The following is a 57,671-nucleotide window of genomic DNA, read 5'->3' on the forward strand; positions in this document are numbered from 1 at the left end:
GGGGGAGGTGGCCCGGAGGGCCGGAGGGGGCAGCTCGGCTTATGCCCAGATGGCCCCTCAGTCGCTCCGCGACGCCCCTCCCGGAGGGGAGCAGAGCACAGGAACGCCCGCCATGGGTCGGATGTCACCGTCGGTGTCGACGGGCGAATGTCCGGAATCTGGAGCAGCGAAGGGGTCGCTCACGGCGCGACAGCAAAGGGCGGCGAAAACAGGTTGGTATGAGGCGAGGGGAGTAGCCAATTCGCAGGAGGCGAACATGGCTCAACTTGACCTCTTCCTTTCGCCAAAGCGTCCCTGGAACACCGGCCGCATCATCGGCCCCAAGCCGCCGTTTAAGCCCAAGCACATCTGGGGAATCCGACAACAGCTCAAAGCGAACGGGCGCGTACGCGATCTCGCCTGTCAGCACGCCATCAGAGCTGCACAGACATGGGGCGCGGCCTTCGCTCTATCGCAATAGAGCTGCGAATAGGGAGCGACGTCCGACTGCATTCTCCGGCGAGAGGCCGTGCTGGGCGAAATGATCGCGCCAACGCGGGGTGGTTTGTGGAGGGGCCGCTTCCGGGCCTGTGTAAGGCTCCGGCGTCGCGGCTGGCGCCTCGTCGCACACCAGGATTTCGGAGGTGCGGTCCACCGAAATGTATTCGACCCAATGCACGGGCACTTGGTGAGTATGGCCGTCGTCGCCATGGACACTAATGTAATCGACGCGATTTTCGCCGCGGAAACCATGTGCCGTGACCTGGACCTTCTGTGCGCCCTGTTCGCCGCCCTGGCTTGCGGTTTTCAGGACGTTTCGGGTGACGCTGTCGGGGTGGCTGAAGCGACTTTCGCCCATGTAGTTGGCGATGGCTTCATGCTCCCAGAAGCACGAACCCTGGATGACGCCCGCATAGATGTCCTCGGCCGGGCGATGCTGCTGGTACAGGGGAATGGCCAGGATCGGCGCGAAACTGAAGTAAAAGGCCTTGAACAGCGCATTGTGGTAGTCGTTGAAATGTGCGCGCGCCGTCGCCAGGTCGTAGAAGCGGAACATCTCGGGCGCGGCGCTGATGTCCACGCTGGTAAGGTGCTTGGGCTCGACGGCGTTGATCTTCTGCAGCTTGGTGAAGACGAAATTGTCGCCGAAGCCGATGGCCTTGTCCTTGAGGATCTTCACCATCTCCTGCTGGGCCAGCGGGGTGAACAACATGCGGAACTGGACTTCATGATCGCGGTCTTCGGCGGCGAACAGGGCGTCGAATTCGCGGTTGGCCATCGGGGTGAAACCTGAGCCGGACGCAAGTTTGCGGGCCTTGGCCTCCAGCTTCTTGATTGCTTGGTCTTTGCGCCACTTGCCGATCATGCCGTCGTCCAGCCCCGACAGGGACGAGGGCCGGCGGCTGAAGTTCAGGTCCGGCGCCGCGTGGTTGCCGTAGATCAGGATCGACTCGGTCTCATAGTCGGGGAAAGGCTTGGTGACCGAAGCCCTCAGCGTCTGGGAGCGCGACACGGAGCTCGAGCGCCCGTTGGAATCGCGCACCTGCTCGGTCCAGTAGATCGTCAGGCTGCCGCTGTAGGTCTTCGACCCAATCCAATGGTTGAGGGTCTGGGCCATGATGAAGGGGTTGCCGTTGACGACGCCCGTATGGGCGAACATCACCGATCGGCTGTTGTTGAACGCGTCGTTCCAGCCGTAGGACTGATGCAGGTTGGTCAGGCGGGCATGGCTGAAATAGGGGTCCAGTTCGATTCTGGGGATGGTCTTGCTGACCAGCCTGGCAAAGATCCCCCAGTCGAACAGGCTATTCAGCGCCGCCATCTGGCCCCACGCCAGGGCCTCCTTTTCGGCGCGAGCCTCGGCCAAGGCCTGGGTGCGGCTGTTGCCCGCCTTGATGATGGGGTTGAGCTTGGCGAGGATCGCAGCCAGCAGAGCGACCGACCCCGCCAGCCAGGCGGGGTGATTGTTGTAGGCCAGGAACAGGGTCACGACGATCGCGAGGAAGGCTGCAACACGCAGCAGCTTCCACCATCGGGTGCTGGCGCCGGAGGCGTTGCCGCGCTGGTCCAGATTGCGGATTTCCTGAACCGTCTTGGCGTTGGCCGCCTCATCGATGCGGGAGCTGCGAACCAGGTCCTCGAAGAGGTCGGCCGTGTGCTGCCGGTGGGCATTCTTCAAGCCGGCCTGATAGTGGTCGAGCGGTTCGTAGATATCCCCGGTCAGAAGAAGGTCTCCCGGGCCGCCGCCTTGACCTCGGTCGTCGCGGTGAAGGGGATGCGGGTGGTGTAGCCGTTGCGCGCCGCCACAATCTGCTTGGCCGGCCAGGCGAAGATGTCCTGGTTCCAGATCGCCACGGTGTCGTTGTAGAGGGTGCGCGCGGCGGTGATTTCCTTTTGCAGATAGCTGTTCTGCTGCATGGCGTCGGCGATGGCGGCGTGGGCCTTCAGGTCCGGATAGGCCTCGAACGCCACGTTGATACGCGACAGTACGCTGTTCATCTCGGCCGAGGCGGCGTTGCGTTGGGCGTCTGCGCCCGTGCCTGCGTCTGCACCTGCGCCGCTGCGCAGGGCGGTGACGCTCTTCATCACGTCCTTGTCGAGATCAACGGCCTTGTTCAGAAGACCGACGACGTTGTTCAAGATGATAACGCGCTGCTCCAGATAGTTGTCGATCTGGGAAGCGTCGGCTTGGATTTTCTGCTGCAGCTTGCGCAGATAGGCCAGCGCATTGATCTTCATGAATAGGAAGATCAGGCCGGGCAGGACGCCCAGCGCAGCCACGACGACGCCGTTCTGCAGCGGTACCCACCCCAGGGTGAGACTGGTCAGGGCGATCGCGGGAATGGCGGCCCACAGCGCGATCTCGAAGATCAGGGAGCCCACGCCGATCGTCACGGGAATCTGCTTCTCGATGACATTGATGTCTCGCCCCGCCCGATTGACCGGACCAGTGACTTCGTCGAGCTCATTACCCATGAACCGTCCTCATAGAATGACGCCGTTTCGCCATGGCCAAGCTAGATCAGCGAACCGCTAAGATATTCTTTCGCTGGGAGAGAGCTTATCGCACACTTCAACCGAGAGGCGTCGCGTGTACTGTGGCAACGGTTTGGCGCCAGCAGCGCGGCTTCACGGCCTCACAACGTCGCCAAGGCGGCGGGTCTGGGTAGGGGCGAGCCCATGTTCAATAGGCGCGCATCTATACAGATGGGCTAGCAGTCAGCGCGGGCTACCGGCCGTACACAAGGCTTCCAACGTCGGAGATCTCAGACACGGCCGTCGTTTCAGGCGGTCTCTTCGAGCGCGTCGAGAGTCAGGCGCCGCACGACACCCAGGTCGCCATTGACCTCGACTTCCTCCCCATCCACGAACAGATGCGTCGCGTTCTGCACGCCCGAGACACATGGCTTGCCATACTCTCGGGCGACCAGCGCGCCATGCTGCAGGGCGCCGCCGACCTCAAGGATGATGGCGGCGGCGTTGACGAAGAGCGGGGTCCAGCCCGGGTCCGTGGCCCGGGCGACGAGAACCTCTCCCGGCAGCAACGGCTTCTCCGAAGGCGTGTTCAGAACCTTCACTCGGCCGATCGCCACGCCGGTCGAGACGGCGTGCCCGGGAACCTCGCCCGGACGCGCGGATGTCGGCCGGGGTGGCCGATGGAAGCGGCCACGAGAATCCATCAGGGGCGATAGGCTTTTGCACCGACTGGCGGCGTCAGTCACGTCGCGCCCCCGCGCCACCAGCGGCCTCAGGTCGAGGCGAGGATCGTCCGCCGCCGCGGTCACTTGCGGCAGATCGAGGAAGAAGATGTCCTCGATGGTGTCGATCCGCTTCAGCGCCGCCCAGGTCCGCGCCAAGTCCAGCATGTAGCTGCGGATCCGATCTATGGCCTCGACGGCTACGTATTTGTGGCTTTCCCGGAAGCCGCCCAGCGTCTCCACGGCCGCGCATAAGGCGTCAAAGCGCTGGACCAGGCGCGGCCGGCCCGAGAGGCGAGCGGCCAGCGCCGCCTGCGCGTGACGACGCGCCACCTGCCCGAGCTGGAAACGCTCGGACGGTGAGGTGGCGCCAGGCGGGGCGGCGCAGGCGCTCGCTAGTTCGTGCAAGAGGAGGTGCGGCGCCTCTCGGAAACGCGGCGCCGCGAGATCGATCTCTTTAGGTCCGCGATGGCCGTAGGAAGCGAGGAAGTCCTGCCACCCGGACAACAGGGTTGGCGACACCATGCCGCTCATCAGTCGTTCCGGCAGGGCGGCTGTCTCCTCTGGGGCGACAAGCGGCGCGAGCGCGTGCAGCGCAAGGCCCATCTCGATGGTCAGGTTGCCCGGCAGGGCCTGTTCGAGCGCATCGAGCTGCGCGCGGGTCTCGAGGTCGGGCTGGGGGAACAGCTTGGCGATACGGCCGAGCGCCACCCGGCTGGCGACGTACAGCACCAGCGTCTCGCGCAGGATGAAGCCCAGCGTGTGGGCCATCACGGCGTCCACGAAGGCGTCGGGGGCGAGCGCCTTGCCCTGGAGTTGGTCCAAGATCTGGCGGTGACGCCGCCACAAGCCCTCCCAACGCGCCCGCGCCCGCTCCGGCCGTCTCAAGCCCCGCATCGTATTGGTGATCCGTCGGGGCATCCGCCAAGCGAGAGCGGCGAGGAAGGGCAGCCGGCGCACGCCTGACGGCGCGAGCCGCGCGCGGTCGACGGCCGCTAGAGCCGAGCTGGCCAGGGGATCGAGCATCATGAGGTGGTTGAGGACCCGCGTCTCGCCCACCAGGCCCATGAAGTTGTTCAAGTTGAGATAGATGCGCCCCCCGCTGATCACCGGCAGCGCGCCCTGGGGGGCGACGGGCAAACGACCGCCGCCGTACATCTCGCGCCTTATCGCGGCGATCAGCCGCTCGATCACCGCCGCGCCCAGCGGGCTGAGCGGTTCGAAGATGCCGTGGATGCTGAGCGTCAGGTCCCAATAGAGGCGACGCCGCGCGCCCGGCGGCGTGGCCAGCCCGGCCGGGACCGGCAGGTGGGTGGTGATCGGCCGCGCCTGGAGTAGATGCAGGGCGCCGGCCTCAAAGGCCCACTCGACGTCCACCGGCCGGTTCCAGGCCTCTTCCACGCGTTTGAGCGCGCGGGTGAGCGTCGCCAGTTGATCGTCGTCGAGGCAGAAGGTGTCGCGCCGAAGGCCCGGGCGTTCGACGACGCCGTCGGAGGCCGCCAACCAGACGGAGCTCTCCTTGCCCCCGAGTGTCCGGCTCAAGACCGCCAGGGTTGTCTTGCTGACGATGAAGCTGTCCGGAGACGCCTTGCCGGACACAACCGTCTCCCCCTGACCCCAGTTGGCGTTGATCATCGCCTCGTCGTGGTCGTTCGTGAGCGGATTGATGGAGAAGGCGACGCCCGCGACCTCGCTGGCGATCTGCTGCTGGACGATCACCGCGATCGGCGGGAGATCGTCGCGCAGCCCCATCCTTCGCTTGTAAAGGATGATCCGCGCGTCGAGTGCGGAGGCGAAGCAGCGCCGGACCGCGGTCTCGACCGATGCGGCTTCGACGCCGAGAACGGTTTCGTAGGCGCCGGCGAAGGAGGCGCCATCAAGATCCTCGTCCGGTGATGACGAGCGCACTGCGAAGCGGTTACGGGCGCCAAATGGCGCGAGCGCGCGCGCCAGTCCCGCGCGCCTCTCCGCATCCAGGACGAGCGTGTCGCAAACCGACTTCAGCGCGTCACAGAGGTCGGGGACATCCTGCGCCTGGGCCACAGCGAGCGCCGCCCAGGCCGGATGGCGCGCGACCGTATCGATCCAGGGCGCGAAAAAGCCGACGTCGAGCACGATCCCGTCCGGCACGTGAAAGCCCGTCCGCATGAGTCGCAGGAGCCCGTCCGCCTTGCCGCCAATCTCGACGCGGCCCAGGGTCGTCTCCGACGCCAGTCGATGGATGCCCTGCATGCGTCTTCCTCCTAGGTGAGATGGATGAGATCGGTCACGGCCTGGGCCATGAACAGAGCGCCGAAAGCGCCAAACAGCAGGACCGCAATGGCCCGGCCATGCCGTTCAAGCCCCACCCGGATCCGGCCCAGCGCCAGGCGGGTGTGGCCAGGGGCGACCGCGGACGCGAACACCGGCAGGATCGTGGTCGAACAGAACACCAGGGTGATCGCCAGGATATGGAGGCCCGTGATCAGCTCGGGCGGGCGCCGCACATTCACGAGGCTGGCGGCGTAGACGTAGATCACCAAGTTCTTGAGGTTGATGAGCGGCGCGATCGAGCCGACGGCGAAGGTACGCGCGGCGGTCACTTCTCGCCGGGACAGCAAGGCCAGGGGCGCCCCCGCCAAAGGCGCGGCGCGGGTGAGCAGACGCCGCAACGCCACGCCCAGGAACAGTCCGCCAAGACCCAGCTTCAAGAGCGATGCGGCCAGGGCGAGCGACCCTCGCGAAGCGAACGGGGCCGCGCCCGTGGCCACCACCAGCACGCCGACGATCGTGTAGGTGAGCACATAGCCGGCTACATAGCCGTTGGCCTTGCGCAAGCCGTTCTCGCTGGCCAGCAGCAGCAGGACGATCAGGATCGAGCCGACCGAGACCATGCCGGCGGAGGCGATCAGGATGGAGTGGGTGATCGCTGAGTCCATGGACGTCCCCGCGCGGATTCCCGTCGACCGTCAGGCCGGTGGGAGAACCTCTTCCTGCGCGCCATAAAGACGCTGGGCCTGGATCCCGGCCGCGCGACATCGCTCAAGGAAGCGATCCGCCTCCTTCAGCTGCACGCTGTCGGGGGTGTACTCCAGGCCCATCAGATGCCGCATCCAAGGCTCCTGCCCCATGGCGTAGACATAGGCGCGCCGACACCCTAGTTCCCACACTGCGGACCAGGCGCGCTCGCAGTCCGAGCCTGAGAAGCGCCGGGATTGGTCGTTCGCCCGGCTGAGGGGACGGCTGAAGAGCGGGCCGTAGAGCCAACTGCCCGGCGCGCCCTCGCACTCCATGCCCAGGAACAGAATATCGATCGGCCCGACGCGCTCGGCGATCCGCTGGGACAGGCGGGGGTCGACGCCATCGCTGTCGACCATGAACATGAGCTTGCGGCCCTTGAGCGTCACAAGCACCGCCTGCTTGCTGGCGATGTCGAGGCCGCCATGCTCGCCCACGAAAGGCAGGCTCATGACCGCGCCATCGGCGAAGTCCACCTGCTCGAAGGGAGCGAGCGTCTGGACGTTGTCGAAGCCAAGCTCCCGCAGCATAAGCCGCATCGACGGATCGGCGAGATTCCCGCGGTCGTTGGGCGGGACGATAATCTTGCCGATGCGCCCACGTAGCTGCAGAAGCAGCTCGGCGAGCAGGTGGTCCTGGTGGGCGTGGGAGATCACCACCGCGTCGATCCGGTCGGGAAGGTCGTCGTAAGTGAGGCTGGCCAAGCCGTCGTCCCGCTGCCAAGCGACCGCCGGATCGATGAGGACGGACGTGGTCGCGGTCTGCAACAGCACGCAGGCGTGGCCGAAGTAACGCACACGGACGCCCTCGCCGTGAAACGTCGGCGCTTTCCGCGTCGGAGACCGCAAGGTGAAGAAGGTGTCCAGCGGCGGCGCGCCTGGGCCGGCGAGGAAGGCCAGGATTTCGGGCRCAATCCCGGCCGTGAGCCGCGCCCGCGCCAAGGCCTCCACCCGCGCGTCCGCGTAGGGTAGGTCGAGGAACAGGCGGCCGGGAGCGTCCAGCAGGGGCGTGTTCATGAAGAAGAGCCGCTCGCGATCGTCGACGGCGTGCAGACAGAAGCCCTGGCCCCTACGCCGGCGTAGCGCGTCGTAGGCGAGTTCCTCCATCAGCCGGATCCGCGGATGGCTCTTTAGGTCATATACCAGTTCCACGAGCCCGCCGATCGTCGGCGGCAGATCGGCGTAGAAGGCGTCCAGACTGAAACCGTCCGCGCTGTCGAGCGCCCGATCCAGCGCCTTCAGGTCTCGCGCGAAGGCCAAGAGGTCCGTGGAGGTCGCCTCCAGGTCCTCAAGGTAGCGCTGCGCCGCGGCGACGTCACCCCGGCCCAATGTGACGAACGGTCCGCCAAACAGCATGGGATCGAGGCTCGCCTGAGCGTGGACATCTGGATTGGCAACGAAGGACCGCAAGAGTGGAAGCAGGCGACCGGCGAGGTTCATGGCGTACTGGGCCGGTGGCAACAGATGCGGCCACAAGGGCCAGCGATCCATCAAGGGTTCAAGCTTGACGGTCGGCTTCAGCCATGCGGCCTCGCGGCACGTTTCGAGGGTGAGGGGCGCGTCGGCAAGCTCGATCATTGCTCGGCTCCTCGCGGCTCGAGGCTTCGCGTTAGGACACGGCGCGCCAGGCCCGCTTGGCGGGCGACCGCTCGGGCGCGGGCTCCGCTCTCGGCCTTCGGCGTGGTCGGCGGTCCGTCCAGATGCAGCGCCAGGGCCCGCACGGTCGAATGTTCGAAGAGATCCGTGACGCTCAGCACTTCAGGGCCGAGGCGTTCCCGCACGGACCCGACGAGGTCCACCGCGTCAAGGGAGGTCACCCCCACGTCGAGCAGGTTGTCGGTGACCTCGAAATCGTCGTGGCCGAGCTTGTGCGCGACAAGGCCGAACAGCCATTGTTCCAGCGCGGAGCCCCCCTTGACGGCGTGGACTTGCGGGGCCGCCGCCGCCAGGGCGTCGAAGTCGATCTTCCCGCTCAAGGTGGTTGGTATGCGCTCGACGAGGACAAAGCTCGAGGGCACCATGTAGGTCGGGAGTTGGCCGCGCGCGTATTCCCTTAGCGTCTCGGGCGTGCAACGCTCGTCGAACGGCGCGATATAGGCCACGAGAACGGGCTCGGTCCCGGGCTGGCAGCGAGTTCCGACGGCGCAAGCGCGAACCCAGGGACTGCGCAACAGCGCCGCCTCGATATCTCCTGGCTCGACCCGGAACCCTCGCACCTTGATCTGCCGGTCCAGCCGCCCCAGGAAGTCGATGCGCCCGTCGGCCGCGACGCGTCCAAGGTCCCCGGTCCTGAAGCCGCCGCCGCCGGCCCGCGCGAAGAAGCGTTGGGCAGTCTCGGCCGGCCGCTTGAAATAACCCCGCGGCGCCACGCCCAGGCCGGTCATGACGATCTCCCCCGGCACGCCCCGCGGCGCGACCAATCCGCCAGGGCTGACGATCTCGACGCCGGCGCTGGCGAGCGGACGTCCGACGATGCTGCGGCCGCCGTTGAGATCCGCGGTCGAAAGCTCGTGGAAGGTGACGAGGACGGTGCCCTCGGTAGGCCCATAGAGGTTCACCAACCGGCATTGATCGAGCGTACGCCTGTCCGTCCAAGTCTTGAGGGCGGCAAAATTGAGCGCCTCGCCGCCCAGAAACACGATCCGCGGCTGGATCGGCGCGCTGGCCAGGGCATCCTCCCGGACCAGGTGCATGAAGACCGTCGGCGTGTGGTTGACGACGCTCACCCCCTCGCGACGCAGCAGCGCGGCATAGCCTGCGATGTCCTGTGTGGTGGCGAAGTCGACCACCACGAGCCGACCGCCGTGCAGCAGGCAACCGAACATCTCCCAGATCGAGTAGTCGAAGCTGAAGGAGTGGAAGAGCGTCCAGACGTCGCGATCGGAGAAGTCGAACTCAGGGGCCGCCGCGAGCATCAGCGACAGCAGGTTGCGATGGGTTAGCACCACGCCCTTCGGGATCCCGGTGGAGCCTGAGGTGTAGATCATGTACGCGTCGCGATCTGGTTCGATCGGCGTGGCCAGATCATCTTCGGCTCTGCCCTCGCAGGCTGCGACAAGGTCTTCCAGAGCCAGTCCCCAGGCGTCGCCGCGAAGCTCGGACGAACCCACGATGAAGGACTGACCTAGGTCATCGAGGACTTGTCGTCGCCGTTCCTCCGGCAGACGCGGATCCAGGGGAACGTAGGTCTTACCGCTCTTCAGAACCGCCAGGATCAGGGCAACGGCGTACTGGCTGCGGTCGACGGCGACGACCACGGCGGACGCAGTCGGGGCGAGCTCGCCCAGGACCCGGGCCATCTGGTTGGCCACCGCGTTCAGTCGGCCGTACGTCCAATGTTCGCGCCCGAACGTGACGGCCGGAAGGTCCGCCTGACGGCGGACGACACGCTCAAACGCCTCGGGCGCGCCGCCTGAGTGAGCGTCGATCTGGGCGGCGATGGCGGCGGCCGCCGCCGCGCTGCCCAAGCGCGCGGGCGGGAGAGTCACCGATCCGACGGTGGCCGCCTCTTCCCCAAGGACCGCGCCGAGCAGCCGGCGGTAGGCCTCTTCGACGTCGATCTCGGCGAAATAAGCCCCGRGATCGAAGACGAACCAGTATTCCGAGCGTCGGGTCTCCACCGTCAAGCGGATTTCACCCGGCAGATGCTGGCGCGGGATAGGCAAGGCGGCGCAGACGCATTCCGCGAGGTCGAGCCCCAGTTCCTCCGGATAGGTGGTGAAGAGGCAGCTGAAGCGCGGCGAGATGTTGACGACCTTAGTCGCGTCGAAATCCTGGTAGCGATAGAGGCGGAACAGTTTGGACGCGATGTCCTCCCCAAGGGCGGCCAGGCTGGTGGCCTCGTCAAGGCGCAGGACAAGGGGCGCGGTGTTGACGAAACAACCAATGGAGCGGCGATGTTCTGGCGGGCGGTTTGGCACCGCATAGCCCACCACGAGAGTCTCGGCCGCCGGGACGAGGCGCTTGAGCATCCCGGCGTAGGCCGTCAGGAAAGCCCGAGCCGCGGGCGCCTTCAGCCTGGCGAGTTCGGGATCCACCCGCTCGCGCGGGATCCCGAAGGCGAGCACGCGGCCGGTGATCCCGCCGCGATCGTCCCGGGGCTGGGCAAGCCCGGGCAGCTCGAAACTGTCCACGCCCTCGAGCGCCTGACGGAAATGAGCGTCCGTGCGGTCGTCCCGCTGCGTTCGCGCGCGCACCGCACCGGCGTCCGAGATCAGCGCCCCAAGATCGACATCCTCGGGTCGCGGACTGTTGTAGAGCGTGCTTACGGCCGTGTAGCACATGGCGACGCTGTATCCGTCCGCCAGCAGATGCGGCGCCGAATGCAGCATGTAGACGCAGTCAGGCTGGGCGACGTACAGGCGACAGGTGAACAGCGGCCAGGCGCTGGGGGACGGGGCCGCGTGTTGCAGCTGCGCCGCCTCCGCCTGGACCTCGGCGAGGAAGGCCGTCTCGCTCTCGGCCGGCCCGCGGGTGACGATCTCGACCTGAGTGATCCGGCTGGGATCCGTCTCCCGGAACGTCTCGCCGCCGTCATCGACGAAGATGCTGCGGAAAGCGTCGACGGCGTTGACCACGCGTTCGATGCAGCGCGCGAGCCGATTGACATCGACAGGTCCGGTCAGCCGCAGCAGACCGCTCAGATTGTATCCCGCGTCCTGAGGGTGGAACTTGTGATGGTGCGTCAGGCCGCGTTCACCTGTGGTGAGTGCAAAGCGCATGGCGTTTCTCCGACGGTTCGCGCGGTTCAGGCCAGGACGGCCGCGTGGAATGCGGCCGGTTGGTCGCCTTGCGCCTGCTGGGCGCAGACGACGGCGAGGTTTCGCAGGACGGTGGCCATCATCACCGGCCCCACGCCCCCGAGGGCCGGTGCGACGTGTCCGGCGCGGGACAACGCCGCGTCCAGCGCCACGCCGTTCCGCAGCACGGGAACCAGGCGCTCACGCTTGTTGGAGTAGCGTTCGCCCACGTGCACCGGAGCGAAGTCTATGACCACCGCGCCTGGAGACAGAAAGCTGTCGTCGACCAGTTCGGGCGCGTTCACCGAAACCAACACCAGTTCGGCCTGCCGGGTGATGGCGCGTGCGGCGGGATCATCAGCCCAGGCGACCGCCACCTGGACATTGGCGCGGCAGGCCATCTGCAGAAGCCGCGCCACCACCAAGTTGTCGCGGATCTGATCCCCGGCGACGAACACATTGCGGCTCCGGATGGGATCAAAGCCGATCGGCTCCAGGAGCGCGCGGATCGCTGAGAGGGTGCTGCTGACCTTGCGGGTCTCATCGCTCAGGTCCACCAGGCCCTCGGCGAGATCATCGCCCAGGTCGTCGAGCGCCTCGTCCGAGGTGACGCCTTCCAGTTCCTTGTCCGGTCGAATGGCGGCGAACACGACGTGCTGTCGCATCGTGCGCGGCAGCGGCAGCAGCACCAGGATGCCGTGGACCTCCGGGTCGGCGTTGAGGGCCTCGATCCGGGCGATGAGCTCCTGTTCCGTCGTCTGGGCGTCCAGCATCTGGGTCCGCACCGAAATTCCAAGGCTCTCGGCGGCTTCCTGGTGCAGCGTGACTTGGGAGCTCTTGAGCAGCCCCCCTTCCTCTGTGGTGATCAGGGCCAACGTCGGCGAAACGCCGAACTGCGCCTTCAACGCCGCGATGCGGACCGCGGTGCGCGCATTGATTCCGTCGGCGACCGCCCGTCCTGAAATAAGCTGCCCTGCCATTGCCATTCCCCTGCTGTGATTGGCTAGTTCAATGCCAGCGCGGCCACGGCGGGCCGCGGCGTCCAACCTGCCGCCTGAACCCGCTCGTCGAACGCGAGCGCGAGGCGTTTGAGGTTTTCGGCGTTGCTGAACATGGTGAAGTGATCGCCGGGCGCCGGCTGGTAGGTATGGACGCCGGTGAAGTAAGGAGCCCAAGCGCGCTTGGCGGTGCGGTTCATCCGCAGCCGGTCGAACAGCGACTGCGGCTCCGGTTCCGAGGCCTCGAACAGCAGCAGGTTCGTTCGGGCTACGTCGCTCGGCGCATGGGCCTTCAGCAATCCGTGCGAGAAGACCCAGCGCTGGAAAAAGGCGGTGAGATCGTCGTCGGTCAGGCGCGTGTCGAGCACGCCCGCGCGGCGGGCCACGGCGATCGCGTCTGGCAGGGTGTCCACCCGCTGGCGCTCCATCGCGTCGAGCAGAGCCGGCTTGAAGTAGGAGGCCATCATGGCGGGGAAAGCCCCGACATAGTCGAAATTACTATCGGCGAAGGTGTTGTAGACTTCGGGCGGGTGGGAATCGAACATCACCACCGCCTCCACCTCGACACCGTCCCGCTGCAGCTGACAGGCCATCTCATGGGCGACATTGCCGCCGAAGGAGTAACCGCCGATCAGCAGGGGGCCGCCCTGATGCCGCTCCAAGATCGCGCGGCGATAGGCGCTGGCCAGGGCCGTCATGGACGCGTAGCCCTGGTAGGATTTCGGAAGGTCGAGACTGCAGACGCTGATATCCGACCGGAGCAGGCGCCCCAGGCGGCTGTAGCCATAGGTGCTGCCGCCGGCGGGATGCACCAGGAAAAGCGTCCGCGCATCCTGTGAGCCCAGCTTAGCGTAGGTGATCCAGGGCGTCGCCGCGCGCGAGACGCCGAGTATCTCCTGCGCCAGATCGCTCGCCGTCAGGGTCGCGACCTTGGAGTCGATCTCGATCTGGCAGCCAAAGAGGCCATTGAGCCGGTCGATGACTTCGATGGCGGTGAACGAGTCCGCGCCGGTATCGACGAAGCAGGTGTCCGCCGCGGGACGCTCGCCGCCGATGAATTCCTGCCAGACATCGAGGATCCGTTCGATGAGTTCGGGTTCGGCCGGAAGCTCGGCGTCAACCGAAGACGCCGCCGCGCTCGTGGCGCCAACCGAAGCCGCTGGCTCCGCCTTTGGCTCGATCCAATGGGAGACTTCCTGGAGCGGATAGGCGGGCAAGGGAACCGGGCGCCAGCCCGTGGACTCATAGAGGGGCGAAAGATCGATCGCGCCAGCGCAATAGAGCTTGGCCAATCCGGCGAGCAACATCTGGAGGGTGACGAGGGGGGCCGGCCGCGCCGCGACCGTCTCGAACCGCTCGCGTACGCCGAGCCGGGCCAGACGGTCCGGGAACGGCGCTTGCGACAGCTCGGCGCTGGCGCGGAGCGGCCACAGACGGCTGACCGCGTCCGCCTCGGCCAAGGTGAGTTCGACCGGCGCCGCCTCTGCGCTGCCGGTCGGCGTCTCGAGCGCGGCCAGCTGAAGGGCGAGGTCTTCGGCGTTCCGCACCAGCAGACAGGCCGTAAGCGCCCGCCGCCGCCGGCGCGCCGCCAGCGTGGCGGCCAAGTCCAGCAACGGCGCGCCGGCGTCCAGGCTAGCGAGCACGGCGCGCCTATAGGCGTCCCAGCTCTCGGGCGCGTCCACGCTGAGCGGGACAAGGTAATAGGGGAGGGACGGGGGATCGGCGGGAGCGGGGCCGGCCTCGTGGCGGCGCACGATGGCATGGGCGTTGGTGCCGCCGATCCCGAACGCACTGATGGCCACGGTGCGCAAGTCGGCCGCGTGGGCCTCGGTGGGGAAGGAAAACCGTTCGGTCGCGGCGGGCACGCCGGCATTGGCTAGGCGCAAGTTGCCGATCGGCGGCACGATGCCGCTTTCCAGCATCAGGACCGCCTTGATGACGGAGGTCAGGCCAGCGGCCACGTCAAGATGGCCAAGGTTGGCCTTCAAGGCCCCGAGCGGGATCTTACGCCCCTGTTCGGGGATCGAGCGGGCGAGCGCGGTCAGTTCGATCTGGTCGCCCAGCCGCGTGCCCGTACCGTGGGTCTCGATGTAGTCGATGTCCGCGCCCTCGATCCCAGCGAAGGCGTGAGCTTCCTCGATCACCGCGCTCTGGCCGCGGATCCCCGGCGCCGTGAAGCCGATCTTGTCGCTTCCGTCGTTGTTCACGGCCGTGCCACGGATGATGGCGCGGATGGTGTCCTTGGCCTCCAGCGCGTCGGCCGCCCGCCGCAGGACCACTACCGAACAACCGTTGCCCTTGATGGTTCCGGTCGCGTCCTGGTCGAACGGGCGGCACACGCCGTCCTTCGCCAGGATCATTCCGTCCTTGTAGGCATAGCCACCGTCCTGCGGCACCGTGATCGAGGCGGCCCCCACGATGGCGATATCGCAGTCACCAGAGAGCAGGCTCTGGCAGGCGAAATGGGTGGCCACCAACGAGCTCGAGCACGCCGACTGGATGGTGATCGCGGGTCCGGTGAGGTTGAGCTTGTAGGAAATCCTGGTCGCCAGGGTGTCCTTGTCGTTGCCGAGCAGGACCTTGTAGTTGAGTTCAGCAGGGTCGAAGTAGCGGCTGCGCAGGATGTTGTTGAGCAGGTAGGTGCTGAAGCTGCACGAAGCGAAGACGCCGACCCTGAGCCCTTCGGGAAAGCGCTCGTACCCTGCGTCCTCGATGGCGCGGTAGGCTTGCGTCAGCAGCACGCGGTGCTGGGGGTCCATGACCATCGCTTCGTACGGCGTGTAGCCGAAGAAGCCGTGATCGAAGCGATCCACCGCCTCCATCGCGAAATGCCGCATGATCCGGCCGCCGGAGGAYAGTGGCGCATCCGTGGCGAGATCCTTGCCCTCCACCAAGGCGTCGAAGAGTTCTTTGGGTGAAGAGCAGCGGGGATAGCGCCCCGCGAGACCCAGGATCGCAATATCCGTGTCACGCATGCCTACCTCATATAGAATGCATTTCTCTCTTTACTTGGTCGTTACAACGCGTCCCTCACAGGAAATTAATCCTGTGAGGGTGAATTCATATTCACAACTTTAAGCTTAAGATTAACATCTTCATAAATGCAACATAAAACTGTATAAAAAATTTCGCGTACTCAGCGGGTGTGATGCGCAAGCCGGCCGGCGTGGGGCGCGAGGAGGCGGGGCCCGCGAAACATGCGCCGGCTTAGTCGGCGGCGGTCCAGTCCATGGCGCGCCTTAGCCAAGCTTCGAACAGCACGGCCAATCGCAGGGCGAACAGGAGGTTGACTGCGATCAGCGGGATGGCGATGGCTGTCCAGCCCAGATGCTCCACGGGAGACATCAGGCCCTCGACATAGAGTCTGCGCAGGCAATAGGCGCCGTACGGAACGCTGAGCAGGCTGGTAAACAGAAACGGGCAATAGGCTCTGTAGACCGCCGCCTGGCCGAGATGGCCGACGATGTGCAGGAGATAGCCAGTCAGGACCCCGGCCCAGAGGCCTGGAGCGTGAAATACGACGCTGGCCAGGATCACGAGGGACAGGATGACGAACTGCTCCAGGATCGCCAGGGCTATGGCCGGGGTCGACAGTTCCCCATAGCGTCTCACGATCCTGGCCCCGACGGTCGGATAGCGCCTGGAGAGTGCGGCCGCGTTCCTGGCCAGCCAGGGCTTGAGCATGATGATTTCTTCGAACTCGTGGAGCATGAAGACGATTGCAAAAGACCACATGAGGGAGTCGAGGCTCATGGCGCGCCCTCCCGCCGATCTGCGGCCAAGCCGTTGGGCTCGGCGGGACGCGGCAGGCCCGACGCGCCCACCCACCGCGTTCGCGACCGGGTCTGCGTACGGCAGATCATGATCACGCAGCCATCGACCTTGAGCGCGCCGTCGGCGCCTAGCCGCATCTTAGAGGCATAGAGCTTGCCGCTCTTCGGATCGTAGATCTTGCCGCCGCTCCACAACCAATCCTCGCTGGGCGTCAATCCGCTCAGCATCTGGACGCCCAGCACGCGTCGTTGACGCAGCTCCGGATTGGGATTCTTGACATCACGCCGCGGTCGGCCGCTCTCGTCGTTCGGCGATTTCAGCCAGGTGATGCGACCGCAGAGCTTCTGCGCCTCGCCCGGACAGGGCGCGATCTCCACCCGCGCCGATCCGTTATCCACCAGCCACTCCCCCACTGGAGTCGGCGAGGCCATGGCCGCGTCGAAGGGAGCCAGCAGGGTTCCCAGAAAAAGGGCGAGTTTTCGCCCGCACAAGACGCCTGTTGTCGACATCGCGGGCCCCCCCCGGCCCGCAAGGGCGGCCGGCTATTGCAGATCCACGAGGCGAGGCGGCTGTTCACCTGAACACTGATTACATCTTCAGATGGCGCATCGTCCCTTTTCCCTTGCAGGATGATTGATGTTGCTACAACCTATGGACGTCAAGGGGGTGGCGAAAGATTTTGGGTTGGGGGTTCATTCGCGACATTCTATCCGGTCTGCCGAACCCTGTTGTCGAACGGCGGTAGAGAGCTTCTGTTGTCTAGTCGACTGAGCGTACGTTGCGCGAATGTTCTGCATCGGGACGCCGAAGACCTGGCGCGGCCGGGGCCAAGACCATGAGCAGGCCGGACGAGGCCGCTCGTCCCAGTAATCGGTTTCAGTCTCTTCCCTGCCGCCGACACACCTTACCTGCTCGTCCGGGTGGAGACCTCCGGAGGCAGTCGCATTGAGGCTACCGATTACGCCGGTGATGTATTTCCTGATCGCCAGCGAGTCTGCCGAATTCCACACACTCATCGGCGCGGCGCTGTTGCGAGGACGTGTCCGGGCCTAGGCGGCAGCGCCGGGACGCGCCTTGGGAGGATGAAGTGACGGGTCTACCTCATGCTGGCGCGTCCGCCGAACTGGGTCGCTGCTGCGCCCTGGAGAGGAGGCTGGCAGCGGCATTTCGAGGCATCGATGTCGCGTATCAAGTGGCGACTCCCGAGATGTATGGCGCGGAACTGTTTCCGGAGGAGATGGCGGCTGTTTTTCGCGCAAGGCCGAGCCGGCGCCGTGAATTCGCCGCTGGCCGCGCGGCGGCCCACGCCACCTTGAAGAGGCTCGGACAGGATCGGGCGCCTCTCCTCCCGGACAGGGATCGTGTCCCGATCTGGCCGCCGGGATTCATCGGGAGCATATCTCATTGTGATCTGGCCTGCTGCGCCGTGTCAGCCCAACGGTCCGGTGTCTTGGGTGTCGGCGTGGATCTCGAACGCGCCACGCGGCTGGAAGAAGGCGTCGTCAGACTTGTTGTCGACGACTGGGAAAGGATCGCGCTTGCTTCCCTGCCAATCGCCCGCGAAGCCTGTTGGCCAACAATCATCTTCAGCGCCAAGGAGGCCTTCTACAAAGCGTATTTCCCGTTCACGAGAACATTCCTCTCGTTCCTGGACGTTTCCATGACCTTCACGCAGGAGAAAGCCGGGGAGGGAACCTTTGGGGTTCGAAGCGTTTGCGGGGGCCTTTCGGACATTCTCGCAAGTCACCCATTCGTGGGGCGATGGAGTGTCGCGGACGACATCGTCCTAGCCGTCGCCGCCATCCTGCAAAATGGGCCGGGCCGATAACCCGAAGGCCTATCCTGGGAACATGGCGGCCCTGGCTGCCGTACTGTCGATGCAGGCCAAAGCTCGGCCTCGGCGGCCGGCTCGCTGCGGAAAAAACGCCCCTCCCGCAATTAGCTGCGAGTCCGCTACTGCTCCGTCTTGAACATGTTCTGGAAGATGAGCGGACCCCAGACGGACCCGCGGGCGTGAACCAGTGCGCCGCCCTCGTCGAACCGCCCCAAATTGACGGGAGCGAAGCCGAGCTGTTTGGCCAGGGCCGCCACGGGCGCGACCGCATCTTCGTCGTCGCTTGCGAGGAAGACGACGCGGTGGCCGCCAACGACGACTGGATCCGCCGCCAGGGCGGTGGCGCCCAAGTGGTTGAATCCCTTCACGACCTTGGCGCCGGTGTAGAGTTTGGCGACGAACGCGGAGGACAGCAGGCCGTCCATCTCTTCTAGCGGAGCCTGCGAGTTCGTCGCGTCGACGAGGGTCTTGCCTTCCCAGCTCGGCAGAGCTCTGGCGACATCTCGATGAGACTCGGAACGAACAGCCAAGAATATCGTGTCGGCCTTGAGAGCTTCCTGCAGGGACTTGGCGATGACCGTCGGGCCGATAGCCCTTGCCTGCGGCGCCAAGACCTCGGGCGCGTGCCGGCTAGCCACGGCCACCTCCATGTCCCTGCGGGCGAAGGCGTGGGCCAGGGCCTGGCCGATCTTGCCGAAGCCTATGATCGCGTTGCTCATGATGGTTCTCCTGTGGTGTTGGGATCAGCCGCGCGGGGCGATCCGGCACGAATTCAGATGGCCGAGAAGCCGCCGTCGACCGCCAGCTCCACCCCGTTCACGAAGCTCGAATCGTCCGAAGCCAGGAACAGGGCGGCGGCCGCGATTTCCTCGGCGCGCCCCATCGTTCCCCTTGGGATCAGGGACTCGAACATCTTCTTGGCCTCTTCGGTCAGGACCTGATCCTGCATCGGCGTGGCGATCGGCCCCGGATGCAGCACGTTCACCCGGATGTTTCGGCTCTTCAGCTCGTTAAGCCATCCGCGTGCGAAGGCGTGCAGGGCCGCCTTGCTGGCCGCATACACGCTGTAGCCGGGGAACCCTTTGATCGAGGCGACCGACCCGGTCATGAAGATCGACCCGCCGTCGTTGAACAGCGGCAAGGCCTTCTGCACCGTGAAGAGCGTGCCACGCGTGTTCAGGCCGAAGGTCGTATCGAAGTGCTGCTCGGTGATCTCGCCAAGGAGGACAGCTTCGCCCGTGCCGGCGCTCGCGTAGAGCACGTCGATCTTGCCCTTCTCGCGCTTGACCGTGTCGAACAGACGGTCGAGGTCGTCGAGATTGGCCGCGTCGCCGCGCACGCCCGTTACGTTTCGGCCGATCGCCTTCACCGCATCGTCCAGCGCCTCCTGCCGTCGGCCGGTGATGAACACATAAGCGCCCTCCTCGACGAAGCGTTTGGCGCTGGCCAGCGCCATGCCGCTCGTTCCACCCGTGACGACCGCCACCTTACCGTCAAGCTTGCCCATGACCTTCTCCTTCTAGGCTCCGTTTGGTCGCCCCAGGACGATCCAAGAGCCCCGAAATAGGTCTGACGGCGCCGGACATTCAGTGCAGAACAACGCACATCGGTGGTGCGTAAACGATCCGCAAGACTGATCGAACTCCGTGACGTGGGCGGTGGGAGCCTTTGCGGGCTGCGCATCACGGTGCAAGATTGCACCATGCAAAAGGTCGACTGGGACGATGTTCGCTACTTCCTCGCCGTCGGGCGCGGCGGCTCGGTCAGGGCCGCCGCCGAGCGTCTCGGCGTGAACCACGCGACCGTGCTCCGGCGCATCGCCCAGCTCGAGCAACGGCTCGGGGTGCAGGTCTTCGAGAAGCGGCCGTCGGGCTACCGCCTGACGGCGGCGGGCGAGGAAGTCGTCGAGTTCGCTCAGCAGATGGAAGCGTCGTCTCATCAGCTGGAGACGCGCGTCTTCGGACGGGACCAGAGCGCTCGCGGACTTCTGCGGGTCACGCTGCCGCCGTTCCTGGCGACCCACCTTCTCATGCCGGACCTGGCCGAGTTCGCTCGCCTGCATCCGGACATCGAGATCGAGATCCTATCGACCGGCGAGGTGGCGAACCTGACCAACCGGGAGGCTGACGTGGCGATCCGCTTCGTCGTCGACCGTAAGACTCTGCCGCTCAATCTCCACGGCCTGATGGGACCGCAGCTGGCCGGCGGGGCCTACCTGTCCCGCGATCTGCTGGCCAAGTGGCGAGCGGGCGCGACTGGGCCCATCCGGCCGATCGTCATCAACGATCGTGGCGTTCCCGACTGGGCCAACGCGGGCGAGGTCCGCGCGGCCGGGACGCCGTTCAGGGCTCCGGACGCCGATGCGCAGGTCGCCGCGGTGCGGCAAGGGATCGGGATGACAAGACTGCCGTGCTTCGTCGGCGACGCAGATCCCTTGCTGGCGAGGGCGCCGGGCATCGAACCACGCCTCAACGGCGCGCTCTGGATCCTCACCCAGGGCGAGACGCGCAAGACCAAGCGCGTGCGACTCTTCACCGAATTCGTGTCCCTGAGGTTCGCTGGCTACGCACCGCTGCTTGCGGGACGGTCCGTATTCGCTGACGACGCGCGGCAGGTCACCGGCGACACTTGAAACGGGACAAGCCATCGAACGCATCTGGTGCTGGCGTTCGAATTAAATTGGGGCGAGGTCACACCGCGCTGAATGTCCGGTTTCCGCAGCGCAGCCAATTTCCGCTCATGGCGCGGCTCGGCCACCGAAGCACTCATCGGGCGCTGGTCGGCGTGGGCAGGTCGTGAAAGGATTGCGTCGGCCTGGACCCAGGTCCGGAGGCGCGAAATGACTTCGAAGTCTGAATTCCGTCTCGATCGTCGGGCGCTGGTCGCCAGCCTATTGGCCAGCCTGTACGGCGGGGTGATCGTCCCTGTTCAGGCCCAGCCGCGGTTCAAGGCGCCCGTCGTGGACAGGCTGACGCTGCAGGTGCTGATCGACAACGCGACCTTCGGTCCATTCCTGCCCAACCTGTCCTTGCCTGGCCTGGAAGTTCACCGCGAAACCGGCGACCGTCGGCCCCGGATGTCGCGCCAGGCCTTGAAGGCCGAGTTCGGACTTTCGATCCTGGGCACTTCGCAACTGGGTGACCAGACCCGGCGCGTGCTGGTTGATTTCGGCTACACGCCGGAAACTCTGACCAACAACCTCACCCTGCTCGGCATCGATCCCGACCAGTTCGACGCGGCGGTGCTGAGTCATGGCCACCTTGATCATTATGGCGGCTTCGGAGGTCTGTTCGCAGGTCGGGCGGCCAAGGACCGCCACCTGCCGCTTTATGTCGGCGGCGAGGAAACCTTCTGCGAGCGGGTGGCGATGATCGCCTCGCCGCCGCCGGTCATGGGCGCGCTGGACCGCGACGAGCTGGCCAAGGCCGGGCTCGCCGTGCGCATCGCCCCCACTCCGGAAGTGGTCGCTGATCAGGCCTTCACGACAGGTGTCATTCCGTTGAAGTCCTTCGAGCGCGCCGCGATCCCTACGGCGATGCGGGCGGGTGTGGGCTGCGATGCCGCCAAGCTCTCGGTGGGCAAGCGCGACGGTCAGACGCCCGACGACGGCGAGCACGAATTGGCCACCTGCTATGTAGTTAAGGAGCTTGGCCTGGTGGTGATCTCGTGCTGCAGCCATCGGGGGGTGCTCAACGCTGTTCGCCAGGCACAGGTGCTGTCGGGCGTCGAGAAGGTTCACGCCGTGGTCGGCGGCTTCCACCTGGTCCGCCCGCGCACTGAGGACGAGGCTCGGCGCACGGCGGCGGAGTTCCTCAAGATGGACCCGACCTACATCATCCCGATGCACTGCACTGGCGAGGTATTCATCGCCGAGGCGACACGGCTGATGCCCGCCAAGGTGATCCGCCCCTATGTGGGAACGCAGTTGGTGTTCGACGCGAGCGCTTGAGTAGCGCGCGCACCTCGCCCGACCGTCACTTCGCGGAAGACGGCGGGGTGGGCGCCATCATTCCATCGCGCTCACCGGCTGAAGGTCGAGAAACCGGCACGATGCGAAGTTCCGCTCCTGGCGTATGCCGCCAGTCGGGTAGGCATCCGCCGCTAGTGACCTTCCACCCGTGCGTTTTGCGACGCGAAGAGTCAGTGCGCCGCAGCTTCGATCAGCTTGGCGACCTCGTGGGGATGAGAAATCATGACCACATGCGAAGCGCCGGGAACGATGGCCACTTTCTTGGCTTGAGCGCGCTCGGCCATCCACTGCATGGCGGCCGGCGGGATGTTTCGGTCGGCGTCGCCATAGGCCCACCACGAGGGGATGACCTTCCAGCCGGTGGCGATCGCCTTTTCCATTCCGGCCACATCGGTGAGCGGACGTTGAGCCACGGCCATCAGTCTGGCCTTGGCCAACGGAACGTCGGCGGCGAATTGGGCCGGGAACTTATCCTGCTGGATGTAGAGATCATGGGCGCCGCCTGGCAGATCGACGGGTTTGTCCAACGCGCCAGACAGGGTGCTGCCCTGGAATTTCCCCGAGAGTTCGAAGATGCTCTCGCCGACCTCGGGGGCAAAGGCGGCGACATAGACCAGCGCTTTGACGTTGGAAGCGCCGTCGCTGGCGGCCGAGATCACCGCGCCGCCGTAGGAGTGGCCGACCAGGATCACCGGGCCGGCGATCGAATCGAGCACCGCCCGCACGACGGCCGCGTCGCTTGCCAGGCCGCGCAGCGGATTGGCGACGGCCACGACGGAGTAGCCGTCGCGGGTCAGGTCGGCGACCACGCCGTTCCAACTGCTGCTGTCGGCGAAGGCGCCATGAACGAGGACAACCGTCGGCTTGGTCTGTCCGTGTGCGGCGGTGAGGCCGTCAGGCCGAGAGCCAGGGCCAAGGCGAACACTTTCTGGTTCATGGAAGATATCCTTGAAAGAGGAAGAGGGTAGGGAGCTCGTGCTGGGGCCATTCCATCTGGTCCAACGCAGGTCGGTGGAAATTCCTCATCGGCGCCGAGCGCGAAATGTGAGGACTTCCTCCCGGCCTGCGTTCTGCCTTCTCGACAGCCGATCCGCTTTGGTCGTTGGACAGAAGGCGAACTCTCTGATGGGAATGGCGCGAGAGGGGCCCATGAGCGACACTGCCGACGCCGCCGCGCGCGCGGACGCGTTCGCCCGGCAGGCCGCGGCGATGCGCGGCCCCCTGGCGGCCTATTTCCGCCGCCGGATCCGCAACGCCGGCGAGGTGGAGGATCTCGTGCAGGAGGTCTTTCTGCGCCTGACGGTGCGTGGCACGCCCGACCATGCCGATCACGCCAGCGCCTACATCTTCCAAGTCGCGGCCAGCGTGCTGGCCGACCGCCATCGCCGCCGCACGGTCAGGCGCGCCGACGAGCATGTGGCGCTGGACCCCGACCTTCAGGCCGAGCTGGATTTCGATCCCGCCCGCATCTATGCCGGCAAACAGGCCCTGAATGCCGCCGCCGCCGCCCTGATGACCATGCCCGAACGCACGCGGACGATCTTCCTGCTTCGCCGGATCGACGGTCTTCGCCACCAAGCCATCGCCAAGCAGCTTGGCCTGTCGGTCAGCGCGGTCGAAAAGCATATGGTCCGCGCCATCGAGCATCTGATGGCCCATGCGGGAGGCGCCCAATGACCCGCGACGCCCTGACCCCGGCCCAGGCCGCCGCGCGATGGCTGGCCCGCGACGACCGCGACCAGTCGCCCCACCGCGAGCGGCTCGCGGCCTGGCTGGAGGAGAGCGCGGAGAACCGTGACGCCTGGCGCCAGGCCCAGCGAATGTGGGACGTTTTCGACGACGCCGACGACAGCGACCTGGTCGCCGCCCTCGCCCGGGCGGCTAGGCGGGCCGGACCCCAGCCCCAGGCCGGGCCTCTTCGGCCCTGGCTGATCGCGGCCTCGATCGCCGTCGCGGTGGTTTCGGCGACGCTGGTCGCGGGCGCGTGGCAGGGTTGGTTCGACCGTTCGGCCAAGCCGGTCCAGGTCGCGGCCGGCGCGGCGTCGTCGCTCGCCACCGTCGGACGGGCGGACTACCTCACGGGCGAAGGCCAGAAGTCCATCGTCGACCTGCCGGACGGGACGCGTGTCACCCTGGACGCCGACAGCGCCCTCGACGTCGTCTTCGCTGGCGGCCGGCGCGACGTGCGTCTGCTGAAAGGCCACGCCTTCTTCGACGTCGCCCATGACCGCACCCGTCCGTTCGCCGTGCGGGCGGCCGGGCGCGTGGTCACCGCGCTGGGCACTCAGTTCGACGTGCGGCTGGCGTCGGGGGCCTTGCGGGTCGTCCTGGCCGAGGGAAGCGTGTCGGTGAGTTCACTCCCGGGGGAGCCGTCCGCGCCGCCGATCAAGCTGTCGCCCGGCCAAGCCTTCTCCGCCCGGCCGGGAACCCCCGGCGAGGTGTCGCCGGTCGATCTGGACGCAGCCCTGACGTGGAAACAGAGCGTGGTGGAATTTCGCGACCAGCCGCTGTCCGAGGCGGTCGGCGTGCTGAACCGCTACACCCGAGCCCAGATCGTCATCCGGGATCCCAAGGTCGCGGCCTTGCGCATCACCGGGGTCTTCAAGACCGGCGACGTCGAGCGGTTCGGGCGTTCGGTCTCGCAGGTCCTGCCGGTGAGAATGATCGCCCGCAACGGCGAAACCTACGAGTTGGTCTCGACACGGCGCTAGGCGCCGTATCCGTTGAGGAGTTCTGGAAAGGCCGCGTTCTCCCTAGTAGAGCGCTGCGGGGCAGGGGGGTCTCCTCTCGCTGACATCCGTCGTTGCTCGAAACCCATGAGCGAGGACCCGACATGACATCGCCCCAGACCCTCCGCGATCCGCTGGCCGATCACCTGCTGACGCCTCAGAACGCCGCGCTGGTGATCATCGACTTCCAGCCGATCCAGGTGTCGTCCATCGTCACGATGGAAAAGCGCCTGCTGATCGCCAATGTCACGAACCTGGCCAAGACCGCCAGGCTCTACGGCCTGCCGGTCGTGCTCACGACGGTGAACGTGGCCACCGGCCTCAACACCCCCACGATCAAGCCGATCACCGACGTCCTGCCCGACGCGCGGCCGATCGATCGCACCGCGATCAACGCCTGGGAGGACGAGGACTTCGTGGCGGCCGTGAAGGCCACCGGCCGCCGCAAATTGATCGTGGTCGCGCTGTGGACCGAGGTCTGTCTGGCGTTCCCGGCCCTGGACGCCTTGGCCGAGGGGTTCGACGTGTTCGCGGTCGTGGACGCGGTGGGCGGCACCTCGGAGCTGGCCCACCGCGCCGGCCTCGACCGCGTCACGCAGGCCGGCGGCAAGCCGGTCAGCTGGATCCAGGTGGCCTGCGAGCTGCAGCGCGACTGGAACCGCAAGGCGACCGCCGAGGGCTTCGCCGACATCGTCCTGCGCGCGGTCGGCCACTGAGGCGACGGAACGGGAGCAAGGCTTGACGGCCTTGCTCCCGGCATCGTCGAGGACAGGGATTGGGCGTCAAGGCTTGGGCGCGTCGGCCGCCTCGACATAGTCGGTGCTGGTGGGACCTTGGCCGGAGATGTAGACCGTCGCTCCTTCCGGTCCGGCCATGGCGAAGTGCGCGACGCTGGCCGGCTCGCTGTAGAAGCTGCCGGGCGGCAGGATCTTGACGAGGCTCTCGTCCGCCTTGCGGCCATAGCCGAACCGCCAGAGGCCGGCGACGACCACGGCGGTGCGGTCGTCGCGATGGCTGTGGGCGGCGATGCGGACATTAGGTGGCGCCCGCAACGCGATCGTGTAGGGACCAGCCTTGGTCGGATCGCCATAGAGGATCGTCGTGCGGATACCGGCTACGCCGGATGTTCCCGCCGTGGCGCCGCCCTGGACCAGGCCTTCGATGTCCGACGGGGTCAGGCGCAGCAAACGCTCTTGGGCGGAGGCGGCGCCCGCGACGGCTACTAGCAGGAGCGCGGCGCCGGCGGAGGCGAGGCGACGGCTCATGGCTTGGCGTCCAGGAACGCGCGAACCATCGCCACGGTGGCCTTGGGGTTCTCTTCCATAATCCAGTGGCCGGAATCGGGGACCACGCCTTCGGTGACGTTGTTGGCGGCGAAGCGCATCACCGTCGCCATCATCGGCCCGAACGACTTCTCGCCGCCCAGGGCCAGCACCGGCATGGTCAGCTTGCCCTCGGCCACGAAGACCTTGTTGTCGATGGCGTCCTGGTCGAAGGCGGCGAATTGCGAAAAGCCGCCATGCATGGCGCCGGGCAGGGCGTAGAGCCTGGCATAGTGCTGGCGTGAGGCCTCGGTGAAGCGGGCGGGGGTGGCCGAGAACTCGTTCCAGAAACGGTCGAGATAGATGCGCTCGCGGCCGGCGACCAGGCGCTCCATGTCGGGGCCGCCGAACCGGAAGTGCCACAGCAGCGGGTTCTTGAGGATCTCCTCCCAAGGCCCGACGCCGGGCAGCGGCGCGTCGATCAGCACGAAGCGGTTCACCCGGTCGTGATGCTCGGCGGCAAAGGCGTAGCCGACCATGTTGCCGATGTCGTGGGTGACCAGATCGACCTTGGTAATCTTCAGGGCGTCGAGCACGCCCGCCACGTCGCCGCCTTGGGTCTTCTTGTCGTAGCCGCCGGACGTGGGCTTGGACGACAGGCCCAGACCGCGAAGATCGGGCACGATAACGGTGTGGTCCTTGGCCAGATCGGCGGCCATCGGCTCCCACATGTCGCCCGTCTCGCCATAGCCATGCAGCAGCACGACCGCCGGCCCTTTGCCGCCGACCCGGACGTGGATCGTCGCGCCGTTGGTGGAGATCTCCTGGGTCTTGAAGCCGGCGGGGAACGGTTTGACCTGCGCCATGGCCGTGGAGACGGGAACCGCGGTCGAAAGGAATAGGGTCGCCAGGGCGACGGGAATGAACTTGAGCACCTGCTGTCCTCCGGAGGGCCGGGCATCCGGTCGGACGCCTTCACCAGGGGGAACGCAGGTTTTTCAGGAAGCCTCACCCGGCTCGTCGCGCCTAGAAGTGGCCGGAGAGGCTGAGCTCGAAACGCCGCCGCCGCGGATCGCCGCGATAGTCGTAGCCCATGTTGTTGGCGTCGGCGACGATCGGCGGCGTGGTGTCCAGCAGGTTCTGCACGGCGATGCGCACGTCCAGGGACCGCAGGGCATGGCCGGCCGCGACGTTGAACCGCCGGCGGGCCGCCAAATCCAGATAGGCCCGCGACGGGATATAGGTCCGCGCCTGGTTGAAGGCCGCGTTCTGGACCACGACATTGCTGAAGGGCGAGTAGCGCGGGCTCGAGCGCCCCTGATACTGCAGGTTCAGGTCCGCCAGCAGCGGCCCGCGTTCCCACTGGACGCCCGCATTGCCGCGCCATCGCAGGGGACCGTCGAGAAAGCCGACACGGTCCAGCCATGGCAAGCCCGGCCGGCGTCGGGTCCGCAAGGTCGGCTGCCAGGTCGCGGCGCCGTAGACCCGTGTCTCGCCGCCCAGGACGGGGGGGAGCGTCCAGTCCAGTTGCGCCTCGACCGTCTCGGCGATCGTTCGCCCGAGGTTGGCCAGTCCGCTGTAGAGCACGATGATCCGGCCGGCGGTGTAGCCCAGGGCCGCGTCGGCGGCGGACAGCGGCTCGCGGACGACGCGGCCAGGATAGCGGGCTTCGGCGTCGATCACCTGCTGCGGATTGAGGCCGGACGTCCCGATCTCGTCGCGGATCTCGACGCGGGACGCGTCGACGGACAGGCGCGGTCCATTCCGGCCGGAGGGGTTCAGCACCAGGCCGAACGACTGGGTCAGGCCCTTCTCCTGGCCGATGTCATGCCATCCGCTGCGGCCCCATCGATAGGGACCGTCGGCTGTGAGCTTCCGCCCGCCGCGCTTGGGGTCCGTTTCGGGATTCAGCGGACTGGCGGTCTGGATGGTGATCTCCTGGAGATGCGTCATGTCCGGCGGCGACTGGCCCGTCGCCGCGCTGGCCCGCAGCATCAGCCAGCCGGTCGGAAAGGCGCGGGCGCCGAAGGTGAATACGTCGGCCTGATGGCGGACGCTGGTGCGAACATAGGTGGCGACGCCGGTCAGCAGCGTGTCCGGGAACGTCGTCTCGACTGCGTCGCGACGCAGGGCCAGCTGTAGCTCCAGGCCGCGCAGGGGCGCGAGCCGGGACTCTGGGGACAACAGCGGCGCGCGAAGCTCGACATAGCCGGAGCTGACGCGCTGCACCCGGTCGGGCGTGCGGGTCCTGGTCGCGCCGCCTTCGGCGAGACTCAGAATTTCGGTCTCGGGCATCCGCTCCCGCCGGACCTCGGCCAACACGGTCGCCGTGAGCGGGCCGCCTGGCAGGGCGATTACGGGACCTGCCGCGCGCACGACGCCGCTGCTGAACTGTGTAGTCTGGCGGCTATGGCTGGTGTTGGGAAGGGTATAGGCCATCATCGCCGACTGAAGGCTGGCATAGTCGCCGAGCGGCACGACCGGGGCCTGGCCGCGCGCTCCGGCCAAACCATCCCATAGAGGGACGCCGATGGTGGAGATCAGGATCCCGCCGTCCCGCCGGATCTCCAGCTGCGATCGCCCGATCGTATAGTCAGCGGACGCCTGCCAGCGCCCTGGCAGGGGCGCGATCAGACCCCCGGTGAGACGCCGCACATCGACGGTGACCGACTTCCGTTCGACCAGGTCCGGCAACGGGAAATAGAAATAGACCGAGTTGGCGAACAGATTGCCGGTTGCGTTGGCCTGGGTCAGGCTTCGGAACCCCGGCGCTTTCGGCGTCAGAGCGCGCGCTTCGTCGTGGAGATCGAAGCCGTCGACGAAAGCCTCGACGCGCTCCCCGATCCGGCGACGGACGCTGAACAGGATGGCGTAGGTCCTCGGCGCGGAGATCAGCGAGGTATCGTCGCCCGCCAAGCCGGCAGCCGGTTCGGTGGGCAGGCGGCCGGCGTTGGCGACCAGGACAGCCGCCTTCTCCTGCTCAGTCCCTCGGAAGTCGATCGGCAGGAACGTGTAGCTGCCGCCCAGGACGGTTCCGCCGTAGGCCGCATCCAGCCGCAGGGGCTCGCCCAGGCTGCTGCGGACGGTGATCGCGTTGACGGGTCTCTGCTGCAACAGGAAGGCGGCCGGACTGTTCCGGGCCTGCCAGTCGAGCGACCGGCGGGCATAGTCGCGCTGGCCGACGGTCAGCTTTTGCGCCGCCGAATAGGACGCGGCCAGCATCATGTCCGTCCGCCCATGGTCGGGGGTGAAGCCCACGCGCGCTTCAATTCGTCCTCGGCCCGCATCGCCGCGGCTGGACAGGCCCGAGACCACGGTCAGGTCGGCGCCGCGATAGTCACGCTTCAACACCAGATTGACGACCCCGCCGATGGCGGTGGGGCCGTGGATGCCGCCGGCCGTGGCGGTCAGGGTCTCGATCCGCTCGATCGCGCCCAGTGGGATGGCGTTGACGTCGCTCTGTTCCAGGCCGGCCACGCGGGACGGCAGGCTGGGCAGGCGGCGGCCGTCGACCAGAACCAGGGTCCGCTGCAAGCCGACGCCGCGCAGGTCGACCGCCGAATTGGGCGCGCCCGTGAAGTTCACGTTCTGGCTGGGCGAGATCACCTGGCCATTGGCCGGCAGGCGCTCGCGCAGGTATTGATCGACATTGTCCTGCGCCGCCGCCGCCAGGTCCCGAGGGCCCACGACCTTGTAGGGCTGGATGTCGTTCTCGGTGCGCCGGATGTCGGCGTTCTGGGTGCGCCGGCCCACGACCAGCACCTCCGAGATCGCGCCATCGCTGGGATCGGCGATCTCCCGGCTTGGTCGTTCGAACAGCACGAAGACGCCGTCGGGCGTGATCCGGTAGCCGACGCCGGACCCGTTCAGCAGCAGCGCGACCGCCTGTTCGGTGGTGAGCCGTCCCTTGACGGACGGCGTTCGTCGGCCTTTGACTAGATCCGCCGAATAGAGGATGTCCGCGCGGTTCTCACGGGCCAGTTCGGCCAAAACGTCCTGCAGAGCGCCGGCGCGGAGATCGACAAGGCCGGGCGCGGCGTGGGCGCTGTTAGCGGCCTCCGCCGCGACTAGTAGCACACCGGCGCAAGCCCAGAGGCGACATTGGCGTCGATGCGAATGCATATCTTCCCCCAAGGCACAGGACCAATCGCGCCCTGGTCTAAGGCGTCAAGCGCACTTCGAAGAGTAAGAAGACGGATATTATCCTTGTACTGCAAGGGGCGGGAGCCCCGCCTCGTCTCACTTCGCGCATCGACCTTGGCGCCGCTGGTCGCGAGCCGTCAGCGACGGCTTAGGCTGGTGGCTCGGCGCGTCTGAATGTCTGCTTCCTGGGAGGTAAGCCAAGGTCCGCAACTGGCGCATGTCGCTCCCGCTGGCGATCTGAAGAGCCAAGCCTCTGGGCGTCTATTGTCGATCAGCGGGTGGCGTGTGATGGCTTTTGCCGGCGCGATCGTCGCCCAACTTGGGAGCCGGAAATGATCATTCGTCGTCGGACCGTGCTTGCGGCGGGCGCCGCCGCCTCCCTGGCGCCAGGGCTGGCTGCCGCCCAGGGCGGCGGGTCGAACGCGGCGCGCTTTTCGCTCGCCTTCGCACCCCATGAGGGCAGCTTCGCCAGCCGCGGCGGACTGATCGAGCAGATCGCCTTTGCGGCGGACCAGGGGTTCACCGCCTGGGAGGACAACCAGGCGCGGGACCGTCCTGTGGAAGAACAGGAGCGAATGGCGCAGGCGCTCAAGCAACGCGGCATGACGATGGGGGTCTTCGTCGCCAGCATGCCCAAGTGGGCTCAGTTCCGGCCCGTGCTCGGCGGCCCCGATGACACGGAGCGGGACGCGTTCCTGGCCGACATCCGTGCGTCCGTCGACGTGGCCAAGCGGCTGAACGCCAAGTGCATGACGGTGGTCACCGGGTTCTTGGATCCCAAGACGCCGCTGGATATCCAAACGGCGCGTATCATCGACGTTATGCGCCGAGCGAACGACATCGTGGCCCCCCAGGGCTTAGTTATGGTGATGGAGCCGCTGAACACCCGCGTCGACCATCCCAACGTCTACATGCAGACGATCCCGCAGGGTTTCGCGATCGCACGCGCCGTGAACAGCCCGGCCGTGAAGGTCCTCGCCGACCTCTATCATGCGCAAATTCAGTTCGGGCATCTGATCCCGACGCTGGAGGCCTGCTGGAGCGAGGTCGCCTATGTGCAGTTCGGCGACAATCCAGGCCGCAAGGAGCCGACCACCGGCGAAATCAACTATACCTCGATCGTCCGGTGGCTGAGGTCCCGGCGCTATGGGGGGGTGATCGGCATGGAGCATGGCAATTCCCTGGCCGGACGTCCCGGCGAGGAGCGCCTGGTCGCCGCCTACCGGGAAGTTGACCGGGGATAAGGACCCTCCGCTGACGCGGTGGCGATGACGCAAGAAAGGTCCAGCGCGTCGGTCGCGAGTGATGGAGCCTGGGCTATGCGCTCGGAACCTTTCGCGGTGGGCGACATGCTTCCGTTTTCTGCCTGTGTCTCAACTCGATCATGTTGACTGGTGCGGCGGGATGAAGCGGGAACACGGGCTGGCGTGCTGAGCTTATGATTTAGGATGTTGCTGGAGCTTCCTATGAGCGGTCTGGTTACCATCGCCGCCGCAACCGCGGCCGGTAGGGCATTCATCAAGGCCGCGTCGGCCACCATCGCTGACATCGATCGGGTCTTGGAAACCTTGACCAAGCAATATGATCGGGCGCGCCAACGTCGCGAGCGGCGGCAATTGGCGCTACCCGGTAGGCTCCCTTCAATGCCTATCGATGTCTTGGGTCATGGAGTCGGTCCATATGAGTTTCGCCCGGAGGTGGGCGGTTGTTGATGATCGAGTGGGAGTGATTCAGGGACCTTCCGCTGCTACCGTCACGACAAGTCGGGCCTGACGGTACATTTGGAAGGCCGCGCCTCAACGTCGCCAAACTGACACGTCCGGTCGGTAGTCCAGCTTCGCAAAGAGTCGGCGATCGTCGCCGACGGGGCGCGGCGCAATGGCCTGGCTACGTGACATAGACAAGTGGTTCGCCGAGTCGGTGCTGMCGTTCGCGCCGAACTTCCGCGCCTATGCCCGCAAGTTGACCAACGACCCGGCCGACGCCGAGGACTTGGTCCAGGAGGCCTATGCCAAGGTGCTAGGCGTGCCGGACTGGCGACGACTGGAGGCGCCCGAACGCTTCGTCCTGACCGTCATCCGCAACCTGGCCTTCGAGCGATTTCGCCGGGCCAAGGTTGTCGGCATTCGCCAGATCGGGGTGCTGGAGATGGAAGCCCTTCCCGATCCCGCGCCGGACGCCCACGCCGTGGCCAGCGCTCGCGAGGAACTGCTGCGCGTGCTGGACGCCGTGGACCGGCTGCCCGAACAATGTCGGCGCGTGGTCACCTTACGAAAAATGGAAGGCCTTTCGCCCGGGCAGATAGCGGTTCGGCTGGGCTTGTCCATCTCTACGGTCGAGAAGCATTTGGCCAAGGGGCTGATGCTGCTGACCAAGTCGCTGGCCGCCAGCGAAGGCCGAAAGATCGAAAGTAAAGCGAGTCCATGGCGAAAACCGGCGATCAAGACAGAGACGCGCTGATCGCCCAGGCTTCGGATTGGCTGGCGCGCCTGGACGCCGGTCGCGCGGTTCCAGAAGATTTCGAAGCCTGGCGGGCCGCCGATCCACGTCGCGCCGCCGCCTTCGCCGAAGTGGCCGCCGCCTGGAGCCGATTGGACGCCCTGCGCGACGCCGAGCCACGCGTGCGGCCAGGCGTGACCCGCCGCGCCTGGTTGGGCGGCGGCATGGCGCTGGCGGCGAGTGTCGTGAGCGCAGCCTATCTGGGTCGAGACCAGCTGCTGCGCGCCCGCACCGTGACGGGGATCGGCGAGCGCCGCACTCTGGCTCTGCCCGACGGCAGCTCGGTCGAGCTGAACACCGACACCGAGGTCGCTTGGCGCTTCGATCGGCAGCGGCGTCGCCTTTGGCTGGAGCGCGGCGAGGTGGCCCTGACCATCGCCCACGACGCCCTGCGCCCGTTCGAGCTGTTCACCCAGGAGGGCTTGGCGCGCCTGGCGTCCGGCCAGTTCAACGCCCGCCTGCGGCCGGCGGGCCTGGATCTGATCGTCCTGGCCGGCCGGGTGGCGATCAAGACCGCGTCAGGCGAGGCCCAGGCCGCTGTCGAGGCCGCCACCGATGCCCGTCAGGCTCTGGCGATCAGCCCGGCAGGCGTCGCCGTCGCGGCGGCGCCGGAGGCCGAGGTCCAGAACGTCCAGGCCTGGCGTCGCGGCGAGATCGTCTTCGAAGGTCAGCGCCTGGCCGAAGCGGTCGAGGAGTACAATCGCTACCTCACCCGCAAGCTGGTCATAGAAGATCCCAAGGTCGGCGCCCTGCGCCTGGGCGGCCGCTTCCTGACCGACAATCCCGAAACCTTCCTTGACGCGCTGCGCACGACCTTCGGTCTACGGATCATCGCCGACGATCCGTCACGAATTCTTCTTAAATCTCGATAGAGGTTTTCACCGCCCCTCCCGTCTTGCCGAGCGAGACGCCGATTTTCGGCACGACAAACGGGGCGAAGTACGATGACCAAGTTTGGGGCGCGATTTGGGGCGCCGCGCGCGGCGATTTGCCTGCTTCTGGCCACGACGGCGCTGGTCGCCGTCGTTCCGGCGACCGCCCAGGCCCAGGCGGCCGCGCGGGTGGCATTCAACGTTCCGGCCGGCGACACCGCCCAGGCGCTGAACGCCTTTTCGCGCCAGGCCGGCGTGCAGATCCTTTTTCCCTACGACGTCGCCGCCAAGCACCGCACGGCGGGCCTGCAAGGCGCGTTCGGCCGCGAGGACGCGGTCCGCAAGCTGATCGACGGCAGCGACCTGGAGATCGCCTCGGCGACCGCTCAGGTCATCACCCTGCGCCAGCGGGGCGCCGGCCCTTTGGACGCCGCCTCGGCCGGCGCTGACGCGTCCGACACGGTCGAGGAGCTGATCGTCACCTCGCGCGCCGGCTCGGACGCCCGCACGCGCCTGGCGACCAGCTACGCCGTCACCACCATGAATGAGGAGACCCTGCGTCTGCGCTCGCCGATGGGCGTGGCCGACGCGCTGAAGTCGGTGCCCGGCTTCTGGGTCGAGGCTTCGGGCGGCGAGGCCAGCGCCAACATCAGGGCCCGCGGCATCCCGCAGGAAGGCTTCTCGGCCATCGCCCTGCAGGAGGACGGCGCGCCGATCCAGCACGACGGCGGCCTGGGCTATCTGAACGCCGACCAGTCGTTCCGCCTGGACGAGACCATCGACCGCATCGAGGTGGTGCGCGGCGGCCCGTCCTCGATCTTCGCCTCGTACGCCCCAGGCGGCACGGTCAACTTCATCACCCGCAAGGGCGAGACCCGCGAAGGCATCGTGAAGGTCCAGGCCAGCGACTATGGCCTGAAACGCGTCGACGCCTACTACGGCGGCCCGATCGGTGATTGGCGCGCCAGCGTCGGCGGCTTCTGGCGCGAGGACGACGGCATCCGCGATCCTGGCTTCACGGCTAACAAGGGCTATCAGGTCCGCGCCTCGATCGGCCGCGACTTCGAGCGCGGCAGCTTCGACTTCAACATCAAGCACCTGGACGACAACGTCATCCTGTTCGCCGGCGTGCCGCTGAAGTTCGACGCCTCGGGCAAGGCCAGCGCCGCCCCGGGTTTCGATCCGCTGACCGGAACCTTGGCCGGGCCGGAGACCAGCAGGCTGACTCTGCGCGGCCCCAAGGGCCCGTTCGATTGGGACCTGTCGCGCGGCACCGAGGTCAAGCTGACCCAGGCTACCGCCGTCCTGAAGTACGAGATCGCCGACGGCTGGCGGCTGTCGGAGACCCTGCGCTACCGGACCTCGGAGTCCAAGCGCATCGGCCTCTTTCCCAACACGCCGGTAACTGGCGCGGCTCGCATCGCTCAGTATCGCGCCGCCCTGCTGGCCGCCACGCCGGGCGCGACTGACGTGCAACTGCGCTACGCGACGAACCCGGCGGAGGTGTTCAACACGGCCGGCGCTGGTCAGAATGGCAACGGCCTCGTGCTGGATGGCTCGCTGCGCTACGTCTCGGTGCCGCTGGACGAGCTGATCAGCGACACGCGGCTGGTCCACAAGTTCGACTTTGGCGGCCAGACCCATGACGTTGCGGTCGGCTTCTACCACGCTCACGTGGAAGAGGCCTTCAACCGCTACTCGGCCAACGCCCTGCTGGACGTGCGTGAGAACGCCCGCCGCCTGGACCTCGTCGCTGTCGACGCGACGGGCAAAGTCCTGTCCAGCCTGACCGAGAACGGCATCAGCCGCTACGGCGCCGAGTTCGCCAACGGCGACGGCAAGTCCAACACCACCGCCCTCTACCTGACCGACGAGTGGCAGGTGACGCCGAACCTGCGTATCGACGCCGGCGTTCGCTGGGAGAAGATCGAGTTCACCGGCCGCAGCGAACGCACGGCGACGATCAATCTCGGCCTCTCGCCGACCCCGGCCGACGACACCGTGCTGGCCGGTTCGGGCGTCTATGACCGCCTGTCGCGCAAGTTCGACCACGCCGGATGGACCGTGGGCGCCGACTACCGGATCACGCCGCGGATGGGCGTCTTCGCGCGCTACACCTCGGCGTTCAGGCTGCCATCGCTGGGCGACTACATCACCAACGCCAGCAACTCGACGGGCCGGGTCCAGACGATGGATCTGATGGAGGCCGGCTACAAGTTGAACGCCGGCAAGCTGGACCTCTACGCCACGGTGTTCCACACCGCCTATGACAGCTTGGGCTTCGGCAGTCTGGTGTTCAACTCGACGACCGGCGCCTACGTCAATCAGACCAGCATCACCGACACCAAGACGCTGGGCCTTGAACTGGAGGGCGCCTACCGCCCGACGCGCTGGTTCGACCTCGGCTTCAGCGCCACGATCCAGAATCCTGAGTTCGGCGACTATAAGTTCGAGGAAAGCTGCACCGTCTCGGCCTCGGACCCGACCTGCCAGGTCAAGCCGCCGGCCGCCACGGCCAGCCGCACGCGCGACTTCACGGGCAACCAGCTGATCCGCGTGCCGAAGACGGCCTTCCGCCTGACACCCGGCTTCAACCTGCTGGACGGTCGCCTGCGGATCGAGAGCAGCATCGAGCGCTATGGCGACCGCTTCTCGGACGCCGCCAACACGTTGAAACTGTCGGCCTACACCCTGGTGGGGGCCACGATGCGGTTCAAGGTCACCGACCAGCTGTCGGCCTATGTCTACGGCACGAACCTGACCAACGAGATCGGTCTGACCGAGGGCAATCCCCGCGCTGGCCAGATCATCAGCACCGAGGCTGGCGCCCTCTACGGCATCGGCCGGCCAGAGTTTGGCCGCGCCTTCAAGGCGGCGCTTCTCTTCAAGTTCTAAGGCGCGCCGCTCGACTTCCTCCCCTGAAACTCGGGCGGCCGCAGCCTCGGCCGCCCTTCTTTTTTGGAGCTTGCGATGATCCGCTGGCTGGCCCTCGTCCTCTTGTTGCTGGCTTCGCCGGCCTTGGCTCAAGAAACCCGCAAGCCTGACCTCGTCTTGGCCGGCGAGATCACCGGCGCCGATCATCAGACCTACAAGCCCGTGACCTTCGACGTCCCGGCCAGCGTGACGCGCCTTACGGTGGCATTCGACTACACCGGCCGCGAGAACCGCACGGTCGTCGATCTGGGCCTGCTGGACCCGGTCCGCTTCCGCGGCTGGAGCGGCGGCAACAAGAGGGGTTTCTTCGTCTCGGCTGAGGCGGCGACGGCCAGCTATCTGCCGGGACCTCTGCCGGCGGGGACGTGGACCCTGCTGCTGGGTGTGCCGAACGCGCGCCCGAACTCCAAGGCGACCTACGAGGCCAGGGTCTGGTTCGAGAAGACGCCCATGCCGCTCCCCGCGACCTTGCCCAAGGCGACCACGCCAGATTGGTATCGCGGCGACCTGCACATGCACACCGCCCACAGCGACGGCGGCTGCACGACGGGCGAGGCGCCGCGCGCGCCGTGCCCGGTCTATCGCACGGTGCTGGCCGCTCAAGCGGCCGGTCTCGACTTCATCGCCGTCACCGACCACAACACCACAAGTCAGGCCGAGGCCCTGGCCGAGTTGCAACCTGCGTTCCCCGGCCTGCTGCTGATGACCGGCCGCGAGGTCACCACCTTCCAGGGTCACGCCAACGTTTTCGGACCCGCGGCCTTCATCGACTTCCGTCTGGGCTCCAAGACCGTGCCGACCATGCGAAGCCTGCAGCAGGCGGTGAAGGCGGCCGGGGGGGTGTTCTCGATCAACCACCCGACCGTGCCGTCGGGCGAGCAGTGCATGGGCTGCGGCTGGACCGTCAAGGATACCGACTACGACGCGGTTCAGGCGATCGAAGTGGCCAACGGCGGCAACGAGAAGGCGCTGGGCGGCTTCGAAGGCGTCCTGTCGGGCGTTCCTTTCTGGGAGGCTCAGCTGAATCAGGACCGCCGCATCACCGCGATCGGCGGCAGCGACAACCACGACGCGGGCATCCCGCACGACAAGCCGTCCGCCGTCGGCCGACCAGCGACGGTGATCTACGCGCAGGGCCTCTCGACCGAGGCGATCCTGGCGGGCCTCCGCGCCGGCCGGGTGTTCATCGACCTGGACGGCACGCGCGACCGGTTGCTGGACCTTACGGCCAAGGCGGACGGCGGCGAAACGGTGATGGGCGGCGGGCTGGCGGTCAGGCCGGGAGAAGCCGTCAACTTTGTCGCCACCATCGCGGGCGTGGATCCGGCCGGACTTGAGGTCATCCAGGATGGCGCGAAGATCATGCCGAACACGTCGCCGAGCGGTGGGTTCTCGATCCAGATGGGGCAGCGGCCGAGCTGGGTGCGAGTCAATGTACGCGACCCGGCTGGACGGCTGCTGCTGATTGGCAACCCGATCTACTTGACCGTCGCCCCGCGATAGCCCCGGCGCGGCTACTGGTTCTTGAATCTGTTCCAGTGGTCGAAGTCGAAGGTGCGCTTCAAGGTCGCCGATCGGACCTCGAACACCAGCGTGTCGCGGACCGGCTCACCCTGGTCGCGCGTGACCGTGACCAGCGCCGTGTGCAGGCCCTCCGCCAGGCCGGCGGGCAGATCGTAGCGCCAGATGTGCGGTGAATGATCGGCCCGCGAGCCACGCGGTTGTGGCGGCATCGGTGGGAGTCGTTTCTGGCGGCCCTGGACATAGCCCTGGGCCTCGGCGTCGCCGGAGCGGCTCTGGATCGCGGTACGAGCCATGGTCAGCTGGCGCTGCAGCGCGAACGGGTCCGAATAGGCGGCCCCGCTGCGGATCCCTTCGCCCTTGAGATCTTGGGTGCGGATCATTGGCGTGGGCGTTGCGCCGTCGATCGAGACCATGACCTTGGTCGTGCTGTCGCCCATCCAGATGTCGGCGGTGATCCAGCTCCGGCCCGCCAGGTCGGCCTTCGAGAGCAGCTTCACGTCCGGCAGATCCTGGACGCTGAGCGGCGGAACCGGATCGCGGGTGTCCTCCGGCGCGTCCCGCCAGGCGAAGATCTTGTCGGCCCAGTCGCGAAAGGCGGGGGTGCTGACCGACAGCCACATGGCGCGATCGCGTGACAGGCCGCTGCCGCGATAGTCCAGCGTGTAGGCGGTCCCGTCCACGGCGAAATCCACATAGCCGCGTGGCGAGCCGTCGCCCTGCAGACTCATCGGCGTGCCGTCGATGTCGTAGTCGCCGCCCCACCAATCGCCCGCGACGGCGCCGGCCACCAGATGCCTAAAGGGAATGGTGGTCACGCCCACCGTGTCCTTCCAGCCGGCCATCGAGTCGCCTGGGGCCAGGTTCTCTAGCGTGTGGCTATGGCCCGTCAGCGATAGGGCAGGGCGGCCTTTCACGAGAGCATAGAGCTCGCCGAGATTGTCGGTCTGGTGCGGCTGGGACTCGCTGTTGTCGAAGCCCACGAACGGGATGTGGGCGGCGAACACCACCAGCCTGGTCGGATCGGTCGCCTTCAGCACGTTGGCGATGAAGGTCATCTGGTCGGGCAGCAGGCGGCCGTTATAGGTCTTCCAATACTGCTTGCAGAACGGCCGCTCGCGCGCCTCGCGCGGATCCTCGCCACAAGGGAACGAGACGTTGTCCAGGACGATGAACACCGCCCGGCCCATCTCGAACGCGTAGTTGTTCGGACCGTACAGGCGACGCCAGGTGTCGGAGCTGTCGATGTCGTGATCGGCGTCATGGTCATAGTCGTGGTTGCCCTGCACCCACCACTGCGGCGCGCCGATCGCGCCCATCACCTCGGCGGTGCGGGGGATCAGGTGCAGGTCGTCGCTGACGATGTCGCCCAAGGCCAACAGGCAGGCGGGCTTCTTCGGCGCGTTCAGCAGTTCGCGAACCAGGGAGTCACGGACATAGCCGACCTCGATGTTTGACGCCGGCTGGACGTCGCCCAGCACGGCGCAGTCGAAGCGCTGACCGGATTCTGTGGGAATGATCGGAAAGTTGATCGCCGAGGGCAGGGGACCGGTAGGCGGCAGGCCGCCATAGCGCAGCGCCTTAGGCGAGCCCGCCGGCTTGTGCTCGTAGGCGAACTGGGGAACCCAACGCCCATCGGTCGGCACGCGCCAGCCGCTGGGTTGGACCACGAACACCGACATGTCGCTGCGGACCGGCAGGCTGTAGCCGCCGCGCTGGTCTGTCAGCACAACCTCGCGACCGTTCGAGACCTTGATGTCCGGCACGCCATGCTCGCGGGGGTCCAGCCGGCCGTTGCGGTTGGTGTCGTTGAAAACGAGCCCCGCGATCATCTTGTCGTCGCTTCGAGCGTCGCGGCGCACGTCGATGGTGGCGAAATAGGGCGCGTTCGGGCCCGTCGGGGCCGCCACCGTCACGCCGGCGTAGCCGCACGTAATCGCCGCCAGCATGGCGATTGGCAGGGAAGTCTTGGTCACCTTGGCGCCCCTTCGTCCGATGAGGTCCGCAACGCTTGTGTGGCGGATGTCTGACACACCCTGATGAAGCCCGGCGAAAAGGCGAGGGGGGCCTGTCGCTGACGGACTTCCGTGTGGGTTTCGCGGGTTTAGTGGTCAATTTGCCCACATAACGCAAAAGAACTTCTCGTGACGCACGCATTAAATCCACAAATGTCACGTGATATCCACAAACGGTGGCTAGGGATGATGCGGCGAGGGGCGGCGACCGCGAGGGCGGCGCGCGGCGGATCGCTTGGGCGCAATTTCTCTGGGAGAGACGGTCGTGAGGGATCAATCTGCAGCCGGTCGGCGCTGGCGCGGCGTCATGGCGCTACGGGCGCTGGCCCTGGTCGGCGCGAGCCTTCCCGCGATCGCCTTGATGGCGACGCCGGCGATGGCTGAGGACTATACCAATGTCCAGGCCTCGGGCCGCGTGCAGTCGGCCGACGGTAAGCCGATCGCCGGCGCCGTGGTGCGGATCACGTCGGAAGCCCTGGGCGTGAAGCGCTCGGCCGTCACCAACGCCAGCGGCGCCTATGTGATCCCGCAACTGGCGCCCGGCGCCTATGCGGTCTCGGTGACCGCAGAGGGCTTCGACGCCTATGCGGAAAACGGCGTGCTGATCAGCCGCGCGGGCGGCTCGAACCTGTTCACCCTGGCGCCGGTCGGGTCGGTCGAGGCCGTCGTCGTCAAGGCCGGCCGGATGCGCACGCCGGACTTCGAGATCACCACCACCGGCGCGGCCATCGAGATCGGCGAGCTGGCCGAGCGCGTGCCGGTCGGACGCTCGCTACGCGACGTGGCGCTGATGTCGCCCGGCGTCGTCCAGGGCTCGTCATCAGCCAATGGGACCTTCGCCAACCAGATCTCGATCTCGGGCGCCAGCTTCATCGAGAACGCCTTTTTTGTGAACGGCCTGAACATCACCAACTTCCGCATGGGCCTGCTGCCCGTCGAGGTGCCGTTCGACTTCTACAAGTCGATCGAGGTCAAGACCGGCGGGTATCCGGCCGAGTTCGGCCGCTCGACCGGCGGCTTCGTCAACGCCATCACCAAGTCGGGCACCAATGTCTTCCACGGCGGCGTGACCGCCACATGGGAACCGGGCGACCTGCGCGACAGCGCGCCGAGCAGTTTCCGCAACAATTTCCAGGACTCCACCGCCAGCCGCGAGGAGTGGGTGGCCGAGCTGGGAGGGCCGATCATCAAGGACCGCCTGTTCTTCTACGGCCTGTACAACCAGCGCCGCCTGAAGACCTTCACGCCTTCGGCCAGCCAGGACAACGCCACCCGCGTCAGCGACGACGCGCCGTTCTGGGGCGGCAAGCTGGACGGCTGGCTGACCAGCAAGCAGCACCTGGAGTTCACCTATTTCGACTCGACCAAGGACGTCCGCAACCGCAGCCTGAACTACGTTCGCGCCACCAAGACGCTCGGGGCCGAGACCGGCGGGACCAACCAGCGCTCGGGCGGCGAGAACTACATCGCCCGCTACACTGGCACCTTCACGCCCTGGTTCACCCTGTCGGCGGCCTATGGTGTCAACAAGTTCCGCGACGGCCAGCTGCCGCTCGACACCGCCCACGAGCGGGTCCTCGACTACCGGACCAATTCGTCAGGGGTCGACATCGGTGTGAACAAGGTGACCGACGCGATGTCGTTCAACGACGACAAGCGGACCTTCTATCGCGCCGACGCCGACTTCAACTTCAACCTCCTGGGCGCCCACCACCTGCGGGTCGGCTACGACCACGAGGAGAACACGGCCAACCAGACGTTCGAGACGATCGGCCAGGGCTTCCTGAAGATCTTCCGCGCCACCGGCACGGACCAGACCGGCCTGCCGTCGGGCACGGACTATGTGACCACGCGCGTCTATCGCAACAGCGGTTCGTTCGGCACGGTCAACCAGGCGTTCTACGCCCAGGACCAGTGGTCGCTGTTCGACAACCGTCTGCAGTTTGAGCTGGGCGTCCGCAACGACCGCTTCGACAACCGCAGCGCCGACGGCTCGACCTTCTACGATCCAGGCAATCAGTGGGCGCCGCGCATCGCCGTGTCGGGCGACCCTTTCGGCGACGGCAAGTCCAAGCTCTACGGCTTCTTCGGCCGCTACTACCTGCCGCTGCCCAGCGACCTGTCGCTGAAGTTCGCCGGCTCGCTGGTCACCTACACGCGCTACAACCTGCTGACCTCGGTCGCCCCCGACGGCACGCCGGGCCTGGGCGCGCCGGTCACCTCGGTCGCGGGCATGCAGGCCTGTCCGGACACCGGCACGTCCAACTGCCTGGTCTCGGCCTCGGGCGCGGTGGCCGAAACGGTTGAGTCTATCGCCCACAACCTCAAGCCCCAATCGGCCGACGAGTTCGTGCTGGGCTACGAGCGCCGCTTCGGTGACCTGATCAAGGTGGGCGCCTATTTCACCCACCGCGAGCTGAACAGCATCATCGAGGACGTGGCGATCGACACCGGGGCGCGCGCCTATTGTGTGAAGGCCGGCTTCACCGCGGCCCAGTGCCAAGCCAGCTTCGGCGGCGGTCGCCAATGGGTGATCGCCAACCCGGGCGAGGACGTGAAGATCCGGCTGAACAGCCTGCCGGATGGCTCCAAGCCGGTGGTCACGCTGTCGGCCGCGGACCTGACCTATCCCAAGCCCAAGCGCGACTACAACGCCCTGACCTTCACCTTCGACCGCGCCTTCGACGACCGCTGGTCGCTGTCGGGCTCCTATACCTGGGCTAGCCTGAAGGGGAACTACGAGGGCGGCGTGCGCTCGGAGAATGGCCAGTTGGCGATCAACACCACCGCCGACTTCGACTCGCCGGGCTTCCTGAACGGCGCCGACGGTTACCTGCCTAACCATCGCCGCCACACCTTCAAGGCCTATGGCAGCTACGCGGTGAACAAGTGGCTGACCCTGGGCGGCAACGGCCTGGTCCAGTCGCCGCGCAAGTACAGCTGCATCGGCATCGTGCCGAACGCGGTCGATCCCGTCGCCTTCGGCTACCAGGGCTACGGCTTCTATTGCCAGGGCAAGGTCGTCGAGCGCGGCTCGGCGTTCGAGGGCGACTGGGTCACCCAGTTCAACGCCAGCGCCGTGGTGACCCTGCCGACGCCGGACGACCGGTTCGACGCCTCGCTGCGGCTGGACGTCTTCAACCTTTTCAATTCGCACGCGGTGACGGCCTACCACGAGTTCGGCGACATCGGCGGCAGCGGCGTGGCCGACCCCAATTTCCGCAAGCCCGTCGACTACCAGACCCCGCGCTACGCGCGGATCCAGCTGCGCGTCGCCTTCTAGGCGCGCGCGTCCCCCGGCCGCGTTCCTTCCCCCGCGGCCGGGGGACACCCCTTCATGCGGCGGGACTCAGGCCATAGTGTCCCGCGTCGGCGGCTCGCGGAGTTGAGCCGACAGAGACGGACAGAGAATGCTCAAACGCTACGATCGCCAGCGCGACATCCTGAACCTGCTCGAGCCCAACCAGACGCGCGCGATCGCCGATATCGCGAAGGCGCTGTCGGTCTCCGAGGAGACGATCCGGCGCGAGCTGCGCGTGATGGAGGAGGCCGGGACCATCGTGCGCCTGCACGGCGCGGTTCGCCTGCCGCCCCAGGAGATCGAGGGGCCCTTCGATCTTCGAATGCAGAAGAACGTGACTGGCAAGACCCGCATCGCCGAGGCGGTGGTCAAGTTCGTTTCGGACGGCGACACCCTGTTCCTCGACAGCGGCTCGACCTCCTGCTTCGTGGCCAAGGCTTTGGCCGAGCACCGCCAGTTGAAGGTCATCACCAACTCGCTGGCCGTGGCCCAGGCGATCCGCAAGGACCGGGGCCACACCCTGTTCCTCGCAGGCGGTGAGATGAACGCGGCCTACCAGTCGTTCTCCGACCGGCACGCCCAGGATTTCGTCGCCGGCTTCCGGCCCAGCCTGTCGATCCTGACCGTCGGGGCGGTGAACCTGGAGCACGGCCTAATGGACCATTCGCCCAGCGAGGCGATCATGAGCCGGATCGCCTACTCGACCGCCAGTCGCGTCCTCCTTGCGGCTGACCATGGCAAGTTCGGTCGCCTTGGACTGGTTCACACGGCGTCGATCAAGGATGTCGATGTCCTGGTCACCGACGGGCCGCTAAGCGCCGAATTCCAAGACGCCTTCAGCGACGCCGAGATCGTGGTCGCCTGACGCCTCTACCGCGATTGCGGTTTGAACCAGGGCGGCGACACCACGAAGCCCAGACCCAACGGGTCCGGGGCGCCAGGATAGTAGTCGCTGCTGATGACCTGCGCGCCGGACCGCAGCGCCGCCTGCAGGCGGGTGAGATCGTGCTGGCGGGCCTCGCGGGTGTCGGCGTCGCTGCGGGTGCGGACCAGGAAACCCTGGGCGACCAGAGCCTTGATGCCAGCCTCCTCGGCCTTGGGGTCCTGGATATTGAACACCGCGGCCTCAGGCTCCACCGCGTCGTAGAGGCCGAACATCATACGCCCCTTCAGGGACGGATGGCCCTGTCGGTAGAGCTCGGCGATACGCGGGTTGGAATCGAGCACCAGCAGCACCTTGCCGCGGGCCGCCGCCAGGGTCGGCCAGTCGCCGGCGATCACGGCTTCGCGCAGGGTAGCGGCTGCGCCACGCACGTCGTCTGGCGCCACGATGCCGCTCCGGCCGAAGGTGGCGATGGCGTCGGCGTCGATGCTGGCCAGGTCGGCCTCGGTGTACAGGGGCGGGTTGGGAAGGGCCGGGGTGTTGAACGGCTCTTCCTTGGTGTTGACGAAGATCACGATTGGATCGTGGTCCGGATGGGCTTTCGACCAGGCGGCGACCTCGTCGAAGCAGGCGGCCAGGGTCAGGCAGTGGGTGCGAGCGTCCACGATCGGCGCGTGCAGCACCTTGGCGCCGGGCCGGTTCATGATCGCCAGCTTGGCGGGGTCGGTGGCGTAGGGCGCGGCGTAGAGGCCGCCGGCGCTGTCGGCATAGGGGTCGAACTCCAGCTGGCGCACGCCCAGATTCAGCTGCGCCGCGATCGGCGGGTGACCGTACTCGACGCCCGTGGAGCGCTCGCCCATCACTTGGCGCTGGTGGGCCAAGGCGGCGGGGTCCAGCTCGGGACGGTAGCTGTTGTGCGAGCCCAGCACGCGCATGGCGTTGAGCCTCGGCGCGTCGGCCGCATGGGCGACCAAGGGCGAGCTTAGCAGCGCCAGTAGCGCGATCGACGACAGCAGGACGCGCAGGCGCATGGCGGGACCTCGCAGGAAGGAAAAAGGCGGATCGGCGCGCGCCGAGGGGCGCGCCGATCCGTGAGGTGGGGCGGCCGACACGCGGCCGCCCGAGGGGACTGGAAGACGGACTAGAACTTGCCGCGCAGGGTCAGTGAGGCCGTGCGGCCCCAGTGATAAATCTCCATGGGCTGGTCCTTGCTCTTGCCGTAGACGTAGCGGATCTCGTCCGTGAGGTTCGAGCCTTCCAGCGTCAGGGCGTATTGTGGCGTCAGCTGGTAGGACAGCGAGCCGTCGAGCGAGCCATAGGCGTCGACATAGGCCTGGGCCGTCGTGGTGCTGCCGATCGAGGTCAGGTAGCGCGAGCGCCAGAACCAGCCGAGGCGGGCGCTGATCGGACCCTTCTCGTAGTAGCCGACCAGATTGTAGCTCTTCTTGGAAAGGCCCACGAGGTCGTCCTTGATCTGACGATTGCCGGCGAAGTAGTTCGCCTTGCTGTCGACCAGGGTGACCGAGGCCTGTACGCCGAAGCCGTCGAACGGCCCGGGCAAGAACGACAGCGACTGGTTGTAAGCCGCCTCGAAGCCCTTGATCTCGGCGTCGCCGCCATTGACGCTGGCCGACAGCAGGATGTCGCCGCGGCCGGGCACCTGGATCGTGGTGTTCTGGGCGGTGATGTAGTCGTCCATCTTCTTGACGAAGACGGCGCCGGTCACGGCCGTGGTCGGGGCCGGGTACCACTCCAGCGAGGCGTCGTACTGGTCGGCCAAGAACGGATCCAGGTCCGGATTGCCGCCCGAGGCCGTCGGCGAGTCACGCGAGACGCTGATGCGCGGGGCGCTGTCGGTGACATTCGGACGGTTGACGACGCGCGAGGCGGCGAAGCGGGCGATCAGGTCGTCGCGCAGCTCGACCTTGACGTTCAGGCTGGGCAGCCAGTTGTCATAGGTCTTCAGATAGCCGACGGGCACCGGCGTCGAGCCGCTGGTCAGCGTGCCGCTGGCCAGTTGCTTGGTCTTCGCGTAGCGCAGACCCAGGTTGCCGCTGACCGGCAGGCCGGCCAAGTCGAACTTGAAGTCGCCGCGCACATAGGCGCTGTGGATCTTTTGGTCGACGATGAACGAGTTGCGCAGGTCGGCCGCCGACCACGGCTGGGCCGCCACGGTCGGCGTGTACAGGCGGTTGTAGTAGGCGTCGCGGGTCGGGCTGACCCAGGTGCGCGGCGTATTGCCCGAGAAGTCCGACAGGAAACCGGAATAGGGCATGGGCTGGTAGAAGCTGGAACCCAGGGTCGACAGCGGCACGTTGAGGATGTCGTTGAGCACCCAGTCGCGGCGCAGGTAGGTCCGGTTCAGGTTGTGCTGCTCGGCGCCGAACGCCAGCTTGGTGAACCAGCCCGAGAAGACGCGCGAGCCGTCCAGGCGGAAGGTCTCGTCGGTGTCGCGCGAGTCCTTCCAGGTGTAGTCGAAGGCCTGGCCGACATAGTTGGCCGGGTTGGTGTAGTCGACGGGCGTGGTCAGCTGCGGGATCGCCGTGTAGCCGCGCGAGAAATCGTAGGTCAGCGGCGCGAAGAAGGCGATGCGGTTGCGCGTCGTGGCCTTGCCGTCGGGGTGGTAGCTGCGGGCGCGCGAATAGCCGTACTCGGCGTTGAAGCTCCAGGCGCCGGGTGTCCACGCCTGCTTGATCCCGAAGATCGTCAGGTCGTGACGGTTCAGGCTGGTCTCGCGCGAACCCATCCAGCGGACATTGTTGATCGTCGCGGCCACGATCGTGTCGCCGACGACCTTCTGGCTGCCGGCCACGAACTGCGGCGCAGCGAAGGTGCCGTCGTCCGGATAGATGTCGAGGCCGAACTCGTCGTAGTCGACGTCGAGCCGGGTCACCAGAAGATCGACGTCGGTCTGGAAATCGCCGTTCGGCTTCCACTGGCCCGAAAGGGCGCCCGAATAGAGCTTGCGGTGTTCGGTCTCGATCGTCGTGCGCGTGCGCGAGGGCGTGTAGAGGCCGCTGCCCACCACCGACTTGAACTTATCGAGGTTCCAGCCGACCTGGTACAGGCGGTCGTTGCGGACGTGGCGCTCGTCGTACATCCCCGAGGCCAGCAGGCCCAGCGTGTTGTCGGCGTTGGTCCAGCTGCCCAGGCCCGAGAACGACGGATCGGCCTTCTTGCGGACGTCGTTATAGGTCTCGCGCACCGAGAAGGCGGCCTTTTTGCCAAGATCGAAGGGCTTGAAGGTCTTGATGTTGATATTGCCGCCCAGGGCGCCTTCGTCCATGTCGGCGGTTGGCGTCTTGACGACCTCGATCTGCGAGATCAGCTCGGCGGGCAGCACCTCGAAGCGGAACTGACGGCCCTTGGCGCCGCCGTTCTCGATCAGGTCGTTGACGGCGATCGAGCGGCCGTTCAGCTCGGTATACTGAAACTGCGGCCCCAGGCCTCGAACGCTGACATAGAGGCCCGCGCCGCGCTGGCGATCGATGGTCACGCCGGTGACCAGCTGCAGGGCCTCGGCCGCGTTGCGGGTCGGGAATTTGCCGATGTCCTCGGCGTTGATCGCGTCCAGGCCATAGGCGGCCGAGCGCTTCAGGGCGGCGGCGGCCTGAAGGCTTTTGCCGTAGGAGGTGACGACGATCTCGTCGACGGCGTCGGCGGCCGGCTCGGCGGCCGCGGCGGTCGTGGGCTCGGCGGCGTGAGCCTGGGACAGCCAGGCGCCTTGCGCGGCGAAGGCGAGAACGGCCACGGCGCCCGCACAACGCGCCGGCATGAATTTGGAGCGGATCATCTATCCCCCGATGGATTGGCTGCCCGCAGGGAGGCGGGTCGGGGAGGAAGAACGAAAGCTGGTCGGTCAAACCTCAGTCGCGAGCCGATGAAATATTTGCGACAGCTTGTTGAAAAGTCGGAAGTTTTGTCCGCTTAAGGACGAGTTTCGCCGGCGCTCGTAATGATGACGTCGCCATTGCCCGCGAGGCGCGTGGCCACCGGCAAGCTGGCCTCCAGCACAGACCGCACGTCTTGGATCCGGTCGACCTTCATCGATCCTGAAAGCCGCAGGGCGCCCAGCGCTGGATCGGCGAGAACGAAGCGCCGGCCGGCCGCGCGCGACAGACGCTCGGTCACTTCGGTCAGGCCGGTGTCGGCGAACACCAGTCGCCCGTCCTTCCAAGCCGCGTCGCTTACGACATTGGCCATTTCCGCTTGGCCGCCCATCTTCGTCGCCACATAACGCTCGCCCGGCTTAAGCACGATGTCGACCGCGCCGGGCGCGCTGACACGCAGCGAACCTTGCACCAACGACACGGTCGTTCGCCGCCCTTGGGCGACGTTGAAGCGGGTGCCCAGCACCGTCAGCGTCCGGCCGGACGCGGCTACTGTGAACGGACGACGCGCGTCGTGGCGGACTTCAAAGAAGGCGTCGCCCTTGGCGAGATCCACAGTACGCGCATGTCGCGACAACCGAGCTGTCAGAACGCCACCAGGGCTGAGCGCGATGCGACTGCCATCCGCCAGCGCCAGGTGGGCGACGGCATGGTCGGGCGCCGTGAACCGCTCGGTCCGAGGATGATCGACGAGCATCACGCCGGCGACCACAGCGGCGGCGCTCAGACCAAGACCTCCAACTAGCCAGCGACGGGCGAGCGCCGCGCTACGCCGGCGCTCGGGCGGGTCCAGACGGGCGGTCAGGCGCGCCGACCGTCGCAATCGGCGGATCACCGGATCTTGGTCGGCCAGGCCCGCGGCCAACCAGATCTCGCGAGTCTGGGCGACTTCCTCGCGCGCGGCGGCCGAACTGGCGGCCCAGGCGTCGAGACTGAGCTGCTCAGCCTCCGTCAGCGGTCGCGACAGGCTGGCGGCGAGCAGTTGGCGCGGATCGGGGCCAGGCGCTGGGGTGGCGGTGTCGCTAGGCGTCATGCTGGGATCCGATCGCCTGGCGCAGCCGCGTCATGGCCGTCATCATGTGCTTTTCCACCGCGCTTACCGACAGTCCCAGGCGCGCGGCGGTCTCGGCTTGGCTGAGGTTTTCGAAACGGCAGAGGACGAACACGGCCTTGACGTTGGGGTGGAGCGTATTCAGGGCCGCGACCAGGGTTCGTAGGCGCTCGCGCCCGCTGAGCGCCGCCTCGGCGGAGGGTTCCTCGGCGGGGAGGGCTGGGTCGACCTCCACGTGGTAGCCGCGACGCCGTGACCGCTCATGGCGCTCGTGGTCGACCAGGGCGTTGGCGGCGACCGTGAAGATCAGGCCGTCGGGATTACCCCAGTGCAGGCGAGAAAACCGCCGCGATAAGCGCATGAAGACCTCCTGGGTCAGGTCCTCGGCGTCCTCGAGGCTGACGGCGCGGCGTTGAAAGAAGCTCAGGAGGGGACGACGATAGCGCGCGACGAGCGCGTCGAAGCGAGGCGCATCCAGCGGCGATTGGGCCGTCCTTGACGAGGGCGCCTCCAGGGCGAACTCGGTCATTGGCGTGGGGAAGGTCAGAACGCCCATCTCAGCCTCGCGGACAGGTATCGGCCCCAGTGATGGGTCTCCATCGGCTGGTCTCGGGTCTCGCCGTAGACGTACTTGCGCGCGTCGGTCAGGTTGACGCCTTCCAGAGTCAGCGTCGCCCGGCGATCGATCCGCCATGAGGCCGCGCCGTCCAGCGTCCCGAAGGCCTCGGTATGGGAGGGTGCGGTGACCGAGCTGCCGATCGTCGTCAGGTAGGGACTGCGCCAAGCATAGCCCAGGCGTACGGAAGCGCGGCCGCGCTCGTAGAAGGCCAGCAGGCTGTAGTTTGCGCGCGACAGGCCCAGCAAGGCGTTGCGGATGACCCGATCGCCAGCGAAATAGTTGGCCCTGCTGCGCACAAGGGTCACCGACCCCTGCACGCCAAAGCCGTCGAGCGGGGCGGGGAGCGACTTGAACGTCTGGCTGTAGGCGGCCTCGAACCCCTGGATCCGCGCGTCGCCGCCGTTGACGTTGGTCGAGAGCAGCACCTCGCCGCGTCCGGGAACCTGGATGTAGGTGTTTTGAGCGGTGATGTAGTGGTCCAGCCGACGGTCGAACACCGCGCCGGTCAAGGCCCCGCCGGACGCCAGGTACCATTCCAGCGAGACATCCAGTTGGGTGGCGAGAAACGGGTCCAGGTCGGGATTGCCGCCGTTGGCCGTGGGTGTGTCGCGGGCCAAGGTGATACGCGGAGCGTTGTCGACGACGTTGGGCCGGTTGACCACTCGCGACGCGCCCAGACGCAGCAGCAGGTCGGGGCGCAAGGTCATGCGCAGGTTGGCGCTGGGCAGCCAGTCGCCATAGGACTTGCGCCATTCGGCGGGTATTGGGATGGCCCCGCTGGACAGCACGCCCGCGGAGACTTGGTCGGTATGGGCAAAGCGCACGCCCATGTCGCCGTCGACGGTGCGTCCGAACCACTTGCCCGCGAAATCGGCGCGCACGTAGGCCGAGCGGATCTTCTCCTCGACCACGAAGGAATTGCGAAGGTCTGAAGTCGACGGCGGCTGGGCGGCGATCGCGGCAGTGAAGAGCCGCTCATAGAAAGCGCGCGCATCAGGCGCCACCCAACGGCGTGGAAGATCGCCGTTGGCGCCGGCCAAGAAGTTCGAGAACGGGGTTAGTCCATAGGATTGGGGGGCCAGCGTGGTCAGGGGGGCGCCGACCACGGTGTCCAGGATCCAGTCCCGGCGGCGATAGTCGCGCGCACGCCGTCGCCGCTCGAGACCCGCGCTCAGCTTGCCCAAAGGGCCGTCGAAGGTTCGTGAGGCGTGGAGCTTGATCGCTTCGTCGGTGTCGCGCGAATCCTTCCAAGTGTAATCGAAGGCTTGGCCGACAAATTGGCGGGGATCGGCGTAGTCGATCGGCGTCGTCAGCGTCGGGCCCGCGCCCCGGCCGCGGCCGAAGTCGAAGCTCAGCGGTGCGAAGAACGCGACCCGCGCTCGCACCGTGCCCTGGCCGTCGGGATGATAGCTGCGAGCGCGCGAATAGGCGTAGTCGGCCTCGACCGACCAAGGTCCTTGGCTCCAGTGCTGGTGCGCGCCGAAGGCGGCCAGGTCGTGCCGGTTCAAACTGGTCTCGCGAGAGGCCATCCATCGGACGTTGTCGATCGTCCCGGCCTGCACAGTGTCGCCCGAGACCACCTGGGTTCCGGGAACGAAGCTTGGCGGAGAAACCGTGAAGTCGTCTGGATAGATGTCGAGGCCGAACTCGTCGTAGTGGGCGTCGAGGCGTGTCAGCAGCAGATCCAAGTCGGTCCGCCAGGCCGCGGACGGCCGCCATTGCAGCGCGAAGTCGCCGGACATCAGGCGGCGATCCTCCAACTCGATGGTCGGTCGCGTGCGGGTGGGCGTATAGAGCCCCGGTCCCAGGACCGACTTGAAACGGTCGAGGTTCCAACCCGTCTGGTAGAGCCGGTCGTTGCGGACCCGCCGGCGGTCGGCCACGCCCGCGACCAGCAGGCCAAGGCTGCCGCTATCGTTGATCCAGCTCCAGACGCCGGAGGCGGCGGGATCGACCTTGCCGCTCTGGCCGACCGAGCCGCGGATCGAGACGGCGGCGCGACGCGACTGCTCAAGCGGTTTGAACGTGCGCACGTCGATGTTGCCGCCCAGCGCGCCCTCGTCCATGTCGGCGGTGGTGGTCTTGGCCACTTCGATGCGTTCGATGGCGTCGGCCGGCAGCATCTCGAAGCGAAACTGCCGACCCCGAAACCCGCCGTTCTCGACCAGGTCGTTCATCGCCACCGACCGGCCATTGAGCAGCACGTTCTGGAATTGCGGACCCAAACCCCGGACGCTGACATAGAGCCCGATCCCGCGATGCCGCTCCAGGCTGACGCCGGGAGCCAGTTGCAACGCCTCGGCGGCGTTGACGGCGGGCAACCGGGCGATGTCTTCGGCGCTGACGGCGTCCATCCCGTAGGCCGCCCGCCGCTTGAGCACGAGGGCGCGGCCCAGGCTGGCCGCGTACGGCGCGGTGACGACGACCGATTCCAGCGACGCCACGTCGTCGTTTGGCGGACTTGGCGGGGCCAGCGGCCGCGCAGTGGCCAACTCCAGCGAATAAAGGCCGGGCCCAAGCTTTCGAACAACGAGACCTTGGCCAGCGACCAGTGCCGCCAACGTCTGGTCCAAATCGGCCCCCTGCGGCGCCGGACCGGCGACATGGCCACTGACGAGGCGAGGCTGAAAGACGATCTGTACGTCACGTTCAATCGCCAGTTTGGTCAGCGCCTGGCCCAAGTCCCGGCGAACCTGCGCATAGGCTTGTGATGCGAGCGACGCCGCCGCGGTCGCCGTGATCGTGAGCAGCACGGTCCGACAATCGATTTTGCGTGGCATGCTGCGCGCGAGGATCTCCGGTTTCGCCGACGCGAACCGATCCTGCCGTGGACTAGTCGGCTTGGATGACGGATTGACGACATCTGGCCTCTATCGAGATGCGAAACGTCGCCGAACTGGAGCGATCTCAACATCCGGCCGCCTGACGGACATGTCGTCGCCCGGGATCGGCGCGGAGATTCCGAGTGACGGCCCGCGCGGCTTGCTTGGCAACCACAGCCGAGGTGTAGGCGGACCCGAGCCTCGATCGGACCCGCCTTGATCGCCGCTACTTCGGGGTCGCGGCCATCAGAATCTGGGCCATGGTCGTGGCGATGCTCTCGACGTCCCGCGCCTTGTTGACCTCCATGCCTTCCTCCAACGAGTGGCCGCGGAAGGTGACGAAGCCCGCGCCCAGGGTGACGGCGGGTTTGCCCAGACTCATCGGGATGTTGGCGTCGGTGGAGCCGGCCACATAGCCCATGGGCTTGCCCAGGGCGTCGCCCACGGCGGCCAGTCGCTGCACGAACGGGCTGGAGACTGGGGTTTCGCCCACGGGCCGGTCGCCGACCATCTTGTTGTCGATGCTGATCTCGCCACGCTTGGTCGACCGGGCCGCGTTCTCGGCGGCGACGGCCTTGGGCAGGATGGCGAGGTAGGCTTCCTCGACGGCCTTCAGTTCGGCCGCGCCGGACGAGCGCATGTCGACGGTCATGGCGACCGCGAACGGGATCGAGTTGACCGAGGTGCCGCCCTCTAGCAGGCCGATATTGTAGACCGTGCGCGGATCGGTCGGGACCTTCAGCTGGCCAAATTGCCGGGCCGCGTCGGCCAGGGCGAAGGCCGGATTGACCGTGCCGAAGTCGCCCATGCTGTGGCCGCCCGGACCCTTGAAGGTGGTCTTGTAGCGCTTGGAGCCGACCCCGCCGTTGACGATGACGGTCGGACCGCTGGGCTCGAGCGAGATGAAGGCGTCGATCCTGTCCTTATAGCGACCCTTGAGGAAAAGCTCCTTCATGCCGCGCAGGTCGCCGGGGCCTTCCTCGCCGACGTCGCCGACGAACAGGATGTCGCTCTGGGTCTGGATCCCGGCGGCGTTGATGGCGCGCAGGATGGCTAGGATCGAGCCAAGACCGACCGTGTCGTCGCCGATGCCAGGGGCGTAGAGCTTGTCTCCGTCGCGTCGGACCTTCACGTTCGTGCCGGCCGGGAACACCGTGTCGAGGTGGGCGGCCACGACCAGCAGGCCGCCGCCGCCCGAACCCTTGCGCAGGCCCATGACGTTGCCGGCCGCGTCGGTTTCCAGATCGGTCAGTCCCTCCTTGGCCAGCAGCGCCAGATAGGCTTTGCCCTTTTCGGTCTCGCCGAAGGGCGGGGCGGGGATCTCGGTCAGGGTGACGATGTCGGCCACGGTCTGGTCGTAGCCGGCCGCCAGGGCGTCCTTGGCGACCTTGAAGCTCCTGCTGGCGAGCAGGGCCTTGGCTTGCTTGGCGAAGGGCGAGGTGGGCGCCGGCGGGCGGACATTGCCGAATTCGCCGGGCGCGGGGGGCGGCTTGGTCTGGGCCAGGGCCGGAAGGGCGACGGCGCAGAAGAGGGCCGCCAGGGCTGAGGTCGTGCGGGATTTCATTGCGTGATCTCTGTGTGAAACTTGAAGGGATCAGAAGCTGCGGCGGACCATCACGCCCAACACGCGCGGCGTCAGGCTGACGACCTGGTCGAGCGCGCCGGCGGCCGAGGTGATCGACACCGGGCCGACCGAGTTGGTCAGGTTCTGGGCGAAGGCGAAGGCGCCCCAGCCGTCGCCCTCGACGCCCACGCGCGCGCCCACGACCGAATAGGCCGGGATCTTCTCGTAGTAGACGTAGGTCCGGCGGAACTGCGAGGCGGTCTTGCCGGTGTAGCTGGCGTCCAGGTGGATCAGGCCGCTGAGGCCGTCGCCGATCGGCCAGACATAGTCGGCGCCGATCGAGCCGCTGACCTTGGGCACGAACGGCAGGCGGTCGCCCCGCAGGCCGGTCGAGCCCGACATCGTCACCGACGAATTGACCTGGTCCTCGGTCAGTTTGGCGTCCGACAGACCCAGGGCGCCGGTAAAGGTCAGGCCCGTGACCGGCCGCACGGTCGTTTCCAGCTCCAGGCCGCGGATGCGGGCCGCGCCGGCGTTGGTGATAATGAAGAAGTTGGCCCCGACGTTGGCCTGGGCCTGCACCTGGATGTTGCTCCAGTCGATCTGGTAGGCCGACAGGTTCACCGTCAGACGGCGATCGAACCAGTCGCTCTTCACGCCGGCCTCGTAGTTCCAAAGACTGTCAGGCTGGAACGGCACCAGGCCGCTGGTCAGGCCGGGGATGTTGTTGGCGCCGCCGGGCCGGTAGCCCTTCGAGGCCTGGGCGTAGACCATCAGGTTCTTGTCGAGCTCGTACGAAACGTTGAGGCGCTCGACCCAGCCCTTGGCGCTGGCGTCGACCTGGCTGAAGGCCGTGACCGGCGAGTTGGAGATCACATTGCCGATCGTCACCGCGCCGCTCACGGTCTTGTCGTAGTCGAAGCGCCGCGCGCCGCCGGTCACCGTCAGGGCGTCGGTGAGATGGTAGGCCAGCTCGCCGAAGACGGCGGTCTGCTTGACGTCATTGTGGATATAGCGCGCGCCCAGCGGGTCGAACGGCCGGACGGCCTCGCCGGTGACGGCGTCGGCATGGGTCTGGATGCTGTCGACGTGATCCTTGCGCGTCTCGTAGTAGACGCCGCCGGTCCAGTCGAGTTTGCCCTCGAACAGATCGCCGCTGAGGCGCGCCTCGTGGGTCCAGGTCTTCAGGGTCATCGGCTGCCAGGAAACGGCCGGCCCGCGTGAGTCCGCCCAGGCGGTGTACTGGGAGAGCTGGGCGCTGGTGCAGGTTGTTCCCGACAGGCCGAAATAGCGGCCGCAAGCGGCGCCGCTGGCGCGGTTGTTGGCGATGTTGTTAGTCCAGTCGCTGTTCCGCAACATCTTCCACTTGTAGTAGGAGGACGTCGCCGTCAGCGTCGCGAACGGGAGCTCCCACTCGGCGGTGACGTTGTAGAGCGCCAGCTTCGAGTTGCTGGGCGCGATCGTCCTGCGGTCGGACTTGTAGCGGCCGGCGATCGCGGCCCAGCTCGACTGGCCGTCGATCGACTCCTTCTGCTGCGCCGCCGTGGCCCGGATCGTCAGATCTTCGGTCGGGGTGAAGGTCAGCATCAGTCGGCCGCCGCTCGAGGCCGAACCGTTCACGTCGTTCTTCTTCAGCGGGACGCTGTCGACATAGCCGCCGCGCTCCTCGCGGTAGAGCACCAAGCGCGCCCCAAGCTTGTCCTGGATCAGCGGCACGTTGACCATGCCCTTGGCGTAGTAGCCGGCGTCGCCGTTCTTGGTGGTCGTCGCCTGGCCTTCGACGGCGCCGGCATAGGCGTGGGTGTCGGCCTTGTTGAAGATCACCCGCAGGGTGCCGCCCATCGAGCCCGAGCCGTACAGCGTGCCTTGCGGACCGCGCAGCACCTCGACGCGCTGGACGTCGAAGAGGTTGATGTCGGGCGTGGTCGAGCCGGCGTCCTGGGTTGTGCCGGTCGGACCGGTCAGCGGCGTCTCGTCGTAATAGAGCCCGGTGGTCGCCTCGCCGGCGCTGCGCACGCCGCGCAGGGTCAGGCGGCGGTTCGACGGCGTGTTGCCGTCCAGATTGAGATTGGGGACCTGCCGGAAATAGTCGTTGATGCCCGTCGCGCCCAGGCGGCTCAGCGTGGTTTCACCCACCGCCGAGATGCTGAGCGGCGTGTCCTGCAGGTTGGTCTGGCGCTTGAGGGCCGTGACCACGACCTCGTCCAGCGCGATCGCGTTGGCGTTGTCCTGAGCCAGGACCGGCGTGGCGATCGCAGCCGCCAAGATGCTGGAGGCCAKGGCGCTCGTGGCCAGGGCGGTGGCGCGGAAATTACGGGAAGCTGTACGATTCAAGTGTGGTCCCCTCTGTCTTGCGAGCCGACCAAGGGCGGCTGCACGGGCAAGACGGGCGAGGAACGATCGCCCTTACGACTTTTTCAGCCTTCGGAGCTTTGGGCCGGCCGCTTGAAGAGGAGGTTGAGAAGCGGGCGCTTGTTGCTCAAACATCGGGCATGGCTGGCCAAAGCCGTCGCCGGGGTGTGTTTGGTCGAAGTCCGGCGCGCGAGTTGGACTAGCCGGGGCCGTGCGGCGGGAGGTCGGGGTGTCAGGACAGTCAGCGCTTAGTCAGGTCCATGTCGACGATATCGACCTGATTGTTCGTCGGCATGAGGGCGTGTTGCGCCGGTTCGTGATCTCGCGCATCGGCCGCGTCGCCGACGTCGACGACCTGGTTCAGGAGGTGTTCGTCCGCTTCGCCCGGCGCGAGCCCGGCCAGGCCATCGAACGGCTGGAGGCCTATCTGTTCCAGGCGGCCAACAATCTGATCCGCGACCGCGCTCGGCGTCAGCAGGTGCGGCGGGTGTCGGTGAATGAAGTCGAGGACGCCAGCCGGCCGGCCCAGCCCCATTCGCCCGAGCAGCTGCTGATTGACCGCGAGACCCTGGCCCAGGTGCGCCAGGCCCTGGCCGACCTGCCCGAGCGCACGCGGCACGTCTTCTTGCTTTACCGGGTGGACGGCTTGCGGCATCAGGACATCGCCGATGCGCTCTCGATGTCGGTGAGCACCGTGGAAAAGGACGTTCGACGGGCCATGGCCCATCTGACCCGCCGGGTTCGCCGTCCATGACGTCCGCGAGCAACATTCCCACCAATGACGACGACCCGGTCGACGTCTATGACGCGGCCGCGACCTGGCACGACCGCAAGGTGCGGCCCGACTGGCGCGACAGCGACGAGGCAGCGCTGGTCGCCTGGCTCGAGGCGGATCCCGAGCACGCGCGCGCCTATGCCGACATGGCCGAGGTCGGCGAGATCGTCGACGCCGCGGCGGGCGACGACGATCTTGCCTGGGAGATGGCCCAGGCGCGGCGGGCGTTGAGCCACGGGCGGGCGCGCAAGGCCCGGTCGTCCTTCGGACGCCTCGCCGCCGGCCTGGCGGGCGTCGCGATCGTCCTAGGCGCTGGCGGATGGCTCTGGTGGCGGAGCGGGGCGACCGAGGCGACCTATGCCGCCGCGCCCGGACATCGGACGGCGGTGACCTTGGCGGATGGTTCCCGCGTCGTCCTGGACGGCGGGGCCCGGATCAGGGTCGCGCTGAA

The 57,671-nt window shown here is 66.9% G+C and carries 39 protein-coding genes and 2 pseudogenes (1 of these 41 running past the window's edge); 17 read left to right on the top strand and 24 right to left on the bottom strand.

Annotated features, from left to right (window positions below):
* Positions 1-256: 256 nt before the first annotated feature.
* Positions 257-400: pseudogene (locus tag AC1DSO_RS09620) on the top strand (integrase); the annotation flags it as partial.
* A 48-nt stretch (positions 401-448) separates the two neighbouring features.
* Here AC1DSO_RS09620 and AC1DSO_RS09625 read toward each other — a convergent pair.
* The 10 genes from AC1DSO_RS09625 to AC1DSO_RS09670 all read right to left on the bottom strand — a co-directional run bounded on the left by AC1DSO_RS09625 (position 449) and on the right by AC1DSO_RS09670 (position 16,582).
* Positions 449-2,305 (bottom strand): MAG1210 family protein, encoded by a 1,857-nt coding sequence (locus AC1DSO_RS09625; protein ID WP_477068646.1) that lies wholly within the window; start codon positions 2,303-2,305, stop codon positions 449-451.
* The gene (locus tag AC1DSO_RS09630; protein WP_477068608.1) at positions 2,200-2,955 is read right to left on the bottom strand and encodes a LemA family protein; all 756 of its coding nucleotides are present in this window, start codon (positions 2,953-2,955) and stop codon (positions 2,200-2,202) included. Before AC1DSO_RS09630 ends, AC1DSO_RS09625 begins: the two co-directional genes overlap by 106 nt.
* Positions 2,956-3,263: 308 nt before the next feature.
* Positions 3,264-5,909: a PEP/pyruvate-binding domain-containing protein gene (locus tag AC1DSO_RS09635; RefSeq protein ID WP_477068609.1), complete on the bottom strand. Its 2,646-nt coding sequence runs from the start codon at positions 5,907-5,909 to the stop codon at positions 3,264-3,266.
* An 11-nt stretch (positions 5,910-5,920) separates the two neighbouring features.
* Positions 5,921-6,595: a GAP family protein gene (locus tag AC1DSO_RS09640; RefSeq protein ID WP_477068610.1), complete on the bottom strand. Its 675-nt coding sequence runs from the start codon at positions 6,593-6,595 to the stop codon at positions 5,921-5,923.
* Between the two features lie 30 nt (positions 6,596-6,625).
* On the bottom strand, positions 6,626-8,251 hold the full coding sequence (locus tag AC1DSO_RS09645; RefSeq protein WP_477068611.1) for an MBL fold metallo-hydrolase: 1,626 nt from the start codon (positions 8,249-8,251) through the stop codon (positions 6,626-6,628).
* Positions 8,248-11,394, bottom strand: a complete 3,147-nt coding sequence (locus AC1DSO_RS09650; protein ID WP_477068612.1) for a non-ribosomal peptide synthetase — start codon at positions 11,392-11,394, stop codon at positions 8,248-8,250. Before AC1DSO_RS09650 ends, AC1DSO_RS09645 begins: the two co-directional genes overlap by 4 nt.
* Positions 11,395-11,420: 26 nt before the next feature.
* On the bottom strand, positions 11,421-12,392 hold the full coding sequence (locus tag AC1DSO_RS09655) for a tetrahydrofolate dehydrogenase/cyclohydrolase catalytic domain-containing protein (protein ID WP_477068613.1): 972 nt from the start codon (positions 12,390-12,392) through the stop codon (positions 11,421-11,423).
* A gap of 23 nt (positions 12,393-12,415) precedes the next feature.
* Positions 12,416-15,385: a beta-ketoacyl synthase N-terminal-like domain-containing protein gene (locus tag AC1DSO_RS09660; RefSeq protein ID WP_477068614.1), complete on the bottom strand. Its 2,970-nt coding sequence runs from the start codon at positions 15,383-15,385 to the stop codon at positions 12,416-12,418.
* Between the two features lie 232 nt (positions 15,386-15,617).
* The gene (locus tag AC1DSO_RS09665) at positions 15,618-16,163 is read right to left on the bottom strand and encodes an HXXEE domain-containing protein (protein ID WP_477068615.1); all 546 of its coding nucleotides are present in this window, start codon (positions 16,161-16,163) and stop codon (positions 15,618-15,620) included.
* A complete protein-coding gene (locus AC1DSO_RS09670; RefSeq protein ID WP_477068616.1) occupies positions 16,160-16,582 on the bottom strand; it encodes a DUF2147 domain-containing protein in 423 nt (140 codons plus the stop codon). The genes AC1DSO_RS09665 and AC1DSO_RS09670 overlap by 4 nt, the downstream gene beginning before the upstream one ends.
* 839 nt (positions 16,583-17,421) lie before the next feature.
* Between AC1DSO_RS09670 and AC1DSO_RS09675 the strand changes: the two are divergent.
* Both AC1DSO_RS09675 and AC1DSO_RS09680 read left to right on the top strand, forming a co-directional pair.
* Positions 17,422-17,601, top strand: a pseudogene (locus AC1DSO_RS09675) (phosphopantetheinyl transferase); the annotation flags it as partial.
* Positions 17,602-17,646: 45 nt separating this feature from the next.
* A complete protein-coding gene (locus AC1DSO_RS09680) occupies positions 17,647-18,012 on the top strand; it encodes a 4'-phosphopantetheinyl transferase superfamily protein (RefSeq protein WP_477068647.1) in 366 nt (121 codons plus the stop codon).
* A 125-nt stretch (positions 18,013-18,137) separates the two neighbouring features.
* On the opposite strand, the gene AC1DSO_RS09685 is transcribed toward AC1DSO_RS09680, so the two are convergent.
* Both AC1DSO_RS09685 and AC1DSO_RS09690 read right to left on the bottom strand, forming a co-directional pair.
* Positions 18,138-18,737, bottom strand: a complete 600-nt coding sequence (locus AC1DSO_RS09685; RefSeq protein WP_477068617.1) for an NADPH-dependent F420 reductase — start codon at positions 18,735-18,737, stop codon at positions 18,138-18,140.
* 53 nt (positions 18,738-18,790) lie between these two features.
* Positions 18,791-19,525 carry an SDR family NAD(P)-dependent oxidoreductase gene (locus tag AC1DSO_RS09690; protein WP_477068618.1) on the bottom strand — a complete coding sequence of 245 codons (735 nt, stop codon included), beginning with the start codon at positions 19,523-19,525 and terminating at the stop codon, positions 18,791-18,793.
* 195 nt (positions 19,526-19,720) lie between these two features.
* On the opposite strand from AC1DSO_RS09690, the gene AC1DSO_RS09695 reads away from it, so the two are divergent.
* Together AC1DSO_RS09695 and AC1DSO_RS09700 are read left to right on the top strand one after the other, a co-directional pair.
* Positions 19,721-20,650 (top strand): LysR family transcriptional regulator, encoded by a 930-nt coding sequence (locus AC1DSO_RS09695; RefSeq protein WP_477068619.1) that lies wholly within the window; start codon positions 19,721-19,723, stop codon positions 20,648-20,650.
* A gap of 207 nt (positions 20,651-20,857) precedes the next feature.
* The gene (locus AC1DSO_RS09700) at positions 20,858-21,967 is read left to right on the top strand and encodes an MBL fold metallo-hydrolase (RefSeq protein WP_477068620.1); all 1,110 of its coding nucleotides are present in this window, start codon (positions 20,858-20,860) and stop codon (positions 21,965-21,967) included.
* A gap of 191 nt (positions 21,968-22,158) precedes the next feature.
* Here the strand turns inward: AC1DSO_RS09700 and AC1DSO_RS09705 are convergent, their stop codons facing one another.
* Entirely contained in the window at positions 22,159-22,797 is a 639-nt protein-coding gene (locus AC1DSO_RS09705; protein ID WP_477068621.1) for an alpha/beta fold hydrolase, read from the bottom strand.
* A 340-nt stretch (positions 22,798-23,137) separates the two neighbouring features.
* Here AC1DSO_RS09705 and AC1DSO_RS09710 point away from each other — a divergent pair, with 340 nt between their 5' ends.
* The 3 genes from AC1DSO_RS09710 to AC1DSO_RS09720 all read left to right on the top strand — a co-directional run bounded on the left by AC1DSO_RS09710 (position 23,138) and on the right by AC1DSO_RS09720 (position 25,433).
* Entirely contained in the window at positions 23,138-23,665 is a 528-nt protein-coding gene (locus AC1DSO_RS09710) for an RNA polymerase sigma factor (RefSeq protein WP_477068622.1), read from the top strand.
* Positions 23,662-24,699, top strand: a complete 1,038-nt coding sequence (locus AC1DSO_RS09715; RefSeq protein ID WP_477068623.1) for a FecR family protein — start codon at positions 23,662-23,664, stop codon at positions 24,697-24,699. The genes AC1DSO_RS09710 and AC1DSO_RS09715 overlap by 4 nt, the downstream gene beginning before the upstream one ends.
* Positions 24,700-24,821: 122 nt before the next feature.
* Positions 24,822-25,433 (top strand): hydrolase, encoded by a 612-nt coding sequence (locus AC1DSO_RS09720; protein ID WP_477068624.1) that lies wholly within the window; start codon positions 24,822-24,824, stop codon positions 25,431-25,433.
* 66 nt (positions 25,434-25,499) lie between these two features.
* On the opposite strand, the gene AC1DSO_RS09725 is transcribed toward AC1DSO_RS09720, so the two are convergent.
* From AC1DSO_RS09725 to AC1DSO_RS09735, 3 genes are all read right to left on the bottom strand, one after another.
* A complete protein-coding gene (locus AC1DSO_RS09725) occupies positions 25,500-25,982 on the bottom strand; it encodes a cupin domain-containing protein (protein WP_477068625.1) in 483 nt (160 codons plus the stop codon).
* Positions 25,979-26,914 carry an alpha/beta fold hydrolase gene (locus AC1DSO_RS09730; protein ID WP_477068626.1) on the bottom strand — a complete coding sequence of 312 codons (936 nt, stop codon included), beginning with the start codon at positions 26,912-26,914 and terminating at the stop codon, positions 25,979-25,981. The genes AC1DSO_RS09725 and AC1DSO_RS09730 overlap by 4 nt, the downstream gene beginning before the upstream one ends.
* A 91-nt stretch (positions 26,915-27,005) precedes the next feature.
* Positions 27,006-30,056 carry a TonB-dependent receptor gene (locus AC1DSO_RS09735; RefSeq protein ID WP_477068627.1) on the bottom strand — a complete coding sequence of 1,017 codons (3,051 nt, stop codon included), beginning with the start codon at positions 30,054-30,056 and terminating at the stop codon, positions 27,006-27,008.
* Between the two features lie 398 nt (positions 30,057-30,454).
* Between AC1DSO_RS09735 and AC1DSO_RS09740 the strand changes: the two genes are divergently transcribed.
* The 5 genes from AC1DSO_RS09740 to AC1DSO_RS09760 all read left to right on the top strand — a co-directional run bounded on the left by AC1DSO_RS09740 (position 30,455) and on the right by AC1DSO_RS09760 (position 37,930).
* A complete protein-coding gene (locus tag AC1DSO_RS09740) occupies positions 30,455-31,366 on the top strand; it encodes a hydroxypyruvate isomerase family protein (protein ID WP_477068628.1) in 912 nt (303 codons plus the stop codon).
* Positions 31,367-32,000: 634 nt separating this feature from the next.
* A complete protein-coding gene (locus tag AC1DSO_RS09745; protein WP_477068629.1) occupies positions 32,001-32,582 on the top strand; it encodes an RNA polymerase sigma factor in 582 nt (193 codons plus the stop codon).
* Positions 32,546-33,493, top strand: coding sequence for a FecR family protein (locus AC1DSO_RS09750; RefSeq protein WP_477068630.1), 948 nt, complete (start codon positions 32,546-32,548; stop codon positions 33,491-33,493). Before AC1DSO_RS09745 ends, AC1DSO_RS09750 begins: the two co-directional genes overlap by 37 nt.
* Before the next feature lie 72 nt (positions 33,494-33,565).
* Positions 33,566-36,388 carry a TonB-dependent receptor gene (locus tag AC1DSO_RS09755; RefSeq protein WP_477068631.1) on the top strand — a complete coding sequence of 941 codons (2,823 nt, stop codon included), beginning with the start codon at positions 33,566-33,568 and terminating at the stop codon, positions 36,386-36,388.
* 75 nt (positions 36,389-36,463) lie between these two features.
* Complete coding sequence (locus AC1DSO_RS09760; RefSeq protein WP_477068632.1) at positions 36,464-37,930, top strand: CehA/McbA family metallohydrolase; 1,467 nt, start codon at positions 36,464-36,466, stop codon at positions 37,928-37,930.
* Between the two features lie 11 nt (positions 37,931-37,941).
* On the opposite strand, the gene AC1DSO_RS09765 is transcribed toward AC1DSO_RS09760, so the two are convergent.
* Positions 37,942-39,924, bottom strand: coding sequence for a calcineurin-like phosphoesterase C-terminal domain-containing protein (locus tag AC1DSO_RS09765; protein ID WP_477068633.1), 1,983 nt, complete (start codon positions 39,922-39,924; stop codon positions 37,942-37,944).
* Between the two features lie 304 nt (positions 39,925-40,228).
* Here AC1DSO_RS09765 and AC1DSO_RS09770 point away from each other — a divergent pair, with 304 nt between their 5' ends.
* Together AC1DSO_RS09770 and AC1DSO_RS09775 are read left to right on the top strand one after the other, a co-directional pair.
* Positions 40,229-43,246, top strand: a complete 3,018-nt coding sequence (locus AC1DSO_RS09770; RefSeq protein ID WP_477068634.1) for a TonB-dependent receptor — start codon at positions 40,229-40,231, stop codon at positions 43,244-43,246.
* Positions 43,247-43,373: 127 nt separating this feature from the next.
* Positions 43,374-44,129: a DeoR/GlpR family DNA-binding transcription regulator gene (locus AC1DSO_RS09775; protein ID WP_477068635.1), complete on the top strand. Its 756-nt coding sequence runs from the start codon at positions 43,374-43,376 to the stop codon at positions 44,127-44,129.
* A gap of 5 nt (positions 44,130-44,134) precedes the next feature.
* On the opposite strand, the gene AC1DSO_RS09780 is transcribed toward AC1DSO_RS09775, so the two are convergent.
* The 7 genes from AC1DSO_RS09780 to AC1DSO_RS09810 all read right to left on the bottom strand — a co-directional run bounded on the left by AC1DSO_RS09780 (position 44,135) and on the right by AC1DSO_RS09810 (position 56,427).
* Positions 44,135-45,178 (bottom strand): phosphatidylinositol-specific phospholipase C domain-containing protein, encoded by a 1,044-nt coding sequence (locus tag AC1DSO_RS09780; RefSeq protein WP_477068636.1) that lies wholly within the window; start codon positions 45,176-45,178, stop codon positions 44,135-44,137.
* Positions 45,179-45,288: 110 nt separating this feature from the next.
* Positions 45,289-47,940 (bottom strand): TonB-dependent receptor, encoded by a 2,652-nt coding sequence (locus AC1DSO_RS09785; protein ID WP_477068637.1) that lies wholly within the window; start codon positions 47,938-47,940, stop codon positions 45,289-45,291.
* A 134-nt stretch (positions 47,941-48,074) separates the two neighbouring features.
* A complete protein-coding gene (locus AC1DSO_RS09790; protein ID WP_477068638.1) occupies positions 48,075-49,070 on the bottom strand; it encodes a FecR family protein in 996 nt (331 codons plus the stop codon).
* Entirely contained in the window at positions 49,060-49,644 is a 585-nt protein-coding gene (locus AC1DSO_RS09795) for an RNA polymerase sigma factor (RefSeq protein WP_477068639.1), read from the bottom strand. Before AC1DSO_RS09795 ends, AC1DSO_RS09790 begins: the two co-directional genes overlap by 11 nt.
* On the bottom strand, positions 49,632-52,487 hold the full coding sequence (locus AC1DSO_RS09800; RefSeq protein WP_477068640.1) for a TonB-dependent receptor: 2,856 nt from the start codon (positions 52,485-52,487) through the stop codon (positions 49,632-49,634). Before AC1DSO_RS09800 ends, AC1DSO_RS09795 begins: the two co-directional genes overlap by 13 nt.
* A 268-nt stretch (positions 52,488-52,755) precedes the next feature.
* Positions 52,756-54,093 (bottom strand): M20/M25/M40 family metallo-hydrolase, encoded by a 1,338-nt coding sequence (locus AC1DSO_RS09805; protein ID WP_477068641.1) that lies wholly within the window; start codon positions 54,091-54,093, stop codon positions 52,756-52,758.
* Between the two features lie 30 nt (positions 54,094-54,123).
* A complete protein-coding gene (locus AC1DSO_RS09810) occupies positions 54,124-56,427 on the bottom strand; it encodes a TonB-dependent receptor (protein WP_477068642.1) in 2,304 nt (767 codons plus the stop codon).
* A gap of 247 nt (positions 56,428-56,674) precedes the next feature.
* Between AC1DSO_RS09810 and AC1DSO_RS09815 the strand changes: the two genes are divergently transcribed.
* Positions 56,675-57,199: an RNA polymerase sigma factor gene (locus AC1DSO_RS09815; RefSeq protein WP_477068643.1), complete on the top strand. Its 525-nt coding sequence runs from the start codon at positions 56,675-56,677 to the stop codon at positions 57,197-57,199.
* Positions 57,196-57,671, top strand: the start of a protein-coding gene (locus tag AC1DSO_RS09820) for a FecR family protein (RefSeq protein ID WP_477068644.1). 556 nt of this gene lie beyond the right edge of the window; the window shows 476 of its 1,032 coding nt (coding positions 1-476); it begins with the start codon at positions 57,196-57,198; the stop codon falls past the right edge of the window. Before AC1DSO_RS09815 ends, AC1DSO_RS09820 begins: the two co-directional genes overlap by 4 nt.

This window comes from Caulobacter sp. P4_E5 (assembly GCF_056401555.1).

Excerpts from the sequence above, each read along its gene's own strand:
- AC1DSO_RS09780 (WP_477068636.1), bottom strand. The coding sequence starts at position 45,178 with ATGCGCCTGCGCGTCCTGCTGTCGTCGATCGCGCTACTGGCGCTGCTA.
- AC1DSO_RS09655 (WP_477068613.1), bottom strand. The coding sequence starts at position 12,392 with ATGGCAGGGCAGCTTATTTCAGGACGGGCGGTCGCCGACGGAATCAAT.
- AC1DSO_RS09640 (WP_477068610.1), bottom strand. The coding sequence starts at position 6,595 with ATGGACTCAGCGATCACCCACTCCATCCTGATCGCCTCCGCCGGCATG.
- AC1DSO_RS09795 (WP_477068639.1), bottom strand. The coding sequence starts at position 49,644 with ATGGGCGTTCTGACCTTCCCCACGCCAATGACCGAGTTCGCCCTGGAG.
- AC1DSO_RS09685 (WP_477068617.1), bottom strand. The coding sequence starts at position 18,737 with ATGAGCAACGCGATCATAGGCTTCGGCAAGATCGGCCAGGCCCTGGCC.
- AC1DSO_RS09630 (WP_477068608.1), bottom strand. The coding sequence starts at position 2,955 with ATGGGTAATGAGCTCGACGAAGTCACTGGTCCGGTCAATCGGGCGGGG.
- AC1DSO_RS09690 (WP_477068618.1), bottom strand. The coding sequence starts at position 19,525 with ATGGGCAAGCTTGACGGTAAGGTGGCGGTCGTCACGGGTGGAACGAGC.
- AC1DSO_RS09790 (WP_477068638.1), bottom strand. The coding sequence starts at position 49,070 with ATGACGCCTAGCGACACCGCCACCCCAGCGCCTGGCCCCGATCCGCGC.
- AC1DSO_RS09710 (WP_477068622.1), top strand. The coding sequence starts at position 23,138 with ATGAGCGACACTGCCGACGCCGCCGCGCGCGCGGACGCGTTCGCCCGG.
- AC1DSO_RS09775 (WP_477068635.1), top strand. The coding sequence starts at position 43,374 with ATGCTCAAACGCTACGATCGCCAGCGCGACATCCTGAACCTGCTCGAG.
- AC1DSO_RS09635 (WP_477068609.1), bottom strand. The coding sequence starts at position 5,909 with ATGCAGGGCATCCATCGACTGGCGTCGGAGACGACCCTGGGCCGCGTC.
- AC1DSO_RS09695 (WP_477068619.1), top strand. The coding sequence starts at position 19,721 with ATGCAAAAGGTCGACTGGGACGATGTTCGCTACTTCCTCGCCGTCGGG.
- AC1DSO_RS09740 (WP_477068628.1), top strand. The coding sequence starts at position 30,455 with ATGATCATTCGTCGTCGGACCGTGCTTGCGGCGGGCGCCGCCGCCTCC.
- AC1DSO_RS09665 (WP_477068615.1), bottom strand. The coding sequence starts at position 16,163 with ATGAGCCTCGACTCCCTCATGTGGTCTTTTGCAATCGTCTTCATGCTC.
- AC1DSO_RS09760 (WP_477068632.1), top strand. The coding sequence starts at position 36,464 with ATGATCCGCTGGCTGGCCCTCGTCCTCTTGTTGCTGGCTTCGCCGGCC.
- AC1DSO_RS09720 (WP_477068624.1), top strand. The coding sequence starts at position 24,822 with ATGACATCGCCCCAGACCCTCCGCGATCCGCTGGCCGATCACCTGCTG.
- AC1DSO_RS09755 (WP_477068631.1), top strand. The coding sequence starts at position 33,566 with ATGACCAAGTTTGGGGCGCGATTTGGGGCGCCGCGCGCGGCGATTTGC.
- AC1DSO_RS09785 (WP_477068637.1), bottom strand. The coding sequence starts at position 47,940 with ATGATCCGCTCCAAATTCATGCCGGCGCGTTGTGCGGGCGCCGTGGCC.
- AC1DSO_RS09700 (WP_477068620.1), top strand. The coding sequence starts at position 20,858 with ATGACTTCGAAGTCTGAATTCCGTCTCGATCGTCGGGCGCTGGTCGCC.
- AC1DSO_RS09805 (WP_477068641.1), bottom strand. The coding sequence starts at position 54,093 with ATGAAATCCCGCACGACCTCAGCCCTGGCGGCCCTCTTCTGCGCCGTC.
- AC1DSO_RS09800 (WP_477068640.1), bottom strand. The coding sequence starts at position 52,487 with ATGCCACGCAAAATCGATTGTCGGACCGTGCTGCTCACGATCACGGCG.
- AC1DSO_RS09725 (WP_477068625.1), bottom strand. The coding sequence starts at position 25,982 with ATGAGCCGTCGCCTCGCCTCCGCCGGCGCCGCGCTCCTGCTAGTAGCC.
- AC1DSO_RS09715 (WP_477068623.1), top strand. The coding sequence starts at position 23,662 with ATGACCCGCGACGCCCTGACCCCGGCCCAGGCCGCCGCGCGATGGCTG.
- AC1DSO_RS09750 (WP_477068630.1), top strand. The coding sequence starts at position 32,546 with ATGGCGAAAACCGGCGATCAAGACAGAGACGCGCTGATCGCCCAGGCT.